55 protein-coding genes, 3 tRNA genes and 2 pseudogenes (2 of these 60 running past the window's edge) are annotated in these 55138 nt (G+C 65.2%); 35 read left to right on the plus strand and 25 right to left on the minus strand.

The genetic code is table 11. The features are described from left to right. A protein-coding gene (locus AC13GI_RS01480; protein ID WP_482995291.1) for an NAD(P)/FAD-dependent oxidoreductase crosses the window boundary here: on the minus strand, window positions 1-1040 show its 5' portion. It extends 238 nt beyond the left edge of the window; 1040 of the gene's 1278 nt are visible here — the first part of the coding sequence; its start codon is at window positions 1038-1040; its stop codon lies beyond the left edge, outside the window. A gap of 162 nt (window positions 1041-1202) precedes the next feature. On the opposite strand from AC13GI_RS01480, the gene AC13GI_RS01485 reads away from it, so the two are divergent. The 3 genes from AC13GI_RS01485 to AC13GI_RS01495 all read left to right on the plus strand — a co-directional run bounded on the left by AC13GI_RS01485 (window position 1203) and on the right by AC13GI_RS01495 (window position 4556). Further along, window positions 1203-1964 carry a gamma-glutamyl-gamma-aminobutyrate hydrolase family protein gene (locus AC13GI_RS01485; protein WP_482995292.1) on the plus strand — a complete coding sequence of 254 codons (762 nt, stop codon included), beginning with the start codon at window positions 1203-1205 and terminating at the stop codon, window positions 1962-1964. Then, on the plus strand, window positions 1961-3355 hold the full coding sequence (locus AC13GI_RS01490; protein WP_089239973.1) for a glutamine synthetase family protein: 1395 nt from the start codon (window positions 1961-1963) through the stop codon (window positions 3353-3355). Before AC13GI_RS01485 ends, AC13GI_RS01490 begins: the two co-directional genes overlap by 4 nt. A gap of 91 nt (window positions 3356-3446) precedes the next feature. Beyond that, window positions 3447-4556 (plus strand): polyamine ABC transporter substrate-binding protein, encoded by a 1110-nt coding sequence (locus tag AC13GI_RS01495; RefSeq protein ID WP_482995293.1) that lies wholly within the window; start codon window positions 3447-3449, stop codon window positions 4554-4556. 38 nt (window positions 4557-4594) lie between these two features. On the opposite strand, the pseudogene AC13GI_RS01500 reads toward AC13GI_RS01495, so the two are convergent. Continuing rightward, window positions 4595-5221: pseudogene (locus AC13GI_RS01500) on the minus strand (pyridine nucleotide-disulfide oxidoreductase); the annotation flags it as partial. A gap of 253 nt (window positions 5222-5474) precedes the next feature. Here AC13GI_RS01500 and AC13GI_RS01505 point away from each other — a divergent pair. The 5 genes from AC13GI_RS01505 to AC13GI_RS01525 all read left to right on the plus strand — a co-directional run bounded on the left by AC13GI_RS01505 (window position 5475) and on the right by AC13GI_RS01525 (window position 11115). Beyond that, complete coding sequence (locus tag AC13GI_RS01505; RefSeq protein WP_482995294.1) at window positions 5475-6611, plus strand: M35 family metallo-endopeptidase; 1137 nt, start codon at window positions 5475-5477, stop codon at window positions 6609-6611. Between the two features lie 171 nt (window positions 6612-6782). Then, entirely contained in the window at window positions 6783-7919 is a 1137-nt protein-coding gene (locus AC13GI_RS01510; RefSeq protein ID WP_099820006.1) for an ABC transporter ATP-binding protein, read from the plus strand. Further along, window positions 7916-8848, plus strand: a complete 933-nt coding sequence (locus AC13GI_RS01515) for an ABC transporter permease subunit (protein WP_482995295.1) — start codon at window positions 7916-7918, stop codon at window positions 8846-8848. Before AC13GI_RS01510 ends, AC13GI_RS01515 begins: the two co-directional genes overlap by 4 nt. Next, window positions 8845-9687: an ABC transporter permease subunit gene (locus AC13GI_RS01520; protein WP_482995296.1), complete on the plus strand. Its 843-nt coding sequence runs from the start codon at window positions 8845-8847 to the stop codon at window positions 9685-9687. The genes AC13GI_RS01515 and AC13GI_RS01520 overlap by 4 nt, the downstream gene beginning before the upstream one ends. Before the next feature lie 63 nt (window positions 9688-9750). After that, complete coding sequence (locus AC13GI_RS01525; RefSeq protein ID WP_482995297.1) at window positions 9751-11115, plus strand: NAD-dependent succinate-semialdehyde dehydrogenase; 1365 nt, start codon at window positions 9751-9753, stop codon at window positions 11113-11115. An 88-nt stretch (window positions 11116-11203) separates the two neighbouring features. Here the strand turns inward: AC13GI_RS01525 and AC13GI_RS01530 are convergent, their stop codons facing one another. From AC13GI_RS01530 to AC13GI_RS01560, 7 genes are all read right to left on the minus strand, one after another. Continuing rightward, on the minus strand, window positions 11204-12238 hold the full coding sequence (locus AC13GI_RS01530) for a magnesium and cobalt transport protein CorA (protein ID WP_100464464.1): 1035 nt from the start codon (window positions 12236-12238) through the stop codon (window positions 11204-11206). Between the two features lie 6 nt (window positions 12239-12244). Next, on the minus strand, window positions 12245-13486 hold the full coding sequence (locus AC13GI_RS01535; protein ID WP_482995298.1) for a lipoprotein N-acyltransferase Lnb domain-containing protein: 1242 nt from the start codon (window positions 13484-13486) through the stop codon (window positions 12245-12247). After that, a complete protein-coding gene (locus tag AC13GI_RS01540) occupies window positions 13483-14364 on the minus strand; it encodes an HlyC/CorC family transporter (RefSeq protein WP_482995299.1) in 882 nt (293 codons plus the stop codon). The genes AC13GI_RS01535 and AC13GI_RS01540 overlap by 4 nt, the downstream gene beginning before the upstream one ends. 64 nt (window positions 14365-14428) lie before the next feature. Further along, window positions 14429-14983, minus strand: a complete 555-nt coding sequence (locus AC13GI_RS01545) for a hypothetical protein (RefSeq protein WP_482995300.1) — start codon at window positions 14981-14983, stop codon at window positions 14429-14431. Between the two features lie 116 nt (window positions 14984-15099). Next, the gene (gene ybeY, locus AC13GI_RS01550) at window positions 15100-15585 is read right to left on the minus strand and encodes an rRNA maturation RNase YbeY (protein ID WP_482995301.1); all 486 of its coding nucleotides are present in this window, start codon (window positions 15583-15585) and stop codon (window positions 15100-15102) included. 56 nt (window positions 15586-15641) lie between these two features. After that, window positions 15642-16508, minus strand: a complete 867-nt coding sequence (locus AC13GI_RS01555) for a hypothetical protein (protein ID WP_482995302.1) — start codon at window positions 16506-16508, stop codon at window positions 15642-15644. A gap of 38 nt (window positions 16509-16546) precedes the next feature. Beyond that, window positions 16547-17530: a PhoH family protein gene (locus AC13GI_RS01560; protein WP_482995303.1), complete on the minus strand. Its 984-nt coding sequence runs from the start codon at window positions 17528-17530 to the stop codon at window positions 16547-16549. Between the two features lie 364 nt (window positions 17531-17894). Between AC13GI_RS01560 and AC13GI_RS01565 the strand changes: the two genes are divergently transcribed. The 3 genes from AC13GI_RS01565 to AC13GI_RS01575 are packed head-to-tail and all read left to right on the plus strand — an operon-like array spanning window position 17895 to window position 20904. Further along, window positions 17895-18851: an HlyD family secretion protein gene (locus tag AC13GI_RS01565; protein WP_482995304.1), complete on the plus strand. Its 957-nt coding sequence runs from the start codon at window positions 17895-17897 to the stop codon at window positions 18849-18851. 20 nt (window positions 18852-18871) lie between these two features. After that, a complete protein-coding gene (locus tag AC13GI_RS01570) occupies window positions 18872-19795 on the plus strand; it encodes an ABC transporter ATP-binding protein (RefSeq protein ID WP_482995305.1) in 924 nt (307 codons plus the stop codon). Further along, window positions 19792-20904: an ABC transporter permease gene (locus tag AC13GI_RS01575; RefSeq protein ID WP_482995306.1), complete on the plus strand. Its 1113-nt coding sequence runs from the start codon at window positions 19792-19794 to the stop codon at window positions 20902-20904. The genes AC13GI_RS01570 and AC13GI_RS01575 overlap by 4 nt, the downstream gene beginning before the upstream one ends. 98 nt (window positions 20905-21002) lie before the next feature. On the opposite strand, the gene miaB is transcribed toward AC13GI_RS01575, so the two are convergent. Both miaB and AC13GI_RS01585 read right to left on the minus strand, forming a co-directional pair. Beyond that, a complete protein-coding gene (gene miaB / locus AC13GI_RS01580; protein WP_482995307.1) occupies window positions 21003-22421 on the minus strand; it encodes a tRNA (N6-isopentenyl adenosine(37)-C2)-methylthiotransferase MiaB in 1419 nt (472 codons plus the stop codon). A gap of 194 nt (window positions 22422-22615) precedes the next feature. Beyond that, window positions 22616-23236, minus strand: coding sequence for a glutathione S-transferase family protein (locus AC13GI_RS01585; RefSeq protein ID WP_482995308.1), 621 nt, complete (start codon window positions 23234-23236; stop codon window positions 22616-22618). An 80-nt stretch (window positions 23237-23316) separates the two neighbouring features. On the opposite strand from AC13GI_RS01585, the gene AC13GI_RS01590 reads away from it, so the two are divergent. From AC13GI_RS01590 to AC13GI_RS01620, 7 genes are all read left to right on the plus strand, one after another. Next, window positions 23317-24285: a helix-turn-helix transcriptional regulator gene (locus AC13GI_RS01590; RefSeq protein ID WP_482995309.1), complete on the plus strand. Its 969-nt coding sequence runs from the start codon at window positions 23317-23319 to the stop codon at window positions 24283-24285. Between the two features lie 46 nt (window positions 24286-24331). Beyond that, window positions 24332-25261, plus strand: coding sequence for a lytic transglycosylase domain-containing protein (locus AC13GI_RS01595; protein WP_482995310.1), 930 nt, complete (start codon window positions 24332-24334; stop codon window positions 25259-25261). A gap of 159 nt (window positions 25262-25420) precedes the next feature. Further along, window positions 25421-26041: a ubiquinol-cytochrome c reductase iron-sulfur subunit gene (petA, locus tag AC13GI_RS01600; protein WP_482995311.1), complete on the plus strand. Its 621-nt coding sequence runs from the start codon at window positions 25421-25423 to the stop codon at window positions 26039-26041. After that, on the plus strand, window positions 26041-27300 hold the full coding sequence (locus tag AC13GI_RS01605; protein WP_025875284.1) for a cytochrome b: 1260 nt from the start codon (window positions 26041-26043) through the stop codon (window positions 27298-27300). The genes petA and AC13GI_RS01605 overlap by 1 nt, the downstream gene beginning before the upstream one ends. Further along, a complete protein-coding gene (locus tag AC13GI_RS01610; RefSeq protein ID WP_099820023.1) occupies window positions 27293-28042 on the plus strand; it encodes a cytochrome c1 in 750 nt (249 codons plus the stop codon). Before AC13GI_RS01605 ends, AC13GI_RS01610 begins: the two co-directional genes overlap by 8 nt. A gap of 134 nt (window positions 28043-28176) precedes the next feature. After that, a complete protein-coding gene (locus AC13GI_RS01615; RefSeq protein ID WP_089240017.1) occupies window positions 28177-28812 on the plus strand; it encodes a glutathione S-transferase N-terminal domain-containing protein in 636 nt (211 codons plus the stop codon). Window positions 28813-28896: 84 nt separating this feature from the next. After that, window positions 28897-29352, plus strand: coding sequence for a ClpXP protease specificity-enhancing factor (locus tag AC13GI_RS01620; protein WP_099820024.1), 456 nt, complete (start codon window positions 28897-28899; stop codon window positions 29350-29352). A gap of 38 nt (window positions 29353-29390) precedes the next feature. Here the strand turns inward: AC13GI_RS01620 and AC13GI_RS01625 are convergent. The 5 genes and pseudogenes from AC13GI_RS01625 to AC13GI_RS01645 all read right to left on the minus strand — a co-directional run. Beyond that, window positions 29391-29510, minus strand: a pseudogene (locus AC13GI_RS01625) (DUF3301 domain-containing protein); the annotation flags it as partial. Between the two features lie 62 nt (window positions 29511-29572). Beyond that, the gene (locus tag AC13GI_RS01630; RefSeq protein ID WP_099820025.1) at window positions 29573-29923 is read right to left on the minus strand and encodes a DUF3301 domain-containing protein; all 351 of its coding nucleotides are present in this window, start codon (window positions 29921-29923) and stop codon (window positions 29573-29575) included. Between the two features lie 69 nt (window positions 29924-29992). Next, window positions 29993-30961 carry a DUF2272 domain-containing protein gene (locus AC13GI_RS01635; RefSeq protein WP_482995312.1) on the minus strand — a complete coding sequence of 323 codons (969 nt, stop codon included), beginning with the start codon at window positions 30959-30961 and terminating at the stop codon, window positions 29993-29995. Between the two features lie 123 nt (window positions 30962-31084). Continuing rightward, window positions 31085-31936, minus strand: coding sequence for a carboxylating nicotinate-nucleotide diphosphorylase (gene nadC / locus AC13GI_RS01640; RefSeq protein WP_099820027.1), 852 nt, complete (start codon window positions 31934-31936; stop codon window positions 31085-31087). Continuing rightward, a complete protein-coding gene (locus AC13GI_RS01645) occupies window positions 31933-32202 on the minus strand; it encodes a Trm112 family protein (protein WP_099820028.1) in 270 nt (89 codons plus the stop codon). The genes nadC and AC13GI_RS01645 overlap by 4 nt, the downstream gene beginning before the upstream one ends. A 58-nt stretch (window positions 32203-32260) precedes the next feature. Here AC13GI_RS01645 and purE point away from each other — a divergent pair, with 58 nt between their 5' ends. Together purE and AC13GI_RS01655 are read left to right on the plus strand one after the other, a co-directional pair. Beyond that, complete coding sequence (gene purE / locus AC13GI_RS01650; RefSeq protein ID WP_099820029.1) at window positions 32261-32764, plus strand: 5-(carboxyamino)imidazole ribonucleotide mutase; 504 nt, start codon at window positions 32261-32263, stop codon at window positions 32762-32764. Then, window positions 32761-33909: a 5-(carboxyamino)imidazole ribonucleotide synthase gene (locus tag AC13GI_RS01655; RefSeq protein ID WP_380654891.1), complete on the plus strand. Its 1149-nt coding sequence runs from the start codon at window positions 32761-32763 to the stop codon at window positions 33907-33909. The genes purE and AC13GI_RS01655 overlap by 4 nt, the downstream gene beginning before the upstream one ends. Before the next feature lie 140 nt (window positions 33910-34049). Here the strand turns inward: AC13GI_RS01655 and AC13GI_RS01660 are convergent, their stop codons facing one another. Next, a complete protein-coding gene (locus tag AC13GI_RS01660) occupies window positions 34050-34628 on the minus strand; it encodes a superoxide dismutase (protein WP_482995313.1) in 579 nt (192 codons plus the stop codon). 119 nt (window positions 34629-34747) lie between these two features. On the opposite strand from AC13GI_RS01660, the gene grxD reads away from it, so the two are divergent. The 11 genes from grxD (at window position 34748) to AC13GI_RS01715 (ending at window position 49030) form a co-directional block, all read left to right on the plus strand. After that, a complete protein-coding gene (grxD, locus tag AC13GI_RS01665; protein ID WP_025875264.1) occupies window positions 34748-35068 on the plus strand; it encodes a Grx4 family monothiol glutaredoxin in 321 nt (106 codons plus the stop codon). Then, on the plus strand, window positions 35065-35862 hold the full coding sequence (locus AC13GI_RS01670) for an SDR family NAD(P)-dependent oxidoreductase (RefSeq protein ID WP_108264767.1): 798 nt from the start codon (window positions 35065-35067) through the stop codon (window positions 35860-35862). The genes grxD and AC13GI_RS01670 overlap by 4 nt, the downstream gene beginning before the upstream one ends. A 208-nt stretch (window positions 35863-36070) precedes the next feature. Beyond that, complete coding sequence (locus tag AC13GI_RS01675) at window positions 36071-39310, plus strand: TonB-dependent receptor (protein ID WP_482995314.1); 3240 nt, start codon at window positions 36071-36073, stop codon at window positions 39308-39310. Window positions 39311-39563: 253 nt separating this feature from the next. After that, window positions 39564-40952 carry a nucleotide 5'-monophosphate nucleosidase PpnN gene (gene ppnN / locus AC13GI_RS01680; RefSeq protein WP_099820034.1) on the plus strand — a complete coding sequence of 463 codons (1389 nt, stop codon included), beginning with the start codon at window positions 39564-39566 and terminating at the stop codon, window positions 40950-40952. Between the two features lie 173 nt (window positions 40953-41125). After that, window positions 41126-41644 carry a GspH/FimT family pseudopilin gene (locus tag AC13GI_RS01685; RefSeq protein WP_482995315.1) on the plus strand — a complete coding sequence of 173 codons (519 nt, stop codon included), beginning with the start codon at window positions 41126-41128 and terminating at the stop codon, window positions 41642-41644. Then, window positions 41641-42111: a type IV pilus modification protein PilV gene (gene pilV / locus AC13GI_RS01690; protein WP_447944887.1), complete on the plus strand. Its 471-nt coding sequence runs from the start codon at window positions 41641-41643 to the stop codon at window positions 42109-42111. The genes AC13GI_RS01685 and pilV overlap by 4 nt, the downstream gene beginning before the upstream one ends. Then, window positions 42108-43301, plus strand: a complete 1194-nt coding sequence (locus AC13GI_RS01695) for a PilW family protein (protein ID WP_482995316.1) — start codon at window positions 42108-42110, stop codon at window positions 43299-43301. The genes pilV and AC13GI_RS01695 overlap by 4 nt, the downstream gene beginning before the upstream one ends. A gap of 7 nt (window positions 43302-43308) precedes the next feature. After that, window positions 43309-43800 carry a pilus assembly PilX family protein gene (locus AC13GI_RS01700; RefSeq protein WP_482995317.1) on the plus strand — a complete coding sequence of 164 codons (492 nt, stop codon included), beginning with the start codon at window positions 43309-43311 and terminating at the stop codon, window positions 43798-43800. Then, window positions 43797-48464: a pilus assembly protein gene (locus AC13GI_RS01705; protein WP_482995318.1), complete on the plus strand. Its 4668-nt coding sequence runs from the start codon at window positions 43797-43799 to the stop codon at window positions 48462-48464. Before AC13GI_RS01700 ends, AC13GI_RS01705 begins: the two co-directional genes overlap by 4 nt. A gap of 25 nt (window positions 48465-48489) precedes the next feature. After that, entirely contained in the window at window positions 48490-48903 is a 414-nt protein-coding gene (locus AC13GI_RS01710) for a type IV pilin protein (protein ID WP_482995319.1), read from the plus strand. A gap of 50 nt (window positions 48904-48953) precedes the next feature. Next, window positions 48954-49030 (plus strand) — tRNA-Asn (locus AC13GI_RS01715). A gap of 62 nt (window positions 49031-49092) precedes the next feature. Here AC13GI_RS01715 and AC13GI_RS01720 read toward each other — a convergent pair. Further along, window positions 49093-49599: a GspH/FimT family protein gene (locus AC13GI_RS01720; RefSeq protein WP_482995320.1), complete on the minus strand. Its 507-nt coding sequence runs from the start codon at window positions 49597-49599 to the stop codon at window positions 49093-49095. 158 nt (window positions 49600-49757) lie between these two features. Between AC13GI_RS01720 and uvrB the strand changes: the two genes are divergently transcribed. The 3 genes from uvrB to AC13GI_RS01735 all read left to right on the plus strand — a co-directional run bounded on the left by uvrB (window position 49758) and on the right by AC13GI_RS01735 (window position 52136). Then, window positions 49758-51782 carry an excinuclease ABC subunit UvrB gene (gene uvrB, locus AC13GI_RS01725; RefSeq protein WP_099820041.1) on the plus strand — a complete coding sequence of 675 codons (2025 nt, stop codon included), beginning with the start codon at window positions 49758-49760 and terminating at the stop codon, window positions 51780-51782. Between the two features lie 107 nt (window positions 51783-51889). Further along, window positions 51890-51964: transfer RNA gene (locus tag AC13GI_RS01730), tRNA-Val, on the plus strand. Window positions 51965-52061: 97 nt separating this feature from the next. Continuing rightward, window positions 52062-52136: transfer RNA gene (locus AC13GI_RS01735), tRNA-Val, on the plus strand. A 111-nt stretch (window positions 52137-52247) separates the two neighbouring features. Here the strand turns inward: AC13GI_RS01735 and AC13GI_RS01740 are convergent. From AC13GI_RS01740 to AC13GI_RS01760, 5 genes are all read right to left on the minus strand, one after another. Continuing rightward, the gene (locus AC13GI_RS01740; RefSeq protein ID WP_100464564.1) at window positions 52248-52580 is read right to left on the minus strand and encodes a hypothetical protein; all 333 of its coding nucleotides are present in this window, start codon (window positions 52578-52580) and stop codon (window positions 52248-52250) included. 261 nt (window positions 52581-52841) lie between these two features. Then, window positions 52842-53036: a hypothetical protein gene (locus AC13GI_RS01745; RefSeq protein WP_482995321.1), complete on the minus strand. Its 195-nt coding sequence runs from the start codon at window positions 53034-53036 to the stop codon at window positions 52842-52844. A gap of 31 nt (window positions 53037-53067) precedes the next feature. Beyond that, window positions 53068-53259, minus strand: a complete 192-nt coding sequence (locus tag AC13GI_RS01750) for a hypothetical protein (protein WP_482995322.1) — start codon at window positions 53257-53259, stop codon at window positions 53068-53070. 65 nt (window positions 53260-53324) lie between these two features. Continuing rightward, complete coding sequence (locus AC13GI_RS01755) at window positions 53325-53519, minus strand: hypothetical protein (protein WP_025875233.1); 195 nt, start codon at window positions 53517-53519, stop codon at window positions 53325-53327. An 11-nt stretch (window positions 53520-53530) separates the two neighbouring features. Next, on the minus strand, window positions 53531-54043 hold the full coding sequence (locus tag AC13GI_RS01760) for a TlpA family protein disulfide reductase (protein ID WP_482995323.1): 513 nt from the start codon (window positions 54041-54043) through the stop codon (window positions 53531-53533). Window positions 54044-54207: 164 nt separating this feature from the next. On the opposite strand from AC13GI_RS01760, the gene AC13GI_RS01765 reads away from it, so the two are divergent. After that, complete coding sequence (locus tag AC13GI_RS01765) at window positions 54208-54348, plus strand: hypothetical protein (RefSeq protein ID WP_165787265.1); 141 nt, start codon at window positions 54208-54210, stop codon at window positions 54346-54348. 8 nt (window positions 54349-54356) lie between these two features. Here AC13GI_RS01765 and AC13GI_RS01770 read toward each other — a convergent pair whose 3' ends face one another. Continuing rightward, the gene (locus AC13GI_RS01770; RefSeq protein WP_089240061.1) at window positions 54357-54644 is read right to left on the minus strand and encodes a hypothetical protein; all 288 of its coding nucleotides are present in this window, start codon (window positions 54642-54644) and stop codon (window positions 54357-54359) included. 40 nt (window positions 54645-54684) lie between these two features. Next, window positions 54685-55138: the 3' portion of a MipA/OmpV family protein gene (locus tag AC13GI_RS01775; protein WP_089240063.1), read on the minus strand. 314 nt of this gene lie beyond the right edge of the window; only the last 454 of its 768 coding nucleotides appear in the window; its start codon lies beyond the right edge, outside the window; it ends in the stop codon at window positions 54685-54687.

Consider the following 55138-nt stretch of genomic DNA (forward strand, 5'->3'; position numbering starts at 1 on the left):
GCACGGTTGCGGGTGATATCCACATAACCGCCCCAGACCTGCTGCAGCGGAATGTCGGCCAACTGCGGGAACACCTGGTGCATGCGCTGCTGCATCACCCGGTGCAGGCCCGGCGGCGGCAGCGCGGAATAGCTGGCACGGCCGCCGAACAACAGGCGGTGGTCATGGCTGAGCCGGAAGTAATCCAGCGCCCAGGCGGTATCGGAGACCGCCATGTTGTTGCCGATCAGGGCGCGGGCGCGCTCGGCACCCAGCGGCGCGCTGGCGCCGATATAGGTGCCGACCGGCATGATGCGACGTTCCAGCTCAGGCACCAGCCCCTGCAGCAGGGCGTTGCCGGCCACCACCAGATGCGGCGCGCGCACGCTGCCATGGTCGGTATGCAGCACCGCGTGTACGCCACGTTGGATGCGCGTTACCGGCGACTGTTCGTGGATGACCACTCCGGCCGCGCGCGCGGCATCGGCCAGCCCGCGGGCGTAGGCCAGCGGATGCAGGTGCGCGCTGAGCGGGTCGAACATCGCCGCGCGGTAGCGCGGGCTGTCCAGCTGCACGCGCAGGGTATCGCGCGGCCACCACTGCATCGGATAGTCGTAGTGCTGCTGCAGATGCTCGCAGTTGGCGCGCAGGTCCTGCTCGTGGCGTGCGCGGATGGCGACGCTGGCGTGGCCCTGCACCCAATGGCAATCGATGCGATGCCGGTCGATGCGCGCGCGCATCGTCTGTACCGCTTCGCGCGACCAGTCGAACAGGTGGCGCGCATCCTCGCGGCCGAGCTGGCGTTCCAGCTCGTCGACTTCACAGCCGTAGCCGACCAGCGCCTGGCCACCATTGCGGCCCGAGGCTCCCCAGCCGATCCGCTGCGCCTCCAGCACCACCACCCGCTGGCCGCGCAGGGCCAGTTCCAGTGCGGCGGTGAGGCCGGTGTAACCGGCGCCCAGTATCGCGACATCTGCCTGCAGTTCACCGCGCAGCGGCGGCAGCGCGGCCGGTTCGGGCAGGCTGCTGGCGTACCAGCTGGGCGGGAAGGCGGCGCTCACCGGCGGCCTCGCAGAAGCGGGAAAGGGCGTCGGAGCGGGGGAGGACGGTCGGGCTTCACGCCGATAGTTTGGCCCAAGCGGAGCGCCCGTGGTGTGACGGCAGCGGCTTGCCGTTGCCGGTGCCGGGCGGGTAACGTGATTGCACGCCAAGGAGTTTTCCCCATGCGCCGCCTGCCCTGGGTGGGCCTGCCCACCGACAGCACCGTGCTCGGCCATCATCGTTTCGCGGTGGCCGGGGAAAAGTATGTGCGTGCCTTGGTTGACGCTGCGCAGGCAACACCACTGGTGCTGCCGAGCCTGCAGCCGCCGCTGCCGGCACGCGACTGGTTGCAGGGCCTCGATGGCCTGCTGTTGACCGGCGCGGTCAGCAACATCGAGCCACAGCATTACGAAGGGGGCCGCAGCTGGGAAGGCAACCTGCACGACCCGGCCCGCGATGCCACGGCGTTCGCCCTGCTGCATGAGGCGCTGGCGATGGATCTGCCGGTGCTGGCGATCTGCCGCGGCTTCCAAGAATTGAATGTGGCGCTCGGCGGCACGCTTCATCCGCAGGTGCATGCAGTGCCTGGCCTGAGCGACCATCGCGAAGGCCCGCAGGCGCCGGTGGAGGTCCAGTATGGGCCGGCCCATGCGATCACCGTGGCCGATGGTGGTTGGCTGGCACAGTGGTCTGCCGGCGATCGGGTGCAGGTCAATTCGGTACACGGCCAGGGCATCGCGAAATTGGCCGACGGCCTGCAGATCGAGGCCTGGGCCGATGATGGCCTGGTTGAAGCGGCACGCAGCCAGCGCCATCGATTCGTGCTCGGCGTACAGTGGCACCCGGAGTGGCGGGTCATGCAGACGCCGTTCTATCACGCTATTTTCCGTGCGTTCGGCCAAGCTTGCCGGCAGCACCAACAGAATCGACTGGAATCCCCATGAGTTCGCGAACGCGCCCGCGCAAGACGGCTACGCCCACGCCACCGCAGGAAAGCAGCCTGCTGCGCTGGCTGAAGGAGCGGCGCATCACCGAGGTCGAATGCCTGGTTCCGGACATCACCGGCAATGCGCGCGGCAAGATCATCCCGGCCGACAAGTTCTCGCACGATTACGGCACGCGCCTGCCGGAGGGCATCTTCGCGACCACGGTCACCGGCGAATTCCCGGACGATTACTACGACCTGACCTCGCCGTCGGACTCGGACATGATCCTGCGCCCCGACCCGGACACCGTGCGCATGGTGCCGTGGGCGACCGACCCGACCGCGCAGGTCATCCACGACTGCTATACCAAGAACGGCGAGCCGCACGAACTGGCCCCGCGCAATGTGCTGCGCCGGGTGCTGGATGCCTACACCGAGCTCGGCCTGCGACCGGTGGTCGCGCCTGAGCTGGAGTTCTTCCTGGTGCAGAAGAACACCGATCCGGATTTCCCGCTGCTGCCCCCGGCGGGCCGCTCGGGTCGCCCGGAAACGGCGCGGCAGTCGTACTCGATCGACGCGGTCAACGAGTTCGACCCGATCCTCGACCTGATGTACGACTACTGCGATGCGATGAAGCTGGACGTGGACACGCTGATCCACGAATCCGGCGCGGCGCAGCTGGAGGTCAACTTCACCCACGCCAACGCGATGGATCTGGCCGATCAGGTGTTCCTGTTCAAGCGCACCATGCGCGAGTCGGCGATGCGCCACGGGGTGTATGCCACGTTCCTGGCCAAGCCGATGGAGAACGAGCCGGGCAGTGCGATGCACATCCACCAGAGCCTGCTGCGCATCAGCGATGGCCAGAATGTGTTCACCGGCGAGCACGGCGGTGAGGATTTCAGCCCGCTGTTCGCCCACTACCTGGCTGGCCTGCAGAAATATGTGCCGATGGCCATGGCGTTCTTCGCGCCGAACGTGAATTCCTACCGGCGCCTGGTGTTCGGCGAGGTCTCGCCGAGCAACGTGCACTGGGGCTTCGACAACCGCACCTGCGGCCTGCGGGTACCGCTGGATACGCCGGAGAACATGCGGGTGGAAAGCCGCTTCGCCGGTTCCGATGCCAATCCTTACCTGGCGATGGCCGCAACCCTGGCCTGTGGCCTGCTCGGCATCCGCGAGCGCCTGGCGCCGGATGCACCGGTGACCGGCAGCGCCAAGGAGCTGGGCTACGACCTGCCGCGCTCGCTGGGTGAAGCGCTGGACGGGCTGGAGCAGTGCAGCGAGCTGCAGGCACTGCTCGGCGAGCGCTTCTGCCGCGCCTACATCTCGGTCAAGCGCAAGGAATACGAGACCTTCTTCCGCGTGATCAGTTCGTGGGAACGCGAGTTCCTGCTGCTGAACGTGTGAAGGTCGCGAATAGAAAAATCCGCCGCCGGGGGGTAGGCTGGCACCCGTCGCCGGCCCGGCCGGCCCCCCTTTCCGCATTCTGGAGCACCCGATGAAGCTGCGTATCCTCACGCTCGGCCTGGCCTCCGCCATGCTTTCCGCCTGTGGCGGCGGCAACGGCGGCGGACAGGACAGCCAGGTCCTGAACGTCTACAACTACAGCGACTACATCGCCGAAGACACCATCCCGAACTTCGAGAAGCAGAGCGGGATCAAGGTCACCTACGATGTGTTCGACAGTGACGAGATGGTCGAGACCAAGCTGCTGGCCGGCAACAGCGGCTACGACGTGGTGGTGCCGACGCTGAACTTCTTCGGCCGGCAGATCCAGGCCGGTGTGTTCCTGCCGCTGGACAAGTCGAAGATCCCGAACCTGGCCAACCTCGACCCGGCGGTGATGAAGCGCATCGCCACCCAGGATCCGGGCAACCAGTACGGCGTGCCGTACATGATCGGCACCACCGGCATCGGCTACAACGTGGACATGCTGAAGGAGCGTTTCGGTGGCAGCGCCGACATCGCCAACAGCTGGGACCTGGTGTTCAAGCCGGAAAACATCAGCAAAATGAAGGACTGCGGCGTGACCATCCTGGACACGCCGGCGGACATGATTCCGATCGCGCTGCACTACCTGGGCCTGGATCCGCACAGCGGCAATCCGGCCGACCTGCAGAAGGCGGCCGACCTGCTGAAGTCGATCCGCCCGTACGTGCAGAACTTCCACTCTTCGCAGTACGTGGGCTCGCTGGCCAACGGCGGTACCTGCCTGGTGGTGGGCTGGTCGGGTGACATCATCCAGGCCCGCGACCGCGCGGCCGAGGCCAGCAATGGCGTGCACGTGGCCTACTCGATCCCGAAGGAAGGCGCGCCGCAGTGGTTCGACATGCTGGCCATCCCGAAGGATGCCAAGCATCCGGAAGCGGCCTACGCGTTCATCAACTACCTGCTGGAACCGAAGGTGGCCGCGGCCAACACCAACTTCATCCACTACGGCAACCCGGTACCGACCGCCACCCCGCTGGTGGACGAAGCGATCCGCACCGACCCGACCATCTACCCGCCGGCCGACGTGGCCGCGAAGATGTTCACCTATTCGATCAACACGCCGGAGACCGACAAGCTCTACACCCGGCTGTGGACCGAGGTGAAGACCGGCCGCTGAGCGGTCCTGGTGGCGCCGGGCCATGCCCGGCGGCTGCCTTACCCTGCGCCGGAGCCGGTACTGCCGCTCCGGCCAAGGTGCTGCAGGATGGCAGGCAGCAGGTCCCGTGCATCGCGACCGCCGTTGCACAGGAACGACGAGCTCATCCGCTGCAGGTTGTGCATGCCGATGAAGAACAGCCCGGGCTGCGGGGAGACACCGAACTCGCCGAGCGGGTAGCCTCGTTCGTCCAGCACGCCGTCCACGTCCAGCCATGGCCATTCGCTGACGAATCCGGTGGCCAGCACCACCGAATGGATGCCTGCCGCCTGCAGATCCAGCTCGCGCGGCGAAGGCGCCGGCTCCCAATGCAGGTAGACTTCCTCGGGAATGTAGCGCGCATCGTCCGTGCGCGGTTCGGGCTGCGTTGCGTAGTACGCGCTGGCCAGTGAGTCGAGGTAGGCGTACTCGGCCCGCGTCGCTTCCATCGCGCTGTGCAGTTGCGGGCGCGCATCGGCGAAACGGGCGATGCCCCCGGCGACGCTCTGCAGGCGGCCCAGCAGGGTGATGCCTTCGCGGTGCATCGCCAGCAGGCTGATCGAGCTGCCCCTGCCGGTGCTGCCCTTGCCGGAAATCAGCGGGAACTCCGCAGTGCGGGCCTTGCGCAGGGCATCGGGCTCTCCCGCCTTTAGGCAGAGGCGCACGCCGCGCATTCCATTGGTGATGGAAACAGCCCCATGATGGAAAGCACAATGGGGTGATCGCCGGGTTGAAGAGGTCGCAGTCGCTTTTCTCCCGCTGAGAATTCCCCGCAGCGGGGATGAAACACCAAAAATGCTGGGGAAATGGCGAGCGGATCAGTCCTCGTCCGTCTATTACTTGCATTTTACATGTCATGTCACGGATGCTTGGTGTCCACGCAAATCAGGGAAGTTGGCGATGAAATTCATATCCTGGATAGGTTCCGTAATCATATTTCTGGCCGTGGCGCATCCCGCAAGCGCACAGTTGTCTGTGCAGATGAAGCAAGCTGCTGGAACCGCTCGGACTGAGGTCATGGTCGACATCACCTACATCAATTCCGGCGCAGTGGCGCTCAGCATTCCCGAGCGGGGGCTACCCAGAGTCCTGCAGGATGGAAGGCTTTGGAATGATTCGTTTCTTGTCGTTTCGCAGGATGGAGATGCAGCCGCATATCGCGGAATCATCGCCCACCTTAGCGCCGCAGCTCGGGAAAAAGCGCTGACGCTGGAGCCTGGGCAGCGGCTTGTTCGACAGGTCAATCTTTCCCTGAACTATGAGCTTCGTCCCGGTCAGACATACAGGGTTTCTGCTCCGGTTCTTCGATATCGGAGTCTTGGCGGTACGGAAGCCGCAGGAGCGACTGCGATCGAAGAGGCAATTACCGCTCCCGTCTCGATGCTGATCGTTGCTCCGCTGCCTCGTGCAGGCCAGAGCGCCGAAACTGCGCCGCAGGATGCATCTCGAGCGGCGTCCTGCACGCCAGCCCGATTGAAGGACCTCGCGGCGGGAATTGCCGCTGCGGCAGGCATCGCCCGCAGTTCGAAGAACTACCTGGAGTCGCTGTATGGATATGAGGTGGGAGAATCATCCATTATCGTGACGTTCAAGGAGACTGCTCGATACAGGTCGTGGTTTGGTGAGCATGGTGATCCCAACATCGCAAATCCGGTCAACGACCGGATCAGAAAGACAGTCTCGGGAGTCGCTACCCGGTTCGCATTGCTCAGGCCACCTTCTTGCGATTGCCCGGAAGAGATGGTTGGAGACACCAATGCTTGGATCTCCACTGCAATTCCCTATGTTGTGAATTACTGCCCCCGTTTTTTCGATCTCCCGGTAGGTCCCAATGTGCCCTCTGGCTCAAAGGCGGCGACCATCTACCATGAGGTAACTCATTTTGCTGATACCTACGCGCTTGCGACGACCGATTTGGATGAGCAGTTTCCAAGCCCGGAAGACGCGCGCTACGTCGCCAGGACGGCGCGTGATCTGGCATCCGAGCACGCATACGGATATGAATATTTCGCTGACAATCATGGCAATGAGAACTGATCGGCAGTCCGTGGAATAAGTGGTTACTTTGTAACATTCCATGGATTCGCGCATGGATAGCGGGTCGGCAGGCAACCCCCTGACGTCTTATTGCCAGCCGCCGTCATATCCCCATCGGCCCCCGGCCGTTAGAATGGCGGCCGCTGTCCACCGCCCGCTCCCGGAGCCCCCATGCCCGTTGAAGCCCAGCCGGAAGCCGCCGTCGTCGAAGCGACCGGTGTGCCCGGCTATCTCTCCATTCGTGATCTGCGCAAGGAATTCGATGGCTTCGTCGCCGTCGATGACGTCAACCTGGACGTCCGCAAGGGCGAGATATTCGCCCTGCTGGGCGGCTCGGGCAGCGGTAAATCGACCCTGCTGCGCTGCCTGGGTGGGTTCGAGACGCCCACCAAGGGCAGCATCACCGTCGATGGCCAGCGGATGGATGCGCTGCCGCCGTACCAGCGGCCGGTCAACATGATGTTCCAGTCCTACGCGCTGTTCCCGCACATGACGGTCGAGCAGAACATCGCCTTCGGCTTGAAGCAGGATGGGCTGGGCAAGGACGCGATCAGCAAGCGTGTCGGCGAGATGCTGGACCTGGTGCAGATGGGCCATCTGGGCAAGCGCAAGCCGCACCAGCTGTCCGGCGGCCAGCAGCAGCGTGTCGCGCTGGCTCGGTCGCTGGCCAAGGGGCCCAAGCTGCTGCTGCTGGACGAACCGATGGGCGCGCTGGACAAGAAGCTGCGCTCGCAGATGCAGCTGGAACTGGTCAGCATCATCGAATCCTCGGGCGTGACCTGCGTGATGGTCACCCACGACCAGGAAGAGGCGATGACCATGGCCACCCGCATCGCGGTGATGGACGCCGGCTGGATCCAGCAGGTCGGCAAGCCCGACGAGGTCTACGAGCAGCCGGCCAACCGCTTCGTCGCCGAGTTCATCGGTTCGGTGAACCTGTTCGACGGCGTGATCGACGAGGACCTGCCCGAATACGTGACCGTGCGCTCGCCGCTGTTCCCGGCGCCGGTCTACATCGCCCACGGCATCACCTGTTATGAAGGGCAGCCGGTCGCGTTCGCGCTGCGCCCGGAGAAGGTGATGATCGGCAAGGACGAGCCCGAAGGGCACACCAACAAGGCGCAGGGCGTGATCGAGGACATTGCCTACTTCGGCAGCCATTCGGTCTACCACGTGCGCCTGCCCAGTGGTGCCAAGGTGTTGGCCAACTTCGCCAACTCGCAGCGCTGGGCCAGCGATGGCCTGACCTGGGGCGACGAGGTGTGGGTGCACTGGCGTGACAACGACGGCGTGGTGCTGACCTCATGAGCACGGCGGGCCTGAAGCGCTGGCTGCCGGGGCTGCGTGCCACGGTGATCGGCATTCCGTACCTGTGGCTGCTGCTGTTCTTCGCCGTGCCGTTCCTGATCGTGCTGATGATCAGTTTCTCGCACAGCCGGGTCGGCTCGCCGCCGTACACCTGGCTGCTGCAGTACGTCGACGGCGGGTTCTCGCTCAAGCTCAACCTCGAGAACTACCTGGCGCTGTTCCGCGATTCGATCTATGCCCAGGCGTTCCTGAGCTCGATCAAGATCGCCGCGATCTCGACCTTCCTCACCCTGCTGATCGGCTACCCGATGGCCTATGCCATCGCCCGCCTGTCGCCGGCCGCGCGCAACGTGGCGATGATGCTGGTGGTGCTGCCGTCGTGGACCTCGTTCCTGATCCGCGTCTATGCCTGGAAAGCGATCCTGGACCGCAACGGCCTGCTCGACCAGTTCCTGCAGTACACCGGCCTGCAGACGCTGATGACCAATATGGGCCTGCCCAAGCTGCAGCTGATCGACACCCCGACTGCGGCCTACATCGGCATCGTGTACTGCTATCTGCCGTTCATGGTGCTGCCGCTGTATGCCAACCTGGTCAAGCATGACCATCGCCTGCTTGAAGCGGCGTACGACCTTGGTGCCAAGCCGTGGCAAGCGTTCCTGCGCATCACCCTGCCGCTGTCCAAGGCGGGCATCATCGCCGGCTGCATGCTGGTGATGATCCCGGCGATCGGCGAGTTCGTGATTCCGGAAATGCTCGGTGGCTCGGAAACATTGATGGTCGGCCGCCAGCTGTGGAACGAATTCTTCAACAACCGCAACTGGCCGGGCGCCTCGGCGATGGCAGTGGCGATGATCCTGCTGCTGCTGGTGCCGATCCTGTTGTTCAACCGATCCCAGCAGCGCCTGCTGGAAGGAAAGCAGGCATGAGCCCACGTTCTGCCAAGGGCCTGGGGCTGGGCGTGCTGCTGCTCGGCTTCGCCTTCCTGTACCTGCCGATCCTGCTGTTGATGTTCTATTCCTTCAACAGCTCGCGGTTGGCCATGGTCTGGGCCGGGTTCTCCACCCGCGCCTACAGTGACCTGTTCGCCGACCGCGCGCTGATGGATGCGATGTGGACCAGCCTGGTGGTCGCGTTCTGGACCGCCTGTACCGCCACCGTGCTCGGCACGCTGGCGGCAATGGTGATGACCCGCTTCAAGCGCTTCCGCGGCAAGCCGTGCTTCGGTGCGCTGGTGACCGCGCCGCTGGTGATGCCGGACGTGATCCTCGGCTTCTCGCTGATGGCGCTGCTGGCCTCGATGGGCGCGATTCCGGGCTTCCCGGCGCGCGGCCTGGCCACCATCTGGATCGCCCACGTCACCTTCACCCTGTGCTTCGTCACCGTGGTGGTGTCCTCGCGCCTGCAGGAAATGGACCTGTCGCTGGAAGAAGCGGCGATGGATCTGGGCGCGAGCCGGCTGACCGTGTTCGGCCGCATCACCCTGCCGATCATCGCGCCGGCGCTGGTGGCCGGCTGGCTGCTCGCCTTCACCCTGTCGCTGGACGACGTGGTGGTGGCCAGCTTCGTCGCCACACCGGGCTCGACCACGCTGCCGATGAAGGTGTTCGCCTCGGTGCGCATGGGTATCAGCCCGAAGATCAACGCGCTGGCTACGCTGCTGGTATCGGCGGTGTCGATTGCCGCGGTGATCGGCTGGTACATCAATGCGCGTGCCGAGAAGCGGCGCCAGCGCGACCTGCAGCTGGCACGCCAGGACAACGGCTGAACCGGCAACATCCGGCTCACGGCGGCCGGCGCACAATGGGGGTCACCCTGATGGAGACCCCCAATGACCGTCGAGATCATCAACCCGGCCACCGGCCAGGTGACCTACCGCCATGAGCTGATGGACGCCGCTGCCATCGAGCAGCGTCTGCAGGCGGCAGCTGATGCGTTCCCGCGCTGGGCCGAGCGCTCGCTGCAGGAACGTGGCGCGATCCTCAAGCAGATCGCTGGCCAGCTGCGTGCGCGCCGCGACGACCTGCAGCAGGCCATGACCAGCGAAATGGGCAAGCTGAAGGCCGAGGCGCTGGCTGAGGTGGAAAAGTGCGCGAGCACCTGCGAGTTCTATGCCGACCACGCCGCCGACTACCTGAAGCCGCAACTGATCGATACCGAGGCCCAGCGCAGTTACGTGCGCTATGAGCCGATCGGCTGCGTGTTTGCGGTGATGCCGTGGAATTTCCCGATCTGGCAGGTGTTCCGCTTCCTGGCTCCGGCGTTCATGGCCGGCAACGTGGCGCTGCTCAAGCACGCCAGCAACGTGCCGCAGTGCGCCGACCTGATCCTGGCGGTATGCCGCGATGGCGGCCTGCCCGATGGTGTATTCGATGTGCTGCACATCGACAATGACCAGGCCGCCGAGGTGCTGCGCGATGCACGGGTGAAAGCCGTGACCCTGACCGGCAGCGAGCGGGCAGGGCGCTCGATTGCATCCAACGCTGGCAGCCAGTTGAAAAAGTCGGTGATGGAGCTGGGCGGCAGCGACGCCTTCGTAGTGCTCGATGATGCCGACCTGGACAAGGCCGTGGCCGCGGCGGTGAAGTCGCGCTTCGACAACAGTGGCCAGACCTGCATTGCCGCCAAGCGCTTCATCGTGGTCGAAGCGGTGGCCGATGAATTCACCCGGCGCTTCGTTGAAGCCGCAGGAGAGCGCCAGTACGGCGACCCGAACGAGCGCGGCACCACGCTGGCGCCGATGGCCCGTGCCGACCTGCGCGACGAACTGCACAAGCAGGTGCAGGCCAGCGTCGCCAAAGGTGCGCGCGTGCTGATCGGCGGCGAACCGGTGGCTGGCAGCCACGCCGGCTATCCGGCCAGCGTGCTCGACCAGGTGGGGCCGGGCATGCCGGCCTATGACGAAGAACTGTTCGGGCCGGTCGCCGCCGTGATCCGGGTCAAGGATGAAGCCGAGGCGCTGCGCGTGGCCAACGACACCCGCTTCGGCCTCGGCGGCAGTGTGTGGACGCGCGACCCGGTACGCGGTGAGTCCTTCGCCCAGCGCATGGAATGCGGCGCGGCCTTCGTCAACGCCATCGTCAAGAGCGATGCGCGGTTGCCGTTCGGCGGCAGCAAAGAATCAGGTTTCGGCCGCGAACTGGCCGACCACGGCATCCATGAGTTCATGAACATCAAGACCATCTACGTGGCTTGATGCACCTGCCTGTGTAGAGCCGAGCCCATGCTCGGCTGCTCTTTGCCGGGAACAGCCGAGCGTGGGCTCGGCTCTACAAAAAATCGGGTTACAACCACTTCACCCGCTTGAACAGCCGGTACAGGCCGACGCAGATGCCGCCGACGCCGACGATCATCAGCGGATAGGCCCACGGCTGGTTCAATTCCGGCATATGGCTGAAATTCATGCCATACCAGCTGGTGATCAAGGTCGGTGCGGCCAGCAGCGCGGCCCATGCACCCAGCCGCTTCACCGTCTCGCCCTGGGCCAGCGTCACCAGTGACAGGTTCACGCTCAAGGCCGTGCCCAGCATCTCGCGCAGGGTGTCGATCACATCGCTGATGCGTACCGCATGGTCGTGCACGTCGCGGATATACAGCTTCACTTCGTCCGGGAACAGTTCGCCCTGGTAGCGGCGCAGCTGCGCCAGTACATCCTGCAGTGGCGCCACCGCCATCCGCATCTTGTTCAACTCTCGCTTGAGCTCGTACAGGCGCACCACCGTGCTGCGCTTGTAGCTGTCGGCGAAGATGTCCTTCTCCAGCAGCTCGAGGGTGTCGCGGAAGCGGTTGGTGATGGGCAGGTAGTTGTCGACCACGAAGTCGGCCACGGCGTACAGGCAGTACGACGGCCCCATCTTCAGCAGTTGCGGCTCGCGCTCGACGCGTGCGCGCACCGGCGCGTACGACAGCGAGGCGCCATGGCGCACGGTCACCAGGAACCGTGGGCCGAGGAAGGCATGGGTTTCGCCGTACTGGATGCGCTCGTCGACCATCTGCGCGGTGGTCACCACCACGAACAGCGAGTTGCCGTAGGCCTCCACCTTGGGGCGCTGGTGCGCGTTGCGCGCATCCTCGACCGCCAGGTCGTGCAGGCAGAATTCTTCCTGCAGCTTCAGCAGTACGTCTTCGTTCGGGTCGTACAGGCCGACCCAGACGAAACCGTTGTTGCTGGCGATGACATCGCTGATGGCATCCAGGCTGATGTCGTGGCGTTTGCCGTCGTCATCGTAGTGGACGCAGTTGATGACGCAGGTGGGATTGGCTGCGGCGGAGGCGGCAGCAGGGACGGGCAATGAGGCGGGCAATGACATGCCCGCCATCGTGCGTCAGTGCTGCGTTTCCGACAAGTGAGGACGGCGCCCCAGCACCCAGGCCAAGGCTGCGTGGACCGGCAGCAGCAGCACGATCCACTGCACGTTGTACTGCGCCTGCAGGCTCAGCCAGTGCAGCACCAGGGCGGCCACGGCCTGCACCGCCACCAGCCACAGCACGATCCTGAACATGCGACCGGGCACGCGCCGCCGCAGCAGGCTGATCGCCCCCGGCAACAGCAGCAGGCACAGCGGCGAGAGCAGCAGCAGGTTACGGTTGGCCCAGGCGGCGTAGTGCGTGCTGAAGCCCCACAGGAACACCAGCAGGCCGCCGGCGATCGTGCACAGCAGCCACAGCGGCAAGGCCAGGCCGGCCAGCAGGCGCGGACGGTTGCGCAGCGCCAGCACGCCCGCCGCAATCACCAGGCCGCACAGCAGCCACGGCCACCAGCGGCGCGCGAACTCCTTCGGTTCGGGGTCGATGCGGTGCGGCAGCAGTTCCTGCTCGGACTGCACCAGCGGGCGGCCGTCGCTGTTGCGGGCTTGGCGCAGGGCATCGGCCAGGCGCATCGGCACGAAGGCTTCCTGCCAGCGCGACAGCGGCTGGTCGGCAAACGGGCCCAGGCCGATATCGAAGCCCAGCCACATCCACGGGGCAGGGGACGCCAGCCGTACCGACTCGCTGCGATAGGTGTTGCCGCGCGAACGGCCGGACAGCTGCGAGTGCAGCCCGCCACCCAACGCCTTGTCGAGGGTGTCGCGCACCATCGTCGCGCAGTTGGCGGTGTAGTAATCGTAGTGGTAGCGCGCGTTTTCCGGCTTGGCCCGTTCGGCCAGGTCGGCGGCCAGCGAGCGTGCCTGGTCAGGGGTGATATCCAGCCACTGTACGCTGGCACCGCGGCCGGTCTCGTCGTAGTACGACAGATCCTGCTGCAGCGGCAGGGCCACCAGGTAATACATCATGTCGCCGCGCACGAAGCGGCCGATGAAATCCTGTTCGGACGGATCGAAGTAGCCGAAGTTGTACGAGATCGCCTCGCCGCTCACCGGGTCCAGCACGACGATGGCATCGTGGCCGAAGCGCTCGAAGAACACGGTGCCCGGCTGCATGGTGACCACGCCGACACGCGGGGCAGGGGCATCGCTGGCCGTTGAGACGGTCGGCGCCGCCGCCTGCGCGAACGCAGCCGGGGGCAGGGACGTGGCCAGCAGGCACAACGCCAGCCACAGGGTCAGGATCAGGCCACGGTGCTTCAAGCGTCGTCCTGCGCGTCCGGTGCCAGCACCGTTACATGGAAGGCCTGGACCCGGCGCGCATCGGCGCGGGCCACACGGAACATGAAACGGTCCAGCGCCAGCTCATCACCGACTTCCGGCAGATGGCCGACGGCTTCGGTCACCAGGCCGCCGATGGTGTCGTAGTCCTCATCGGAGAAGGTGGCACCGAAGCGCTCGTTGAAATCACCGATCGGCGTGAGTGCATCCACCACGTACTGGCCGTCGGCCTGGATGGCGATCTGCGCCGAGAAATCCTCGGCCTCGTCATGTTCGTCGTCGATGTCGCCGACGATCTGCTCCAGCACGTCTTCGATGGTGACCAGGCCGGCGACGCCGCCGTACTCGTCCACCACGATCGCCATGTGGTTGCGCGACAGGCGGAACTCCTTCAACAGCACGTTGAGCTTCTTTGCTTCCGGAATCAGCACCGCCGGGCGCAGCAGTTCACGGATGTTGCCCGGACCATTGTCGGCAACCACGCCGCGCAGCAGGTCCTTGGCCAGCAGCACGCCGAGGATGTCGTCCTTGTTCTCGCCATGCACCGGGAAGCGCGAATGGCCGGACTCGACCACCTGCTTCATCAGCTCCAGGAAGGGCGCCTCCACCGGCAGCGAGACCATCTGCGAACGCGAGATCATCACGTCGCCCACGGTCAGCTCGGCCACCGAAATGGCACCTTCCATCATCTTCAGGGTATCGGCGGCGATCAACCCTTCTTCCTGCGCGGTGTGCAGGACAGCGACCAGCTCGTCGCGGGTGTGGGGTTCGCCGGAAAAAGCGGACGTCAGGCGTTCAAGCCAGCCGCGCTTCTTTTCACTGTGCTCCACGGAGGAGCTACTACTGTCGTCTTCTGACATCTCTGGAAAAAAGGCACCCGGCAGGCCGGGCGATGGCCCAAGTCTAGCAGGATGTGGGGGCCTGTCAGTGACCCTCGCCAGCCGGGGCGGTGGCGGCCGGGCCCTCGCCCTCGGCCGGCAGGTCCAGGCTGTAGGTGCAGCCAGCCAGGGTCTTGCCCGGGTGGCTGGCGACGGTGGATACGCTGAGGATGATCGACTCGATCTGTGCCTCGCCGGTCTTCGGGTCGGTCACATCGCGGCTGACCAGCTCGCGCCCGGCCATGAACTTGCCGTCCTGGTCGTAGCCGGTCTCCAGCGCCAGCTGCGTGGCCAGCGGTCGCGGATCGGCTTGGTCGAGCACGGCCATGATGCTGGCGCCGGCCACCGCCACGCGCTCGGTCTGCTGGCCGAACACGGTGATCGGGCTGGCCAGCCGGTACTCGCTCATGAACTGGTTGCCCTGCGGCAGCGGCTGCAGGCCGTGGGCCACCGCCTTCAGCGGATCGGCCAGCAGGGGGGCCAGCGCGGCATGCGCGGCCACGCCCTGGCGGCACTCGATCAGCGCTGGCAGGTCCAGCGGCGCGGCGGAAGCGGTGGCGGCAAACAGTAACGGCAGGAGCAGGAAGGTACGCAGCAGCACAAGCGAGGTTCCGTGGTAGAGCCGAGCCCACGCTCGGCTGCATTTGGGTCGGGTCTGCGGAGCGCGTGGCGCACCATGGCCAAGCATGGGCTCGGTCATGCAAGGCCGGCCCGGTGTCAGCGCTCGCCCGCGTACGGGTCGTCGATGCCGAGTTCGGCCAGGATCTCGCGCTCCAACTGTTCCATTGCCTCGGCTTCCTTGTCGTCCTCGTGGTCCCAGCCGAGCAGGTGCAGCACGCCGTGCACGGTCAGATGCGCGTAGTGGGCATTGAGTGCCTTGCTCTGCTCGTCGGCTTCACGCGCCACCACCGGCGCGCAGATCACCAGGTCGCCCAGCAACGGGAACTTGACGCCCTTGGGCAGGCCTTCCGGCACGTCCGCCGGGAAGCTGAGTACATTGGTGGCGTAGTCCTTGCCCCGGTAGTGCCGGTTCAACGACTGGCCTTCCTTGCTGTCGACCACGCGGATGGCCAGGTCGGCCTCGCGGATACGCCCCTTCAGCGCCGCCGCCACCCACTTGCGGAAGCTGACGGTAGAGGGCAGCCCGGCACGGGGCAGGGCGTAGCTGACGGCTACATCGAGGCGGACGGGACCCTTGGTCATGGCAACACCGGAATTTCAGATCGAACAGGAGGTGACAGTATCGCGCGTGTCGCCGTTCACTGCGACTTCCAGTCGCCGGCTTCGTAGGCAATTTCCATCACTGAGGCCTTGCCCGCACGAGCCTGGATATCGGCCTTCTCGGTCGATGCGTGGCAGTTGTAGCCGTTCTGCTGGGTCAGCTGGCTGGCCAACTGGATAGCGCCCTGCTCCGGCGCCGCGTCGGGGTCCACATACAGAGTGGCGCTTGCGCAGCTGCCGACGTTGGCCACTTCCAGCGCCGGGATCAGGCTGCGCGTGGCGCGGTCAGCGAGGACGTCGAACGCTTCGCGCGGAAGGTCGGACTGGTTGGCCGAGATGCGCAGCTTGAAGAAATGCAGCTGCTTGTAGAACAGGTAGCCATTGGAATGCAGCGGCTGTTTGCGGGACACCTGCAGCAGGCTCAGACGCAGTTTCTCGCCGCGGACCTGCTCGGCCTTGGCAACGGCCTGGATCACCGCCGAGTCGATGTCGTTGGCACCTTTCGCTGGCACCGCCCTGGGCGAAAGCTGGAAGGGCTCCCGTCCCAGCTCCTGCAGCTGTGCATAGATGCCGGACGCAACCGCCTGCCTGAGGTCCGCCTGCAGGGCCTGGATGCCGCGGTCCACGGCAACCTGCGGGTCCAGCCGGCCCGCCGGATACACGAAAACGCTGATCGCCGCCTCCGGATGCAGGTCACTGCGGTAACTGAATCCGGCCCCCGCCAACCGGTCGTCCGGGTTGTAACTGCTGCGCACCAGCGTGAAATCCTCCACCTGGTAGGGAGCAATCACATAGCTGGATTCAACATACGCCCGCGTTTCGGCGACGGGAGGGGGAGAGGCGAGTGCGGGGGCCGGCCCGAAGGCCAGCAGGCACAACGACAGCAGCAGACCCGGGCGTACCATGACACGTCCTTATGTGCACAGGAGCCCGGAGTGTAGTGCTATTCCGCGCCCGGTTGGATCTGATGCAGGTCGCGGCGGTCGTAGGCGCTGACGATGCGCGCCACCAGCGGGTGGCGGACCACGTCGCGGGCTTCGAAGAAGGTGAAGCTGACGCCATCCACATCGCGCAGTACGTCGATGGCATCGCGCAGGCCCGACTTCACATGCTTGGGCAGGTCGGTCTGGGTCAGATCGCCGGTGACCACGGCGGTGGAACCGAAGCCCAGGCGGGTCAGGAACATCTTCATCTGTTCGATGGTGGTGTTCTGCGCTTCGTCCAGGATCACGAACGCATCGTTCAGCGTGCGGCCGCGCATGTAGGCCAGCGGTGCGATCTCGATGACGTTCTTTTCCAGCAGCTTGAGCACCTTTTCCACACCCAGCATTTCATACAGGGCGTCGTACAGCGGTCGCAGGTACGGGTCGACCTTCTGGCTCAGGTCGCCGGGCAGGAAGCCCAGCTTCTCGCCGGCTTCAACCGCCGGACGCACCAGGATCAGGCGCTGCACACGCGATTCGTTCAGTGCTTCCACCGCGCTGGCCACGGCCAGGAAGGTCTTGCCGGTACCGGCCGGGCCGATGCCGAAGTTGATGTCGTGGCTGACGATCTGGTGCAGGTAGCGGCTCTGGTTGGAACCACGCCCGCGCACGGTTCCGCGCTTGACCTTGATCGCCACGTCCTGCGCTTCGTAGGAGCGATCGGCGATCTGTTCGATGTTCGCCGCGTTCAGGCGCAGGTGGATGCCGTGGCTGTCGAAGGTGGTCTCGGCGGCCTCTTCATACAGCGCCTCGATCAGCTTCTGCGCCTCTGCACTGGCTTCAGTCGGGCCGCTGACACGGAACACGAAGCCGCGGTTGGCGATTTCCACGCCAAGCTTCAGTTCGATCTGGCGAAGGTGGCCGTCGAACGGGCCGCACAGGTTGGCCAGCTGCGCGTTGTCTTCCGGCGACAGGGTGAAGTCTCGATGCTCGATGCTTTTCATTGCTTGGGGTGGGGCGGGGTCGCCGTCCACCGCGATGGAGTCAGGGACGACAAGGGTAACGCGCAAGGCGGCAGGACGACAGTTCTCCACACCGGGTGTGGACCGGCGCCGAAGAAACCTGTGGATAGTCCTTCGCAGCGCTTGTGCCACAAGGAAGATGATGCGGTGGTGAAAATTGCGCCAGTGCCCGCGGGGTTCTCCACATGTGGTGTGGACGGTGTTGCCGCGAACCTGTGGATAGGTGGCAGCGAGCCTTGCGGCAGTGGCGTTGCCGGCGGGTGATCAATTATTGACCAGCCCTGTTCTGGATCATTGCGGGTGCACAGGGAGCATGGCACCGTGGCGCCATCGGAGGAGGTGGCGCATGGCCGTGGGCACGTGGATGCGCAGGATGGGGCTGCTGGGCAGCTGCCTGCTGGCGGGCTGCGGCGAGGCACCGCCGGCGGCACTGGGTACGCTTGAATGGGACCGGATCAGCGTGCCCGCACCGGCGGCAGAAGTGATCAGTGCCGTTGACGTGCGCGAAGGGCAGGCGGTCAAGGCCGGCGCGCTGCTGATGCGCCTGGACCCTGCCCGTGGCGCCGCCCAGTTCGACGCGGCACAGGCCGAAACCGCCCGCGCGCAGGCACAGCTCGAGGAACTGCAGGTGGGCCCGCGTCAGGAGCAGATCGCCCAGGCGCAGGCACAGCTCACGGCGCTGCGCGCGCAGGCGGCTGAAGCCACCGCGTACCATCGCCGGGTGCAACCGCTGGCCCGTCAGCGGCTGGTTGCTGCCGCCGACCTGGACAGGGCCCGCGCGGCCGCCGACAACGCCGTGGCCAGCGTACGCGCTGCCGAACAGGCGTGGCTGGAGCTGCAGCGCGGCAACCGTCGTGAGGACATTGCCCAGGGCCAGGCTACCTCCCGGGCGACGCAGGCGCAGGAGGTGGTGCAGGCCGTCAACCTGCAGAAGCTGCAGCTGCGCGCGCCGCGCGACGGCGTGGTCGATGCGTTGCCCTATCGGCAGGGCGACCAGGCACCGATCGGTGCGCCGTTGGTGGTGATGCTGGTGGGCGAACGCCCGTATGCGCGGGTGTACCTGCCGCAGCCATTGCGCCTGCGGGTGAAGGTGGGGCAGGGAGCGCAGGTGCAGCTGGATGGTGCCAACACCGTGCTGAAGGGGCATGTGCGGTCGATCCGCAGCGAGCCTTCCTTTACGCCGTATTACGCGCTGACCGGTGATGACGTCTCGCGGCTGAGCTACCTGGCCGAGATCGAGCTGGACGACAGTGCCGACATGCAGGCGCTGCCCGCCGGGCTGCCGGTGCAGGTGCGCTTCTGAATCCTGTCAATGACATTGCCGTGCGTGCGCAGGGCCTGAGCCGCCGTTTCGGCGATCTGCTGGCGGTGGACAACGTCGATCTGCAGGTCCCGCGCGGGCAGGTATACGGCTTCCTCGGCCCGAACGGCTCGGGCAAGTCGACCACCATCCGCATGCTGTGCGGACTGCTTGAACCAAGCGCTGGCGAGATCGAAGTGCTGGGCCTGGCGATCCCGGCACAGGCCGAAGCGCTGCGCCGCCGCATCGGCTACATGACCCAGCGCTTTTCGTTGTACGAAGACCTGTCGGTGCGGGAGAACCTGGAATTCCTGGCCGCCATCCAGGATCTGCCACGGGTGCAGGCGCGGCAGCGGGTCGATGCGCTGCTGCAGCAGTACCGTCTGCAGGACCGCCAGGTGCAGTTGGCCGGCACCCTCAGCGGCGGGCAGAAGCAGCGGCTGGCGCTGGCCGGTGCGGTGATCCATGCGCCGGAACTGCTGTTCCTGGATGAGCCGACCAGTGCGGTCGATCCTGAGTCGCGGCGCGATTTCTGGGAGGCGCTGTTCGAACTCGCCGATGCCGGCACGACGGTGCTGGTGTCCACCCACTACATGGACGAGGCCGAACGCTGCCATCGGCTGGCGATCCTAGATCGCGGTGCCCTGGTGGCCGATGGAACCCCGGCCGAGCTGTGCGCGCAGCTGCAGGGCCGTACCCTGAAGGTCACCGCCTCGCAGCCCCGGCAGGCCAGCCGCGCGCTGGCGGCGTTGCCGGGTGTGCTCAGCGTGGCCCAGATCGGCACCGAACTGCGCGTGCTGTGCAGCGAGGGTGCGGCCGATACCAGCGTGTTGGCGCAGGCACTTGCCGCCGCCGATCCGCAGGCCAGCATCGAACCGGTGGCACCCAACCTGGAAGACGTATTCGTTGCCGCCACCCGTGGCCGTGGTCGGGAGCCGGCCGCATGAGCGTGCGACGGCTATGGGCGATCATGCTCAAGGAGCTGCGGCAACTGCGCCGTGACCGCATCACCTTGGCGATGATCGTTGGCATCCCGGTGATGCAGCTGCTGCTGTTCGGCTATGCGATCAACCTCAACCTGCGGCACCTGGATGCCGGTATCGCCGATCAGGCCAACAGTGCGGCGTCGCGCGCGCTGGTACAGGACATGGTCGCCACCGGCGTGATCACGCCGCGCGCGCAGGCCTATACGCCCGATCAACTGATGGAGGCGCTGCGACGGGGCCGGATCAGCGTGGGCATCGTCATTCCCGCCGATTTCGAACGACGCCGCTACGAAGGCCGCGAAGCCGTGCAGGTGCTGGTCGACGGCAGCGACACGGTGGTGCAGAGTGCGGCGATCCAGCTGGCACAGGTGCCGCTGGACGCGCGCCCGTCCAGCAACACACGGCCGCTGCGCGAAGGCAGCATCGCCAGCGGGCAGGTGAGCGTCATCAGTTTCTACAACCCGCAACGGCGCTCAGCAGTGAACATCGTGCCCGGCCTGATCGGGGTGATCCTGACCATGACCCTGGTCATGTTCACCGCAGTGGCGGTGGTACGCGAACGCGAACGCGGCAACATGGAACTGCTGATCGCCACGCCGGTATCGCGCAGCGAACTGATGGTCGGCAAGGTGTTGCCGTATGCGGCGATCGGTCTGCTGCAGACCACGCTGGTGCTGCTGCTGGGAACCTGGTTGTTCGAGGTCCCGATCCGCGGCAGCCTGCTGGATGTCTACCTTGCCGCCGTGCTGCTGGTGCTGGCCAACCTGGCGCTGGGCCTGCTGATTTCCACGCGCGCACGCTCGCAGTTCCAGGCCATGCAGATGACCCTGTTCCTGTTCCTGCCTTCGATCCTGTTGTCAGGTTTCATGTTTCCGTTCGCCGGCATGCCCAGGCCGGTGCAGTGGCTGGCGGAAGTACTGCCGCTCACGCATTTCCTGCGCCTGGTGCGCGGCATCATGCTGCGCGGGGCCTCGCTGTGGGAGCTGTGGCCGGACGCACTGGCACTGCTGGTGTTCATCGTGGCGATGATGACCCTGGCCATCCTGCGCTTCCGCAAGCGACTGGACTGAGGCATGCCGACCAACGGTCGGCATCCACACGGTAGGTGCCGACCGTTGGTCGGCACACCTCAATACCTCGGTGGATGCCGACCGTTGGTCGGCACACCTTATTCCGCCACCACGCGGCCACGCAGCGAATTGGTCAACGCTTCAGTGATCACCACGTCCACGAACTGGCCGATCAGGCGCGGGTGCGCCGGGAAGTTCACCGAACGCATGTTCTCGGTCTTGCCGGTCAGTTCGTTCGGGTTCTTGCGTGAGGGACCTTCAACCAGCACGGTCTGCACGCTGCCAACCATCCTTTCGGAGATGCTCGCAGCGTGTGCATTGATGCGTTCCTGCAGCCGCGACAGGCGTGCATGCTTCTCCGCATCGCCGATCGTGTCTTCCAGGTCCGCTGCCGGCGTGCCCGGGCGACGCGAATAGATGAAGGAGAAGCTGTGGTCGAAGCCGATGTCCTCGATCAGTTTCATGGTCTTCTCGAAATCCGCATCGGTCTCGCCGGGGAAACCGACGATGAAGTCCGAGCTGATCGAGATGTCCGGACGTACCGCACGCAGCTTGCGGATCTTCGACTTGAATTCCAGTGCGGTGTAACCGCGCTTCATCGCCGACAGCACGCGGTCGCTGCCCGCCTGTACCGGCAGGTGCAGGAAGTTGGCCAGCTGCGGCACATCGCGGAACGCATCGATCAGCGAATCGCTGAACTCCAGCGGGTGCGAGGTGGTGAAGCGGATGCGGCCAACGCCATCGATCTCGGCGATGGTGCGGATCAGCAGGCCGAGGTCGGCGAGCTCGCCGTCGCCATAGGGGCCGCGGTAGGCGTTGACGTTCTGGCCGAGCAGGTTGATCTCGCGCACGCCCTGCGCCGCAAGCTGTGCCACTTCCACCACCACGTCCTCGAACGGGCGGCTGACTTCGGTGCCGCGCGTGTAGGGCACTACGCAGAACGAGCAGTACTTGGAGCAGCCCTCCATGATCGACACGAACGCCGACGCGCCATCGGCACGTGGTTCGGGCATGCGATCGAACTTCTCGATTTCCGGGAAGCTGATGTCCACCTGCGGGCGCTGCTGTTCGCGACGGGCGCGGATCAGTTCCGGCAGGCGATGCAGCGTCTGCGGGCCGAACACCAGGTCGACGAACGGCGCACGCTTGATGATCGCCTCGCCTTCCTGCGACGCCACGCAACCACCGACGCCGATGATGACCTCACGGCCCTGGTTCTTCAGGCTCTTCCAGATGCCCAGCTGGCTGAACACCTTCTCCTGCGCTTTTTCGCGGATCGAGCAGGTGTTGACCAGGATGACGTCGGCGTCTTCCGGGCGATCGGTCAGTTCCAGGCCATCACTGGCGGCGAGCACGTCGGCCATCTTGGCCGAGTCGTACTCGTTCATCTGGCAACCGTGGGTCTTTATGTACAGCTTGCCTTTCACCTGGTCGGGCTTGCGCGGACCGGCGGGCAGGGCAACGAGCGGGGTACCACCCGGCGTGGCGGGCGGAAAGACGTCTGGCGTCCCGGTCATGGCGCTTAATCCATTCGGGTGGCGGGAAAGGGGGCGATTCTACCCGCATCCTGCGCCACCCGCCGCGCCCTTGTAGAGCCGAGCCCACGCTCGGCTGCTCTTCCCGCTTGCCATGGGGCAGCCAGGCACGGCCTGGCTCTACTGAAACCAGCCGAGCGTGGGCTCGGCTCTACAAAGGAAACCCGGCAAATGCCTTACGCCGCCACCAGCTCCGCATCGATCTGCCGCGAACGATCAAACGCGGTCAGCGCACTCATCCGTGCGATGTAGGCGGCGGTCGCCGGTGCTGGCTGCACCAGGCCGAACGCACTGGTCCATGCCAGTGCATTGCCCCACAGCACGTCGGCCGCACTCATCACCTCGCCCAGCAGGTACGGCCCCTGCGCCAGCTGTGCTTCGATCACCTGCAGCACCGTATCGGCGTCGTTGTAGGGCGACATCGCATGCGGCGGCGGCTCGCGGCGCATCGCCCGGTCGATCATCGCCGGCTCGAAGCAGGCGCCATAGAAGGCCATCCAGCGCAGATAGGGGCCGCGCAGGGCGTCGCCGATCGGCGGTGCCAGCCCGGCTTCCGGGTACAGGTCGGCCAGGTACAGGTAGATCGCCACCTGCTCGGTCACCAGGGCGCCGTTGTGGACGATGGCCGGCACCTTGCCCATCGGATTGATCGCCAGATAGGCCGGGGCCAGGTTGGCGCCAGCCTTCAGGTCCAGCACCTGCATGCGGTAGTCGGCGCCCAGTGCTTCAAGCAGGGCCACCGCGCCGCTCGAGCGTGAACGGGCGGCGTGGTAGAGGGTGATCTGGCGTGACGTCATGGCATTGCTCCCTGCAGGTGGTGGTGAAGTGGGGCCCATGCTGGGGCACAATTGCGGACGACTTCTGTCCGCGATCCGTCATGCGCCATACCGCCCATCGCCTGCTTCGCCTGATCTCGCTGCTGCAGGCCCGCCGCCACTGGTCCGGTGCCGAGCTCGCCGAGCGCATGGGAGTGGATCGGCGCAGCATCCGCCGCGATGTCGAACGCCTGCGCGAGCTGGGATATCCGGTGCAGGCGTCGGCCGGCGTAGGCGGGGGCTACCGGCTGGGCGCGGGGGCACCGGTGCTGCCGATGCTGCTGGACGAGGAAGAGGCCACCACGCTGGCGATTGCCCTGCGTGCGGCCTCGGCCACGGTCTCCGGCATCGACGACACCGCACGCGGCCTGCTGTCCAAGCTCGACCCGCTGGTGCCGGCGCGTCGCCGCCAGCAGGCCGGCGAAGTGCATGCGGCCACTGCGACCCTGTCCGATCTGCCATCCACCGATGCGCGCCTGCTCGGGCGGCTGGCCCAGCACTGCCGGCAGGCCGCGCGGCTGGCCTTCGAATACCGCAGCGCGCAGGACGCGGTGACGCAACGGCAAGTCGAGGCCCAGCACCTGGTCAACTACGGGCGGCGCTGGTATCTGCTGGCCTGGGACCTGGGCCGGCAGGACTGGCGCACGTTGCGCGTGGACCGGATGGGCGCTGTGCGGCCTCTGCCCGAGCCTGGCCTGCATCGGCGAACCCCGGCGCCGCCGGATGTGATGGTGCGGCAGGCGGTCAGCCAGGCGCCGTTCGCGCTGCAGGCCATCCTGCGCCTGGCCGGCAGCGAGGTGGAGCTGGCCGGGCGCATTCCGCCCTGGTGCGGCGTGCTCGAGGCTGACGGCGCAGACCATTGCCTGTTGCGGATGGGCGCGGAAAGCCGCGGCATGATGCTGGCACAGATCCTCAGCCTGGACCGCCTGCCGGTGGCGCTGTGGACCACGCCGGCCGAACTGCGCGAGGAGCTGGCTGAGCGTCTGGCCGGGCTCAGCCAGGTCCTGGCCGTGCCCGCGGTCACGGTCTGAGCCGGCGCTCTTGGCAAGCCGCAGCGAAGCTGGGACACTCGCGGCCATGAAGGGGAGACTGGGGATAACGGCGATCATCATCGCTGCGCTGACCGCTGCGCCGGCCAGCGCCGGCACCCTGTACAAGTGCCTTGGCGCCGATGGGGTCACCAGCTATGTCAGCAAGCGGGTGGCCGGTGCCCAATGCAGCACCATCAGCTACACCCGCAGCGCGGGCAGGGCGGTGCGTGCCCCGGTCGTCAGCTCGGCGCCGACGCCAGTGCCCGTGCCTGCTGCAGTGGTGGCCAGCGCCGAGCGCAACCCGGTTGCCGTGGCCGCCAGCGCTGCCAGTCCCGCTGTCGCGCCGGCTCCTGCGCCCGCGGCAGCGTCCACGCCGGCCAGCCCACGCGGCGGCAAGATGGTCAGCGGACAGGTCTATTCGTACATGCAGGATGGGGTGCGCCACTACACCAGTGCACGCCCGACCCAGGTCGCCAATCTCGGCCCAGTGCGGACCATCCGCTACAGCTTCATGGAGCGCTGCTACGCCTGCGGGGTCAATCCGCGCGTTGATTTCGGCAGCGTGCGCCTGAACACCACGGCCTTCCAGAGCGAGATCACCTCGGCCGCACGCGAGTTCGGGGTGGAAGAGGCGGTGGTGCGCGCGATCATCCATGCCGAGTCGGCCTACAACCCGACCGCGCTCAGCCGTGCCGGTGCGCAGGGCCTGATGCAGTTGATGCCGCCCACCGCCGCACGTTTCGGCGTCAGTGATTCCTACGACGCCGGGCAGAACATCCGTGGCGGTGTGCAGTATCTGGCGTGGTTGTTGAAGCGGTTCAACGGTGATCTGACCCTGGCCGCTGCCGGCTACAACGCGGGCGAGGGCGCGGTGGATCGCCATCGCGGCGTGCCTCCCTACAGCGAGACCCAGTATTACGTGCGCCGGGTCGGCCAGCTGGCCGAGCGTTATCGTACGGTGCTGAGCAAACAGTAGTGCCAGGCCATGCCCGGCAACCCCCCAAAGCAATGTTGTTGCAATGCGTTGTGTGGCGCGCGACGGTTCCGCTACACTCGACCGAGATTCAATGCGGCTCTGGCCCCCACCGGAACCGCTGGCAGCCTTAAAGCTACCTAATCAATATCGGAGTGCCGGATGGCCAACGATGGGGTACACGATCCAGTCAACACCGGACGTCGGCGTTTTCTTACTGCCACCACAGCCGTGGTGGGCGCCGTCGGCGTCGGATTCACCGCAGTTCCTTTCATCAAATCCTGGAACCCCAGTGCCCGCGCCAAGCTTGCCGGCGCACCGGTGGTGGCCGACATCAGCGCCCTGCAGGAAGGCCAACGCCTGATCGTGGAATGGCGTGGCCAGCCGATCTGGATCGTCAAACGGTCCAAGGCGATCCTCGAGGCGCTGCATGGGCTGGATGGCCGTCTGAAGGACCCCGAGTCCGGCGAGAAGGATCAGCAGCCGGAGTACGTGCTCAAGGAGAACCCCGAGCTGCGCTCGATCAAGCCCGAGATCTCGGTGCTGGTCGGTCTCTGCACGCACCTGGGCTGCTCGCCGGAAATGGTGGGTGAAATACGCCCCGAGCCCTACGACCCACAATGGAAGGGCGGCTATTTCTGCCCCTGCCACAAGTCGCGCTTCGACATGTCCGGCCGCGTCTTCAAGGACGTGCCCGCACCCATCAACCTGAAGGTGCCCGCGCACCACTACCAGGACGACAACACCATCATCATCGGTGTCGATCCGCAGGGGGCTGCCTGATGTCCAACATCCTCAGCCGTACCGCCACCGGCGTGGCCGACTGGGTCAATGCCCGCGCGCCGGGGTTGATGCCGATCTACCGCAAGCATGTCAGCGAGTACTACGCGCCGAAGAACTTCAACATCTGGTACTACTTCGGCTCGCTGGCGCTGCTGGTGCTGGTCAACCAGATCGTCACCGGCATCTTCCTGACCATGCACTACAAGACGAATGCCGCCGAAGCATTCGCCTCCATCGAATACATCATGCGTGACGTGGAGTGGGGCTGGCTGATCCGCTACATGCACTCCACCGGTGCCTCGCTGTTCTTCATCGTGGTCTACCTGCACATGTTCCGCGGGCTGCTGTATGGCAGCTACCAGAAGCCACGCGAGCTGGTGTGGATCCTGGGCATGCTGATCTACCTGGTGTTGATGGCCGAAGCCTTCATGGGCTACGTGCTGCCGTGGGGCCAGATGTCGTTCTGGGGCGCCAAGGTGATCATCTCGCTGTTCGGCGCCATTCCGGTCATTGGTAACGGCCTGACCGAATGGATCATGGGCGATTACCTGCCCAGCGACGCCACGCTCAACCGGTTCTTCGCACTGCACGTGATCGCGCTGCCGCTGGTACTGCTGCTGCTGGTGGTGCTGCACCTGGGTGCGCTGCATGAAGTGGGATCGAACAACCCCGATGGCGTGGAGATCAAGAAGGGGCCGAAGGGCAACCGCTGGTCACCGAACGCGCCGACCGACGGCATTCCGTTCCATCCGTACTACACGCTGAAAGATGGCGTCGGCGCGGGCTTCCTGCTGATCATCGCGGCCTTCATCATCTTCTTCGCACCGGCCTTCGGTGGCCTGTTCCTGGAACACGACAACTTCACCGAAGCCAACCGCCTGGTCACCCCCGAACACATCAAACCGGTCTGGTACTACACGCCGTACTACGCGATGTTGCGGGTGGTGCCGAACAAGCTGGGTGGCGTGATCGTGATGTTCTCGGCCATCGCCATCCTGTTCCTGGTGCCCTGGCTCGACCGCGCCAAGGTCAAGTCCTACCGCTACCGCGGCTGGCTGTCGCGCGGCCTGCTGGGCATGTTCGTGGTGTGCTTCGCGTGGCTGATGGTGATCGGTTCCGGTCCTGGTACCGATGCACACGAGACCTATGTCGGGCGGGTGCTGACCTTCCTGTACTTCGCCTTCTTCATCACCATGCCGATATGGACAAGGCTGGACAAGACCAAGCCGGTACCGGAAAGGGTGACCACGCATGACTGAGCGCTGGATGGTCCGGCTGGCCCTGGCGGCCGCCCTGATGCTGGGCAGTACCCTGGCCATGGCCGCCGAGGGCGGCACCAAGCTGCTGCAGGCCGGCAACGACCTGGGTGACCGGGCGTCGCTGCAGCGCGGCGCCCAGCTGTACATGAACTACTGCAGCGGCTGCCACGCATTGAAGTACCTGCGCTATTCGCGGATGGGTGAGGACCTGGGGCTGAGCGAGGAAGAGGTGATGAACAACCTCAACTTCACCGGCTCGGCGATCGGCGATCCGGTGCCGGTGGCAATGCCCAAGGAGCAGGCCGAGAAGTGGTTCGGCAAGATGCCGCCGGACCTGAGCCTGATCTCCCGGGTGCGTGGCAGCGACTGGATCTATACCTACCTGAAGTCGTTCTACCTGGACAGCAGCCGCCCGCTGGGCTGGAACAACGCGCTGTTCGCCAACGCCTCCATGCCCAATCCGTTGTGGGAGATGCAGGGCCTGCAGCACGCGGTGCATGGCAAGGCCGAAGCGCCGGGCATGGACCCGCCGGTAACGGGCCTGCGCATCGAAAGCCCGGGCTCGGTCGATGCGGGCCAGTACGACCAGGCCGTGCGCGACATCACCAACTTCCTCGAATACGCCGGCGAACCGGCCGCGCTGAAGCGGCAGCAGCTCGGTGTCTGGGTGATCCTGTTCCTGGCCCTGCTGACCTTCCTGGTGTACCTGTTGAAGAAGGAATACTGGAAGGACGTGCACTGATCCAGAGCCGGCCATTGCATCGGGCCTATTGGCTTTTGTGATGGTCGGTTGCACACTCGGGGAGGAGTCGACCGTCAGCACGGTGCTGGCGGCGCCGATACGGCAGGCGGTCTCCTGTCGTAGGAGAGCCTTTGATGGCGGCGAGCGTACGCATGCGCAATACACTGACGCTGTTTTCCTCGAACGACGATGTACTGTGCCACCGTGTGCGCCTGGTGCTGGCGGCCAAGGGCGTGAGTTTCGACTTCGTTCCGGTCGATCCACAGAACCCGCCGGAAGATCTGATCGATCTCAATCCGTACCACTCGGTGCCGACCCTGGTCGAGCGCGAGCTGGTGCTGTACGCCGCGTCGGTGGTCAGCGAGTATCTGGACGAGCGCTATCCGCACCCGCCGCTGATGCCGGTCGACCCGCTGTCGCGCGCGCGCATCCGCCTGGCCATGCTGCGTATCGAGCACGACTGGGTGCCGCAGGTGCAGGCGATCCAGCTGGGCAACAAGACCCAGGCCGAGGCGGGGCGCAAGCGGCTGAAGGAACTGCTGACGGCCTCGCTGCCGTTGTTCAAGGCCAGCAAGTTCTTCCTCAATCCGGAAATGAGCCTGGCCGACTGCGCGATGGCGCCGATCATCTGGCGCCTGCAATCGCTGGACGTGCCGTTGCCGAAGGACAGCAAGGCCATCGAGGACTATGGCAACCGGATCTTCCGCCATCCCGGTTTCGTCCGCAGCCTGACCGATCAGGAAAAGAAACTGCGCGATCTGCCGGGCTGATCCGGCATCCGCTTTCCCGTCTGCACGCCGACCGGCGTGCAGGCGATCCGCCCCGGCAGGGGCGTCGGGCGCTACACTTCACGCATGACCGAAGACTTCTTCCACATGACCAGCCACCGCCCGTACCTGTTGCGGGCACTGGTGGAATGGATCAACGACAACCAGCTGACTCCGCACATCCTGGTCGACGCCGGCGTTCCCGGCGTGCAGGTTCCGCCTTCGGCCGTCAAGGACGGCCGGGTGGTGCTCAACATCGCCGAGCGCGCCGTCGTACGGCTGGTGATCGACAACGAGTCGGTGAGCTTCTCGGCGCGCTTCTCCGGCACCAGCTATCCGGTGCAGGTGCCGATCAGTGCGGTGCTGGCCGTGTATGCCCGTGAGACCGGGCAGGGCATGGCGCTGCCGGACGACATCCCGGGTGGCGAACCGGCGCAGGCCAGCGACGAGCTGCTGCACGATGATGCGCAGACGCCGCCGGACGACACGCCGCCCGCCGGTCCGCCGCCCAAGGGCCGCCCGACCCTGCGCGTGGTCAAGTAACGGTGGGTGCCGACCGTTGGTCGGCACACCTTCAGCGGTTACACATCCTCGGCATCTTCGTTGTCCGCACGGATCTGGCTGATCCGCGCCGCGCCCGGGCCGGTGAAGGACACCAGCTGGTCGCCGCGCAGCACCATGCGGCCGACATGGCGATCCACGCATGGCGTGGCTCTACCGGCGCGCTGTCCAGTAGATCCACGCCATGCGTGGATGCCCTTGCTCACACATCCTCGGCATCTTCGTTGTCCGCACGAATCTGGCTGATCCGCGCCGCGCCCGGGCCAGTGAAGGACACCAGCTGGTCGCCGCGCAGCACCATGCGGCCGACATGGCGATCGATGCCGTCGTAGGAATACTCGAACTTGAAGGTGCGCTCGAAACCGAGCCGGCCATCTTCCCCACGCGACAGGCGCAGACCCGTGGCGTGCACCGCCTGGTCCAGCCACTGCACATCGGCGGCGCGGCAGGCATTGCGGCCCAGTTCGATCGCACGTTCGGCGGCCGAACGCGCTGCGTTCCAGAAGAAGTAGACGATACCGCCGGCAATCAGCAGGAACAGCAGGGTGGGCATGGCTTCAGCCGTCAGGTGTCGATCCGCCAAAGATGGCGACGAATGGCGAGCGGATCAAGCGGCATCTGCTCAGCGATCGCTGCCAGTCTCCGTTGCCGGCTGCAGCGGTACCGGTGTCGGTGCCGCGGGTACCGCCGGCGGACGCGGCGCAGTGGCATTCAACTGCAGCAGTGCGGCCCAATCCTGCCGGTTGAAGCTGCATTCGTCCTCGCGCCCCGGTGTGCAGGTCGGGTCGATGCCGGTGGTGTCGCGCTCGCGCGGCGGCGGCAGCTTGATCGTGCCGGTGCGATCCAGTTGCAGCAGGCGCATCGCCACGGTGTTCATGACATTGCCGCCCACCAGGTAAAGCGTCTGGTCACCACCGAGATTGGCCGCCACCACTACTTCGCAATGCGACTTCCAATGGCCGACCGAGCCGTTGCCCAAGGCCTGCACCAATCCGCTGTAGCTGAGTGTGCTGCTGCGGTCGCGCAGGAAGCACAACAGGTCGCCCGGTGCTGGCTTGGCGGTGGCCGGGTCCACCAGGCGGTAGGGCACCCCGGAAGGGCCTGCCTGGTAGGCGGCGCGGATGTAGTCGATATGGCGTGGGGACGTGTTGAAGCCGGGTACCCCGGCACGCACCATCACCCAGGAAATGAAGGCCGCCGACCACGGATTGTCGATCAGGAAGGCGCGGCAATCGCTGTCGGTGTAGCGGGTTCCCAGCGGGGCCAGGCAGCTGCTGGCGCCCGGTTGGCTGCCCAGTGCATTGAGCGTGCCGCTTTCGCGCCAGTAGCTGGTGACCCGTTGCCAGGCGATCAGGCCGTTGTCGGCCAGATGATCGCCTTCGGCCTCGGTGACACTGAGGCTGGCAGCGCGGCCGTCACGGTCGATGAAGGGGCGGAACCAGAGGCGATGCTCGTTGCAGGCCGTGTTGCGGATGGCGATGGCCAAAGGGCTCAGGCCGAAACGCGGGGGGACATCGCAGGCTTCGACGGCGGCGGCCGAGAAGGGCGTCGCGGCCAGCAGCAGGCAGGCGGGCAAGAGCATCCGGCGCATGCGCGGCTCCTGTGGGGGATGGTCGCAGCGTCGCAGCGCCGTTGTGAACGCCGGGTGTGAGAACGGGGTCAGATCCCTTTCCTTTGGAAAAGGGATCTGACCCCGAGGCCCGCGTCCCCGGCATCAACCCGGTGGCGGACCCAGTTTCAGTGAGAGATCGATGGCCTGCACGTGCTTGGTCAGGCCGCCGATGGAAATGCAGTCCACGCCATCTTCGGCGATCGAGCGCAGGCCACCGAGGCCGACGCTGCCGGACACTTCCAGTGGAATGCGGCCTTCGGTGATGCGCACCGCTTCGCGCCGCAGTTCTGGGCTGAAGTCGTCCAGCAGGATGCGTTCACAGCCGGCCTGCAGCGCCTGCCGCAACTGTTCGAGGTCCTCGACCTCGACCACCAGCGGCAGCTGTGGCCATTGCTGGCGGGCCGCCGACACCGCGGCAGCCAGGGAGCCGGCGGCACGGATGTGGTTCTCTTTCAGCATCACCGTGTCGTACAGGCCGAAGCGGTGGTTGTCGCCGCCGCCGCAACGCACCGCGTACTTCTGCGCCAGGCGCAGGCCGGGCAGGGTCTTGCGGGTATCGAGGATGCGCGTGCCTGTCCCTTCCACCGCAGCCACATAGCGGGCTGTGGTGGTGGCGGTGCCGGACAGGGTCTGCAGGAAATTCAGCGAGGTGCGTTCGGCGCTGACCAGACTGCGGCTGCGCCCATGCAGCAGCGCCAGCACGGTACCGGCGCTGACATTGTCGCCTTCGGCTACCCGCCACTCGATCTGCACGTCGGCATCGAGCGCGCGATGGGTGGCATCGAACCACGGGCGGCCCGCGATCACCGCATCCTGCTTGCACAGCAGGTAGGCGCTGTCGGGCTGGTCGGGCAGCAGGGCGGCGGTAACGTCACCGCTGCCCAGGTCCTCGGCCAACGCGCGGGCGACATCGGCCGCGACGACGGCTGGATCCGGCGTCGGCAGCGCGTTCATGCGGTCGGGAAGTCGGCGATCTGTGCGGTCGGGATGGCCTCTTCGGCCAGAAGCACCGGAATACCGTCGTCGACGCGGAACACCTGCTTGCGGTCGCGGGTGACCAGGGCTTCGCGCAGCGGCTGCGCCAGCGGGTTGCCATCGGCGCGGTTGACGGAACCGGCGGCGATCGCCCGGTTGAGGGCTTCCAGGCCCTTGCCATCCAGCAGGGACAGGGGCTGGCGGGTGTCGGGCGATACCAGCAGGTCGAGCAGCTTGCGATCCATGGTTCTTCGTCTTGCGTGGAAGATGGCTAGAATACGTCTTTAAGGCAGGTGACGGCCAATGACCCCCAACCCGATCGCGCCGCTTGTCGGCATCGTCATGGGTTCCCGCTCCGACTGGGAAACCATGCAGCACGCCGCCCAGAAGCTTGAAGCCCTGGGTGTTCCGTTCGAAGTGAAGGTGGTGTCCGCGCATCGGACGCCGGATGTGTTGTTCAGTTATGCCGAGCAGGCCGGTTCGCGCGGGCTGCGCGCGATCATTGCCGGCGCCGGCGGTGCCGCGCATCTGCCGGGCATGATCGCGGCCAAGACCGCGGTGCCGGTGCTGGGCGTGCCGGTGCAGTCCAAGGCGCTCAACGGCATGGATTCGCTGCTGTCGATCGTGCAGATGCCGGCTGGTATCCCGGTCGCCACCTTCGCCATCGGCAATGCCGGCGCGTCCAATGCCGCGCTGTTCGCCGCTGCGATGCTGGCCAGTGACCAGCCGGCGATCGGCCAGGCGCTCGATGCTTTCCGCGCGCGCCAGACCGAAGACGTGATGGCCCACGACGATCCGCGCCAATGAGCCTGACCGTCGGCATCCTCGGCGGCGGTCAGCTCGCCCGCATGATGGTCCTGGCCGGTGCGCCGCTGGGACTGCGCTTCGAACTGTATGATCCGGCGGCTGACGCCTGCAGTGGCCCACTGGCGCCGCTCACCGTCGGCGCCTTCGACGATCGCCAGGCACTGGCGGACTTCGCTGCCAAAGTCGACGTGATCACCTTTGATTTCGAGAACGTGCCGGCCGACAGCGCGCAATGGCTGGCCGATCGCGTGCCGGTCTATCCGCCGCCGTCCGCGCTGGCGGTGGCCCAGGACCGGTTGAGCGAGAAGACCCTGTTCCAGCAGTTGGGTATTCCGCTGCCGGCGTTCGCCGATATCCGCAGCCGTGACGAACTGGCGGCCAAGGCGGCCGAATTCGGCCTGCCGTGCATCCTCAAGACCCGCCGCCTGGGCTACGACGGCAAGGGCCAGTTCCGCCTGCGCAGCGAAGCGGACATCGATGCCGCATGGCAGGCGCTGGGCGCGCAGGTTGAGCGCACCGGCCTGATCCTCGAGGGTTTCGTCGCCTTCCAGCGCGAAGTCAGCGTGGTGGCTGTGCGCGGCCGCGATGGCAGCTTCCAGGCCTGGCCGGTCACCGGTAACTGGCATGTCGACGGCGTGCTGTCGGCCAGCGTGGCCCCGGCGGTACTGTCCGCTGCCGAGCACGACGCGGCGATCGGCTATGCCCGCCGCGTGGCCGAACACCTGCAGTACGTGGGCGTGTTCGCGCTGGAGTTGTTCTGCCGCGACGGCGAACTGCTGGCCAACGAGATGGCGCCGCGCGTGCACAACTCCGGTCACTGGACCATCGAAGGCAGCGAAACCTCGCAGTTCGAGAACCACCTGCGCGCGGTGCTCGGCCTGCCGTTGGGCAGTACCCGCATGCTGGGCCATGCCTGCATGCTGAACTGGCTGGGGGCGATGCCTGACCCGACGCCGGTGCTGCAGCAGGCCAGTGGACATTGGCACGATTACGGCAAGGAGTCGCGTGACGGCCGCAAGGTTGGTCACGCGACGCTGCGCGACGATGATGCCGGTGCACTGGCCGATGCGTTGGTGCAGGTCGGCCTGGAACTGGACCGCCAGGCCCAGGTGGCCCCGGCCGTGCACGCGCTGCGCAACGCCTGATCAAACGGGTGCCGGCCACTGGCCGGCAATGCCCACCAAGGTGGGCAGCTACCAGGGCGGTGCCCACAAAGGTGGGCCGCCGCCATGGCGCGGCGCGATGCCGGTAGCGCCGGGCCATGCCCGGCGGATGCCCGTCCGTATCAGCGCAGCTGGCTCTCGGCGAACTCCCAGTTCACCAGTTGCCAGAAGGCTTCCAGATAACGCGCGCGATCATTCTGGTAATCGGTGTAGTACGCGTGTTCCCAGACATCGCAGCACAGCAGCGGGGTGCTGTCGCCGGTCAGCGGCGTGCCTGCATTGCGCGTGGCCTGCAGGCCGAGTTGACCACCCGGGTGCTGTACCAGCCACACCCAGCCGGAGCCGAACAGGCCCAACGCGGTGCGGTTGAACTCCTCGCGCAGGCGCTGCACGTCGCCGAACTGGCGCTTGACCAGTTCGCCCAGGCGGCCCTGCGGTTCGCCACCGCCACGCGGGCGCAGGCATTGCCAGTAGAAGCCGTGGTTCCACGCCTGGGCGGCGGCATCGAACAGCGCGCCCTGGGCATGGCGGACGATGTCCTCCAGGGTGGCTTCTTCCCATTCGGTGCCGACAATGGCGGCATTGACCGCGTCGACGTAGGCGCGATGGTGGCGGCCGTGATGCAGTTCCACGGTCTGTGCCGACAGGTGCGGCTGCAGGGACGAGGGCAGGTAGGGCAGGGCGGGCAATTCGACGGGCATGGACAGGTTCGTGGCCAGGGGGCGGCGGCAGCCGGTACCATCGGCATACAATGGGGGCTACCGTGGGCAGTCTAGCCGACCATCGCGGTTGGTTCGTCCGGCGAAGCAAGGAGTGAGGTGTGGCGGTAATGCAGCAAATCCAGGCCGAGGTGGATCGTTACCCGCTCGTGCTGTTCATGAAGGGCACCCCGCAGTACCCCATGTGCGGCTATTCCAGCCGCGCCGTGCAGGCCTTGATGGCCGCAGGCGCCGTCGCGCTGCGCACGGTCAATGTGCTGGAAGAGCCGGAGATCCGCGCCAACCTGCCGCGTTTCTCCAATCTGCCCACCTTCCCGCAGCTGTTCATCAACGGTGAGTTGATCGGTGGCTGTGACATCGTCATGGAACTGTTCGAAGCCGGCGAGCTCAAGCGCATCGTCGAAGAGGCCGCGCAGGGATGAGCGCCTGGCCATCGACGTCACCGGCAGACGGGGCGCTCGATGGCCGCCCGTTGCAGGATCGCGTGGTGCTCGTTGCCGGCGCCGGCGGCGGGCTGGGGAGTGCCGCCGCTGTGGCAGCCGCCGAGGCGGGAGCGACCGTGGTCCTGCTGGGGCGCAAGCCACGCCGGCTGGACCGGGTCTACGCCCAGGTGCAGGCGGTCGGGCCGGAACCCTTGTTGTACCCCTTGGACCTGGAAGGTGCAGGTCCCGACGACTATGCCGAACTGGCCCAGGCCGTGGCGCAGGAGTTGGGACGTCTAGATGGCCTGCTGGTCTGTGCAGCGCACTTTCCCGGCCTGACCCCGTTCGAGCTGGCTGACCCGGCCAGTTTCGCCCGTGCCGTGCACGTCACCCTGACCGCACCGGCCTGGCTGGCCCAGGCCTGCCTGCCGTTGCTGCGCCAGCGTGAAGATGCGGCGCTTGTGTTCACCGTCGATGCCCCCGAACGGGTGGGGCAGGCGTATTGGGGCGGCTATGGTGCCGCCCAGCATGGCCTGCGCGGGCTGATCGGCAGCCTGCATGACGAGCTGGCCCGCAGCCCGGTGCGGGTAAGTGGTCTTTACCCCGGCCCCTTGCGTACCGCCCTGCGGGCGCGGGCCTATTCGATCGACCAGGATCCGGCCGCGCGTGGCCCGGAGGCCGCCGCTGCGGCGGCCGTGACCCTGTTGTCCGCCGCTGGACAGGCGTGGCGGGGGCAGGTACTCGATGCGGGCAATCCGCCATCGACGAGTGAAGACGTTCGTAAGGCGGAATGAAGATCCCGTCACGATAGCGTTGCGATCTGGTGCCGTTTGTCGCACAACCGTCACATTGAAAGCGTAGCGTGTTAATCTAGTGTTAACCGTTGCGGCAGCTGCCGTTCACGGTAGGGAACCCCAGATAAATGTCCGAACAGCCGCCCGCAAGGCTGCTTGGATGCGCTTTTTTTCCGCCATCGCCAACTCGCATCGAGGCTACCGAACAATGACTCACCCATTCCGGATGTCCAAGCTCACCCTTGGTCTCGTGGCTGCGCTCGCCGCCGCTCCCGCCTTCGCCCAGAGCACCTCTGCCGGTGTCGGCGGCCAGGTCGTGTCCAATGCGGGCGCGCCTGTTGCTGGTGCTGAAGTCACCATCACCCACACCGAATCGGGCACCGTTTCGCGTGCGACCACCGATGCGTCGGGTCGTTACAACGCGCGCGGCCTGCGCGTGGGTGGTCCGTACACCATCACCATCACCAAGCCGGGTGAGGGCACCAAGACCGAAGAGGGCGTGTACCTCAACCTGAACCAGGTCAACACGGTCAACGCCAACCTGGCCGGCGATGTCGCCGCCACCAATCTGGATGCCGTCCAGGTCGTGGCTGCCGCAGTGGGTAGCGACCTGTTCAGCGCCTACAAGATGGGCACCGGCACCAACGTCAACCGCGAAACCCTGGATTCGCTGCCGTCGGTGAACCGCAACATCCAGGATTACATCCGCCTTGATCCGCGCATCTCGCAGGTCAGCAAGGCCGACGGTGCGATCTCGGTTGGTGGTCAGAACACCCGTTACAACGCGATCCGCATCGATGGTATCGGTGCCGGCGATCCGTTCGGCCTGGAATCCAACAACCTGCCGACCGAGCGTCAGCCGGTGTCGATGGATGCGATCCAGGAAATCAACATCGACATCGCCAACTACGACACCACCATTGCCGGTGGTACGGGCGCGGTGATCAATGCGGTGACCAAGTCGGGTACCAACAACTTCGGCGGTACCGTGTATTACGCGTACCGCGACAAGGACATGGTTCGCAAGGACCTGGAAGGCGTCCGCTTCAACGGCTTCGATGACGAAAAGACCTACGGCATGACCTTCGGCGGCCCGATCGTCAAGGACAAGCTGTTCTTCTTCGCCAACTACGAAAAGATGGAGCGTTCGGCTCCGGGCGTCAGCCTGACCGATTCGCCGTACGGCAAGGGCACCATCACCGATGCCGACATCGCCCGTGCGCAGCAGATCGCCACCGGTTACGGCTTCGACGCAGGTTCGCTCAATGCGCCGGCCAACAAGACCGAAGTCGAAGAGTACGCGCTGAAGATCGACTGGAACATCAACGAGAACCACCGTGCTGCGGTGCGTTACAACAAGCTCGAGCAGAATGTTGTCCGCTTCCCGCAGATCAGCAACAGCGCGGTTTCGCTGAGCAGCTTCTGGTACCAGCAGCCGAAGACCTATGAATCCTGGATGGGCGAACTGTTCAGCGACTGGTCCGAGAACTTCTCGACCGAGTTCAAGATCTCGCACAAGGAATACACCTCGATCCGCACCACGCCGTCGAGCCTGCCGCAGATCCAGATCCGTGGTTTTGGCGCCAGCGGCAATGACTCGCTGTACTTCGGTACCGAGCAGAATTCGCACGTGAACGCCGTCGAGAGCAAGGAACTGAGCGCGTTCGGTGCCGCCACCTGGTACGTCGGCGACCACACCGTCAAGTTCGGTTTCGACTACTCCGACAACGACCTGATGAACTACTACGGCCGCAACGTCAACGGCGCGTATGTGTTCAACAACCTCAGCGATTTCGCTGCAGGTCGCGTTAACCAGTACGTCGTCCGTGCGCCGCGCGCCGGTGGCAGCTACGACGACATCCCGGCCAAGTACACGCTGAAGAACACCGGTCTGTTCATCCAGGACAGCTGGGCGGTCAACAGCAACTTGACCCTGCAGGCCGGCGTCCGCGTCGACATGCCGGACTTCGGCACGCAGAAGCTGTACAACCCGCGCATCATGGAGCTGTACGGCTACGACAACACCCAGCTGCCTGACAGCAAGCTGGTGCAGCCGCGCTTCGGCTTCAACTACACCTTCGACAGCGATCGCCCGACCCAGCTGCGCGGCGGCGTGGGCCTGTTCGGTGGCGCGGCCCCGAACGTGTGGCTGGCAGGTGCCTACCAGAACACCGGCCTGAACTACACCGAGTACACCGTCCGCAACCAGAACGGTATCTTCACCCCGAACACCAATCCGCCTTACATTCCGGCAGCAGGTGCGGGTGCTCGTCAGAACGTGGACATCGCCGCGCCCGACCTGAAACTGCCGTCGGTGTGGAAGTCCAACATCGCCTTCGATCACGAACTGCCGTGGTATGGCATCGTTGCGTCGGCTGAGTTCCTGTACACCAAGGTCAAGAGCGCGATCTACTTCGAGCGTCTGGACCTGTACAAGAACGCTGGTGGCCCGTCGTACACCCGTATTGGCCAGGACGGTCGCGAGCTGTACTGGAATCCGGCGGGCTACACACCCTGTGCCGGCGCCAACTGCTCCATTCGTGAAGGCAGCAACGGTGCGGGCGGCAAGTTCAATCGTCCGACCGACATGGGCGACGTGCTGCTCATGAAGAACACCGACAAGGGCAGCAGCCGCCAGTTCACCGCTGGCCTGAACAAGCCGCTGACCGAGAACTGGGGCTGGTCGCTGGCCTACACCTACACCGCGGCGAAGGAAGTCAGCCCGCTGACCAGTTCGCAGAACACCTCCAACTGGGGCAGCACCCTGATCGGTACCGCCAACGAGAACGTGGCCTATGATTCGCGCTACGCGATCAAGGACCGCGTGACCGGTTCGATCAACTGGAAGAAGGCGTTCTTCGGCAATTACAACACCACCGTGGGCCTGTTCTACGAAGGCCGTTCGGGTCGTCCGTTCAGCTACATCTACTACAACGACATGAACGGCGATGCCGCCGCCACCACTGGCGCCGGTTACTTCAACGACCTGTTCTACGTGCCGAATGGCCCGGGCGACGTCAAGTTCACCGGCGGTGCGGCGATGGAGAAGGCGTTCTTCGACTGGCTTGCCGCCAACCCGCAGCTGGAGAAGTACCGCGGCGAGATTGCTCCGGCAAACGCCTTCCGTACCAAGTGGGTGAACAGCTTCGACCTGCACATTGCCCAGGAATTCCCGGGCTTCGTGAAGGAGCACAAGGGTGAGCTGGCGCTGGACATCATGAATGTCGGCAACCTGCTCAACAAGAAGTGGGGCCGTATTGAAGATTACGGTTTCAACTCCACCTCCCGCGTGGCCAGCTACGCTGGTATCGATCCGGCAACCGGCAAGTACATCTACAACTTCACCGGCGCCACCGATACTCCGACCATCCAGGAAAACAACAACGACAAGGGCAACACCGGTGTGTCGCGCTGGTCGATGCAGCTGACCCTGAAGTACAAGTTCTGATCCTTCAGAACCTGAAGATGTAAAGGGAAACGGCCGGGGAAACCCGGCCGTTTTCCGTTCAGGCGAAAGTCCTTGCGGGGGGCGGGGCATCGGCGTAGCATCCAGACACGTGCGCGGCGCAGATGCCGCCGAAGCGGTCCCGAAGCGGCGAACGTGGGACGCACCTATCCAACGGTCGGGCTTCCCGGCCGTTTTGCTTTTTAAGGGGGCGGCAGTACAGTCGGACACCTTAAAGGAAGCAGAAAAAGTGGATATGACAACGAATGAAAAGGCAGCGCGGACGCTGCCGGTGCAGGACGCGCGGATCTACCCGCGTGGCGGCCTGGATGTGCTGTCCCGGGCAGAGGTTGCGCGCCTGCGCGATGCCTCCAGTGGTGGCATGCACGAGCTGCTGCGCCGCTGCGCGCTGGCCGTGCTGACCAGTGGCAGTGCCTCCGATGATCCGCGCGCCGCGCGCGATCTTTATCCCGACTTCGACATCCAGGTGGCGCAGCAGGATCGCGGCGTACGTATCGACCTGGCCAATGCGCCGGCGATGGCGTTCGTCGACGGCGAAATCATCCGTGGCGTGGCCGAGCTGCTGTTCGCCGTGGTCCGCGACCTGGCCTACATGGCCATCGAGATGGGCCCGGCCTACGCGGCCGAACTCGAATCGTCCGAGGGCATCACCAACGCGGTGTTCGGGCTGCTGCGCAACGCGCGCATCCTCAACCCGGGTGACCCGAACCTGGTGGTCTGCTGGGGCGGCCACTCGATCTCGCGCGACGAGTACCTGTACACCAAGCAGGTCGGTTACGAGCTGGGCCTGCGCGGCCTGGACATCTGCACCGGCTGCGGCCCGGGCGCGATGAAGGGCCCGATGAAGGGCGCCACCATCGCCCATGCCAAGCAGCGGCGGACGGTGACGCGCTACATCGGCCTGACCGAGCCGGGCATCATCGCCGCCGAGTCGCCGAACCCGATCGTCAACCACCTGGTGATCATGCCGGACATCGAGAAGCGCCTTGAGGCCTTCGTCCGCATCGGCCACGGCATCATCGTGTTCGCCGGTGGCGTCGGTACCGCCGAAGAGATCCTGTACCTGCTGGGCATCCTGCTGCGCGAAGAAAACAAGGACCTGCCGTTCCCGCTGATCCTGACCGGCCCGACCGTGGCCGCGCCGTACTTCGAGCAGATCGACCGTTTCATCCGCCTGACCCTGGGCGACGCTGCGGCCGAGCGCTACGAAATCGTCATCGGCGACCCGGTGGCGGTGGCCAAGAAGATGTCCTCCGGCATCAAGCGCGTGCGCGAGCACCGCCTGGCGCAGAAGGATTCGTTCTTCTTCAACTGGTCCATCGAGATTCCGTGGGAGTACCAGCAGCCGTTCGTGCCGACCCACGAAGCGATGGCGGCGCTGGACCTGCACCACGGGCGCGCACCGCACGCGCTGGCAGCCGACCTGCGCCGGGCGTTTTCGGGCATCGTCGCAGGCAACGTGAAGGAAGACGGCATGCGCCGCATCGAGGAGTTCGGGCCGTTCCAGATCCATGGCGACCCCGACATGATGCAGGCCCTGGACGCGTTGCTGCGTGCCTTCGTCGAGCAGCGCCGGATGAAGATCTCCGGCGAGTACCAGCCCTGCTACCAGGTGCTGGCGTAAGCCCGGCGAGGGCGGCTGGACGGCGCGGCGGGGGCCGTGCCGGACCGGCCGGGGGAGGGCGGGACGTCAAGGCTTTGACGCCCGTCGCCCGGATCTGACCGTTCATCCTGCCGCCGCTTGCCGGCGGCAGGCCGGTGCGCCATCGTGGCCACCAACACGCTGGGGAGCGTCCAATGTCTTTGCGCCGGTCCAATGGCTTCACGCTGGTCGAACTGATGGTCACGATTGCCGTGCTGGCCATCCTGAGCACCATTGCCTATCCCAGCTTCCAGGGCACGATCCGCTCCAATCGGATGGCCACCACCAGCAACGAGTTGATGGCGGCGCTCTCGTTGGCGCGATCGGAAGCCATTCGTGGCACGCATGGCGGTGGGGTGTGTGCGTCCACGGCGGGCACCAGCTGCGATGGCAAATCCTGGGCCGATGGCTGGATGGTCTGGAACGACGCCAATGGCAATGGCACGTTCGATGCCGGCGAGGTCGTGCTGCGCTACGCAGAGGCGCGGACGAAGATGCAGGGCGTCAGCGACCAGGCCCTTACCATCGCATTCGATCCCCGCGGCCGCAGCCGTGCCGTGGCCGCGCAGGACATCACTCTGCGTCCGACCGATTGTGGCAGCCAGCCGCTGCAGCGGAGGTTGTCCATCTCGCTTACCGGGCAGACTCGCCTGCAGAAGGAGGCCTGCAAGTGACACGTGCCGCTCACCAACGCCGTCGATTTTCCGGTCGTACGCAACAGGGTTTCACCCTGATCGAAGTGCTGATCGCGATCCTTGTGCTGGGCTTTGGTCTGCTGGGCTTCGCCCTGCTGCAGACGATGAATGTCCGTTACGTGCAGAGCGCGAATTTCCGCACGCAGGCGACCAATCTCAGCTACGAACTGCTCGACCAGATCCGCGCCAACCGCGTTGCGGCGCCGCTGTACGTGGGTGATTACACCGCAACGACCACGAAGTGCGCCCCGCCTACCGGCACGGCCATCGCCAAAGATACCTATATGACTGACTGGCGCTGCCGCCTGGGCAAATCGTTGGGCGCGGAAAGCAAAGCCTCGGTCACCCGCAATGGCAACCAGTATTCGGTCCAGGTCACCTGGGGCGACGAACGCTGGAAGGCGGATGCGGTCGACACCACCTTCACTGCGAGTACCCGCCTGTGAGCCGCATCAGTTTCTCTCCCCGGCGCATGCAGGGCCTGTCGCTGATCGAGCTGATGATCTCGCTGGTCATCGGCCTGATCATCCTGCTGGCAGTGGTGCAGGTCTTCTCTGCCTCGCGCACCGCCTATCAACTGTCCGAGGGCCTCGCCCGCGTGCAGGAAAACAGCCGTTTCGCGATGGATACGCTGCAGCGTGAGATCCGCATGGCCGGGCATTTCGGTTGTACCAACGACCAGGCGCATACGCTGGAACTGACGTCCACGCTGCGCTCGACCCTGGATGGCGCTGCCAATCCAGGCCTGGATTTCATGCGCTCCATTCAAGGCTACGAAGCCACCGGCACCGATCCAGGCAAGGCACTCACGCTGACGGCGACGCCGGCGACAGGCGGAACCGCCTATACCCCGGCGTTGCCGACGGCAATCGCCAGCGCGCTGACCAACCGGGTCGATGGCAGCGACATCATCGCCTTGCGTTACCTGATGCCAGACGGCGTTCCGATCACGGCCATCGGCGGCACCATCGAAAAGCCGGTGTACACCTTTGAGGCGGCGCGTTGGCCGGTGCTGCGCAGCGGCGTGACCAATCCCGGTCTTTTTGGCGTTGCCGACTGTGGTTCGGCTACGGTTTTCCAGGCCAGTGCAGTCAACGCAACGAGCGGCACCATCACCTTCGACACCGTCAAGTTGAACGGATCACGCACCTTCAGCTCTGGCTACATGCTCGGCCAGGCGATGCTGTATCGCGCGGAAAGCGCTGTTTACTACGTTGGCTATGACGCGAACACCAAGCAAAGCTCGCTGTACCGGGTGCGCTTTGGCGCGGCGCCCAACGGCGAGCTGGTGGCGTCCAGCCCGGAAGCGATGGTAGAGGGCGTGGAGAACCTGCAGCTGCTTTACGGCCAGGACCGCAGTCTCGGCGCTCGGCCTTCGGGTTACATCGATCGCCAGGGTACGGCGAAAGCGGTGCAGGAGTCGTTGCCCAGCGACGTCGGGCTGGCCTGGCGCCGGGTCGGTGTAGTGCAGGTGGGCCTGCTGGTCTCAAGTCCGGATCCCGCAGCGGCCCGCCAGGCAGACACCAACGCCGCGTTGGTCTCCATGGGGGTCACCTATACCGCCCCCACCGATGGACGCATGCGTGCGGTCTACCAGACCACCGTCGCACTGCGCAACCGCCTGTTCGGCAACTGAGGTCATCATGCGCGCTCACCGATTCCGGCCCGTCGCTCCCCGCCACCAACGCGGCGCGGTGCTCTATGTGGCCCTCATCATGCTCATTCTGTTGGCACTGATCGGCATCGCCGGCATGCAGGTCACCAGCATGCAGGAGCGCATGGCCTCCAACTACCTGCGCACGAACCTGGCGTTCCAGAACGCTGAGTCGAGTGCACGCCAGGTCGAGACAGGCATCGAGACAGCGCTGGACAGCGCGAATGTCTTCCTGGCTGATCAGGAAGAGTGCAGCCCTACCTACGATCCGCTGACCTGGGCCAACGCGATCACCAAGACTGCGGCCAGCTACACCCGGCGCATCGACAAATGCTCTTCCGGCAACACCGGTTCCAGCATCAAAACCGGCAAGCGCGCCAACGAAGAAACCGGAAACACCTACCAGGTCACGGCCCTGGCCAGTGATGCCCCCACCGACGCCTCTGCCAGTGCCGTCATCGACACGGTCTTCATCCCATGAACAACGAACGTCGTTTCCTTCGCCTCCGTCCCGCCACCTGGCTGCGTGCCGGGGCCGGGGTGGCCGTGCTGGCCGGATTGGCCGCGCTGATTCTTCCGCTGCAGGCGGCGCTCGGCGACTACGATATCGCCCAGGAGCCGCTGTACACCAAGCAGAGCCAGCCGCCGCTGATGATGATGGTGATGTCGCGCGATGAGCAGCTGTTCAACAAGGCCTACAGCGATTACAGCGACATTGGTGGTGGGCCGGGTGGCGAGCCGGACGGCATTCTTGACACCACCTATCTGGACGCATTCGAATACGGTGGCTACTTCGATTCCAAGCTGTGCTACGCCTACGCTGGCGGCGTGTTCAAGGCGTCGGCCGCCGCGGGTGGCACCAACGGCCACAGCTGCAGCAGCGCCTGGTCGGGCAACTTCCTCAACTGGGTGACGATGAGCCGCCTGGATGTCATGCGCGGCGTGCTCTATGGCGGCCAGCGTTCGGAGGATACGAAGGACAAGACCGTCATCGAACGCGCGCAGATCCCCAATGACCTGCACGCGTGGGTCAAGGTCTACAGCGGCAGCGACATCGGCAGTTTCACGCCACTTTCCGGCACCCAGTCATTCTGCAATGCGACCATCGGCGCCAACGGTGCGCCGCTGATGCGCGTTGCTTCCGGCAACTGGTCCGAGTGGGCGTCCACCGCATCCTATCAGTGCGGCGTCAATCGCACCGGCGAGGGCAGTGCGGACACGCCGCGCTCGACGGCTGACTACACCGTGCGTGCTGAAGTTTGTGGCTCGACCAATGCAGCCCTGCGTGAAAGCTACTGCCGCAAGTACAACGATGGCACGATCGATCGATACAAGCCGGCTGGCGTGCTGCAGACCTATGGTGAGAGCGGGCGCCTGCGCTTCGGCCTGATCAGTGGCACGTATTCCAGCCCGCGCGATGGCGGCGTCCTGCGTCGCAACATCGGCAAGATCGCCGGCAACGGCACCACGTTCTGTGCCGCAGGCGATGAGATCAACCTGTCCACGGGCCAGTTCTGCAGCGCGCTGGCCAGTGGTGCCGAAGGCATCATCAACACGATCTCCAACTTCCGCATCGATCAATGGAACTGGAGCAACAACTGGAACGACTGCAATACCTACGGCATCCTCAATCGTCAGGATCAGGGCGGCAATGGAAATCTGGCCGATCCGGGTACCAGTGGCCAGAAGTGCAGTGCCTGGGGTAATCCGCTGGCGGAAATGTATGCCGAAGCGCTTCGCTATGTGGGGGGCGGTGCCAAGGTCTACGGTGACAGTGGCGATCTCAGTGGTCTGCCAACCAGCGTGGCGTGGAAGGATCCCTACCGTCTGCCGGCGGACGGCGGCAACTCCTATTGCGCGACCTGCAGCATCCTGGTTCTGTCCTCGGGCCTGCCCTCGTTCGACAGCGACAATATCGGGTCGGTGACCAATCTTGCCGCTGCCACCACGGCTACCGATGCCATCGGCGCTGCCGAAGGCATCGCCGGCAATACGTACATGATCGGCCGCATCGGCGACACCCCCAAAGGCACTTCGCTGAACACCCATGAAGATATCTGCCAGGGCCGGAGCATAACGAGCCTGAGCAAGGCGCGCGGCATATGCCCGGATATCCCGTCGATGGAGGGCAGCTACATGATGGCCGGCCTGGCCAAGGCAGCTGCCGAGACCGATATGCGCCCGGGCGTGCAGAGCAAACCGTCCTCTTACAAGCTGACAGCGACGACTTACACCGTTGCGATGGCCGAAAATCTGCCGCAGTTCGAAATTGCAGTGGGTGGGCGCAAGATCGGCCTGGCCCCGCTTTGCCAGGCCAACGATTCCGGCAGCGCAACGCAGACCACCAAAGGCTGGCGCAGCTGCTTCCTGGGCTCGGTTGGCATCGGCACCAAGGTGGCAAACAGCACGGGCGGCAACCTCGTCTACGGCCGCACCTATCGCTCCGATGCCCAGGCCGGCAGTTTCTCGCTGGTCTGGGAGGATTCGCTGTGGGGCAACGATCATGACAATGACGTCGTGGCAATGTTGAGCTACTGCGTGGGTGCAGCCTGCAACGACACGGGTGCCTTCAACAACATCTGCTGGCGGGCCGATGCGAAAGTGAGCAACAGCGCGGTCGGCAATACCCGGCTGTGCAACTACACCCGCAACAGCAATGATGATTGGATCGGGACCACGTTGGTCAATGACGTCGCCGCTGATGAAGTGCTGATCCGTATCGAGAACCTGTCTGCCTATGCCGGCAACGCGATGCTGACGGGCTATACGATCACTGGCTCCAATGCATCAAACGCCGTGCAGCGCCTCGCGCTGCGCCCGGGTAATTCCAACGGCTCCGTGCTGAGCACCACCAACAACTTCCCCAGCAACTGGCAGAAGCCGGTGGTCATCAAGTACAAGGCATCGACCACTGCCGCCGGCCAGCTGGAAAGCCCGCTTTGGTACGCGGCGAAGTACGGTGTCCCTGCGGGTGGCAAGGCGTGGGACAGCAAGAAGAAGGGCGTGCCGGACAACTACTTCCTGGCTCGCAACCCGACCAAGCTGAAACAGGCGCTGGAAGAAATCTTCGACAGTGCGGCCGAAGGCGATGCGCCGGTCGGTGGCAGCGGCTCGGGCGCGCGCATCAGCGCCGGTTCGTTCACGGTAGCGTCGCATTTCCGCGTACCCTCCGGCAGCAACGACTGGACCGGCGATGTCATCGCTACGCGGGTGACCAATACCGGTGCCGACGGTGCAGAGCTCTGGCGGGCTTCGAGCAAGCTCGCCTCTTCAACCCGGCGCATCTACATGGCGACGGCGCCCACCTCCACCGATTCGGCCAAGGATACGGTTACCGCTGCCAAGGTGGCAGAGTTCACTTCGGCCAACGTACCCGGTGCCGACGATAACGCGAAGGCTGCTACCCTGGGCCTGGTCACCCGTCCGGACTGGTACACCGGCAAGACCTCGGCCAATCTGGTCAGCTACCTGCGTGGCGCGGCGATCAGTGGTTTCCGCACGCGCACCTCGCCGTTGGGCGATATTGTCAACTCGGGCACCGAGGTCGTCTCCAACCGTGATGACTTCGGTTACGGCTACTGGAGTGTCCAGGCGGCTCCTTGGAAGAAGACCCTGGGTACGTCGTATGCCACGTATCTGAAGGCAAAGCAGGCAAGCAGTGGCCCGCCGACGATGGTCTATGTCGGTGCAAACGACGGAATGCTGCATGGTTTCAACGGCTCGGACACCGCCGCCGCCGGGACCGAGGAGCTGGCATTCATTCCATCGTCGTCGCTGCAGCACATCGCTGAACTGGCCAACCCCAAGTACGGCCACCGCTACTACGTGGATGGTCCGCTGACATCGTCTGACGTCTACGACGGCAGCAATTGGCGCACCGTGCTGGTGGGTACCACCGGTGGTGGCGGTTCATCGGTCGCGCCCAGCGGTGGCAAGGCCAGCAACGGTTCGGTGTTCGCGCTCGACGTGGGCAATCCGACCGGCTTTGGTGCCAGCAATGTGTTGTGGGAAGTGTCTGGCAAGACCGAGTCGGATCTGGGCTTCGTGCTTGGCAAGCCGGTAGTGGTTCCAGTGTCGGGCACCACGGCCGGCGGCCAGCCACGCTTCGTCGCGCTGTTCGGCAACGGCGTCAATTCCACCAGCGGCAAGCCCGTGCTGTTCGTGGTCGATATTGCCACCGGCAAGGTGCTGCGCAGGATCTCCCCGGCCGGTGCGGCCTACGCCAACCGCAACGGGCTGATCAACCTCGCCACGGTGGCGCTGAAGAACAACGACGGCATCACGGATACGGTTTACAGCGGCGACATGCAGGGCAACCTGTGGAAGTTCGATCTGTCCGATGCCAACCCGGCCAACTGGGGAGTCGCACTGGGAGGGGCACCGCTGTTCACTGCTGTGCGTAACAGCAAACCGCAGCCGATCATGGGCGGCATCGAAGTCACCCGTGGCCCAAGTGGTGGCGTCAGCCTGTTCTTCGGCACCGGCCAGTACTTCGCTGCCGATGACAACGCGGTCAGCAGTTCCTCACCAGTGCAGAGCCTGTACGGTGTGTGGGACAACCTGCAGACAGCGGCTGGCGGGCGCGCCAACCTGGTGCAGCAGAACATCATCACCACTACGGCCACCGATGGTTACTCGGCGCGTGCCATCAGCAGCACCAGTTTCGTGTACGGCACCGTTCGCGGCTGGTACGTGGACCTGGTGGTGAACAGCAGCATCGAAGGTGAGCGCTTCGTGGGCAACCCGAACGTGCAGGGTGGCACGGTGTACTTCACGACCTATGTTCCAGGTACGGCCATCTGCGGCAGTGGGGGTGGCGTGAACTGGATGTACGGCCTGAACCTGTTGACCGGTCAGGGAGCCATGAGTGGGTTGAGTTCGACCATCGGTGGAACCTCGATCTGTACTGCCAACTGTGCGGGCGTGGCGCTGACCAAGGGCGGGGATCTGGGGCAGGGACCGCCGGTAACGGATACCAGCATGTTCGTGCCCAAGCTGACGCCTTGCGACCCGACCACATCCAGTTGTACGGTCGACAAGCTGCTGGAGGCCGAAGCCTGTACGTTCGTGCTGCGCAGCCCGGGTGCCGATCCGCTGTACAAGCCGCGTCCCTGTGGCCGCCAGTCGTGGCGCCAGATCCGCTGATGATGCAGTTCCAGGACCTTGAAGAATGAAGATTTCCAGCATCCGCCGCACAGCCCTCGGATTCACCCTGATCGAGTTGATGATCACGGTCGCCGTGGTTGCAATCCTCGCCGCCGTCGCCATTCCGTCCTACAGCGAGCACGTCCGAAAATCCCGGCGCGCGCAGGCCAAGGCGGACCTGGTGGAGTTGGCACAGCAGCTGGAGCGCTTCCATACCGTGCAGAACACGTACAACGGGATGACGTTGCCGTTCACCCAGTCGCCTCGGGATGGCAAGTCGTACTACACACTGTCGCTGTCCGGTGCGGCGACGTCATCGTCGTTCACGCTGCAGGCAGTGCCGGGGACGGGTCAGGACAAGGACAAGTGCGGCACCCTGACGCTGGATCAGGCCGGTCGCAAAACGCCCACCGCAGCCAAGGTGGCGGGCTGCTGGTAAGGGGCGGGGTGTTGCAACCGTCGCAATGAGCGTCTAGAATGCGCCTCCCCGCCCGAATAGCTCAGCCGGTTAGAGCACTTGACTGTTAATCAGGGGGTCGTTGGTTCGAGTCCAACTTCGGGCGCCAGATTCGAGAAAGCCGCGAGAAATCGCGGCTTTTTTCGTTCTCCGATCCGGCAATGGCCGCGTTCAGCACGGTTTTTCAGATCGTGGCCGCTCGCTGCGCACGCGACCGCCCACGTTGATGATCACCCTGCTGTGCTCTCTGTCGTCCACGCAGAGCAGCAGCGACTGATTGGTGCCGGCATTGCGGCCATCCGGCAGGAACTGTACATGCGGTCGGTGCTGGCTGGATCGGATGCGCACAGGCACCGGTAGACGGTCACGCACGTGAATGACGGTGGTGGCAGTCGCCGCCGTCCACGGCGAGGGCTCTATCCGTACCAGCCAGCCCTGGCTCCAGGCGTTGCTGCAGTTCAGGCCGTCCGACGACCCGCAGACCGTCACTCTTCGGCGCTGGGTGATGGCTGCATTGCGTGCCAGTGCCAGGCTGCTGGTCAGTTCGGCGCGCAGTGATTCCGCTTGCAGGTGGAGGAGTGTGCGCTGCCAAGGTGCCCAGGTCAGGGCCAGGAGCACCGACAGCAGCATCAATGCGATCACCAGTTCCAGCAGGTGAAGGCCGCGTGCCAGTCGCATAGGGTGGGGGAGGTGCGTGGCCGCAGTCATGGCCACAGGTTGGCTTCAGGCCTTGACTGCCACCATCAGCCAGCCCCCCATCTTTGACGCAGGCTTCCCCTCAGCCGACCGTCACCGGACGCCCTCTATACTTACCTTCCCCGGGACCTGGCAACACCATGAGCGACAGTTTTCAGCTTGTCTCGCCGTATTCGCCGGCGGGCGACCAACCCGATGCCATCGCCAAGCTGACCAGCAATTTCGAGGCTGGCGTGGCAAAGCAGACCCTGCTGGGCGTGACCGGCTCGGGCAAGACCTACACCATCGCCAACGTCATCCAGCAGATCCAGAAACCGACGCTGATCATGGCGCCGAACAAGACCCTGGCCGCGCAGCTGTACGGCGAGTTCAAGGCGTTCTTCCCGCACAACGCGGTGGAGTACTTCGTCAGCTATTACGACTACTACCAGCCGGAAGCCTACGTGCCGTCGTCGGACACCTTCATCGAGAAGGACAGTTCGATCAACGAGCACATCGAGCAGATGCGGCTGGCGGCGACCAAGACCCTGCTGTCGCGGCCGGATGCGATCGTGGTGGCGACCGTGTCGGCCATCTATGGGCTGGGTGCGCCGGAAGACTATCTGTCGCTGCGCCTGATCCTGTCCAAGGGCGAGCGCATCGACCAGCGTGACCTGATCAATCACCTGACCCAGCTGCAGTACACCCGCAATGAGTACGAGCTGCAGCGCGGTACTTTCCGCGTGCGGGGTGAAGTGATCGATGTATTCCCGGCAGAATCGGACAGTGAGGCCCTGCGCATCGAACTGTTTGATGGCGAGGTGGAAAAGATCACGATGTTCGATCCGCTCACCGGCGAGACCATGCGCAACCTGATGCGCTTCACGGTCTACCCGAAGACCCACTATGCGACCACGCGCGAACGGGTGCTGGCGGCGGTGGAAACCATCAAGGTCGAGCTGAAGGAACGGTTGGAGCAGCTGTATGCGCAGAACAAGCTGGTCGAGGCGCAGCGCCTGGCCCAGCGTACCCAGTTCGACCTCGAAATGATGGCCGAGGTGGGCTTCTGCAATGGCATCGAGAACTACTCGCGGCACTTGACCGGCAAGAACGCGGGCGAGCCGCCACCGACCCTGTTCGATTACCTGCCGGCCGATGCGTTGCTGGTGATCGACGAATCGCACGTGACCATTCCGCAGATCGGCGCCATGTTCAAGGGCGACCGTTCGCGCAAGGAAACCCTGGTCGAGTTCGGCTTCCGGCTGCCGTCGGCGCTGGACAACCGTCCGCTGCGTTTCGAGGAATGGGAGGCGCGCTGCCCGCGCAGCATCTATGTGTCGGCGACGCCGGGCCCTTACGAATTCCGTGAGGCCGGTGAGGACATGGCCGAGCTGGTGGTTCGCCCGACCGGCCTGATCGATCCGGTGGTGGAGATCCGTCCGGTCGGCACCCAGGTCGATGACCTGATGAGCGAGGCCAACGAGCGCATCAAGGCCGGTGATCGCGTGCTGGTCACCACCCTGACCAAGCGCATGGCCGAGAACCTCACCGAGTATCTGACCGAGCACGGCATCCGCGTGCGCTACCTGCACTCGGACATCGATACCGTCGAGCGCGTGGAGATCATCCGCGACCTGCGCCTGGGCAAGTTCGATGTGCTGGTCGGCATCAACCTGCTGCGCGAGGGGTTGGACATGCCCGAGGTCTCGCTGGTGGCGATCCTGGATGCGGACAAGGAGGGTTTCCTGCGCTCGACCGGTTCGTTGATCCAGACCATCGGCCGTGCAGCCCGCAACGTGCGCGGCAAGGCGATCCTGTATGCGGACAGGATCACCCGTTCGATGCAGGCAGCGATTGACGAGACCGACCGTCGTCGCAGCAAGCAGGTCGAGTACAACCAGGAGCACGGCATCATTCCGCGCTCGGTCCTGCGGCCGATCGTCGACGTGCTGGAGGGCGCGCGCTCGGACGCCGCCGAGAAGGAGTCCCGCAAGGGCAAGGGCAAAGGCCGTTCCGGGGTGGCAGAGGAGGCGGCCGACTACCGTTCGCTCAGTCCGGCGCAGTTGGCCGCCCGTCTCAAGGCCCTGGAGCAGCGGATGTACCAGCATGCCAAGGACCTGGAATTCGAGGATGCCGCCCGGGTACGCGACCAGATCCGGCAGCTGAAGGAAGCCAGCCTGGGCTGAACGCGATAACGCGGCTTTTCTTCACAAAAGTATTGCGCTTGCCGGCCGTCGTCCGTAATATACGCGGCCTGCACCGACGCAATCGCGGCGCTGCAGAAGCAACAAACGGGCGGTTAGCTCAGCGGTAGAGCACTACCTTGACATGGTAGGGGTCACAGGTTCGAACCCTGTACCGCCCACCACGAAGTCCCCCAGGGGGCTGTCGTGAGGATGAAAAGCCCGGCCCTGGCGCCGGGTTTTTACGTAGAAGCACCAGCCTGCGGGCTGTACGGAATTTTTGGGCGGTTAGCTCAGCGGTAGAGCACTACCTTGACATGGTAGGGGTCACAGGTTCGAACCCTGTACCGCCCACCACCGGTTCCCGGCATCGCCGGAGCAGCGGTGGACACGATGAAGCCGGCCTAGGGCCGGTTTTTTTGTGCCTGCGATTCGCGCTCGTCTGCGCCTGGCCGGTTGCTGTCATCGTCAACCGCGTTGCTCGACACTGGCGCTGCGCTGCAGCTGCCAATGACCATCCACGCGTTGCCACAGCTGCATGAGGCCCCGGGAGTGCGCTTGCCCGCGCTGTCCCGCAGGCGCTTCAGCGTGCACGCGACCATGAGCCACCTGCAGTACGCGGTCTGCACTCAAGCGCAGGATCTGCACGCTCTGGCGCTCCGCCTGCCCGTGCGTGGCCGGCTCGCGAGCGGCGCGTTGGGCATCGGCCTGCAGGATCTGCATTTGCAGCGAGTCGCTTCCGGTGCCGGCGTCGCGGTTGCATAGACCGGCCATCAACAGCAGCAAGGCAAGCATCGGCATGGCACGGTGCTCCGGAGAAGGGAGTCCAGCGTTGCACTGTGGCCTGCGGTGTGAAACCGGTATCCGACGAAGGCGGGAAAAGTGCGTGCCAACGAGAGCCAGCAAGGATGAATCCGGGCTGGGTCGGGGCAGCTGCAGGTCATTGCCATGAAAAAGGCCGGGCCACCTGTGAAGGCAGTCCGGCCTGTGTGCCCGGAAGTGACCCCGTTGGCCGGGAAGCCTGGGCTCAGGTCACGACATGGCTGGAACCTTCAAGCAGGCTCAGAGCGGATCGCAGCACAGGCGAGGGCCGGACCAATCGCCTGAACCGCCATACGGGCAACCCGGGGTGAACTCGCAACCCGGGGCGAATCCGGCCTTGGCCGGCGTGGCGAACGCCTGCGCGGCGCCGAACGACATGGCGGCAACCACGACGATGCCGGCAATGGACGAGAACAGCTTCTTCTTTCCGATCATCTGTATCTCCTTTGCAGAGCGTCGAGGTGGATCACATGGGATCGCAGCAGACCAGCAGGCCGTGGGAGCCGGCGTTGCCGTATGGGCAGCTGGGATGTTCCTTGCAGCCCGGTGCGAATCCGGCCTTGGCCGGCGTGGCGAACGCCTGCGCGGCGCCGAACGACATGGCGGCAACCACGACGATGCCGGCAATGGACGAGAACAGCTTCTTCTTTCCGATCATGTGTATCTCCTTGCAGTGGCGATGGAACATGAGGTCACCGCTTGCGGGGCGGTGTCGAAGCGGAATCAGTTGGCGACGCAGCAGATGCGTGTGCCGCCGGCGCGGCCATTGCCGCCGAACATGCACCCGGGGGTATCCACGCAACCCGGTGCAAAGCCGGTCTTCACCGGCGTGGCGAAGGCCTGTGCGGCCCCGAATGACATTGCAGCAACGATGACGATACCGGCGACGGACGAGAACAGCGTTTTCTTCCCGATCATGTGTATCTCCTTCAGTTGGTGTGGCTTCCCGGATTCATTGCGTTGGCGACGGCCTGTACCGTCTCTGTGTCTAGCTGGCCGACATGCTTGTAGGCGACGCTGCCATCTGCGGCGAGCACCATCAGCATCGGTGTCAGCGTGGCGCGGTAGCGCTTGGAGACCTCGCCCTGATCGTCAACAGCGATCGGAAACGCCAGCGCGTGTTTGCCGGCGTACGCAGCAAGCTGATCGTAGGGTGGCAAGCCGACACCGATCAGTTCGGCGCTGCCACGCGCCGCCGCGATCTGCTGCAGTTGCGGCACCGAAGCCAGGCAGTAGCGGCAGGCGGTAGAGAAGAAGTAGAGGATCTGCGGAACGGCGCGGGCGCCACCGATATCGACATGGGCCTGCTGCGTCGTCCGCAGCGTCAACAGTTCAGGCCGGGTGCCGATTGCCAGACCATGTGCATCCAGCTGGGTCTGCTGCAGCTGCGCCGCCATCTGTTCGTTGACCTGCCGCAACTGGCGGTTCTGCCAGGAGAGCATGATGACCAGTGCGGCCAGCAGCAGAGCGAATACGGGAAACAGTGCACGCTTGAGCATCGATCATCCTTGAACGCCGCGTTGCATCGACCATACCGGAAACCGCAACAGGATTGTCAAGCTTTTGTATCATCGGTGACGCAGTTCCCAAACCACAGGACGCCACCATGAGTGACCATGCTCCCGTTTCCCGGCCGAACCCGATCGTCGAGCTGCTGTTCGGCGGCAACATGCTGGAAGGCACCTTCAAGGCCGTGATCTGGGTCGCACTGCTGTCTGCAGTCCTGGCCTGGACAACCTTCCGCTGACGGAATGCTCAGGCAGCAGTGAAGGCCTGCCGCAGGCTGCGCAGCGTTGCCTGCCGATACTGAGCCGCACACGGCTCGCCCATCTCCAGTTCCTGCAGTCGCAGGCCGACCAGTGTCATCGACAGCGCATAGCCGCGCGCCGCATCTGCAGCGCGCGACAGGCCAAGTGCACGTCGGGTCAGTGCGTCCACATGATCCATGTCCGGCAGCAGGCCCAGGTAGGCGCGCTCGGCGCTGTCCAGATCCGGCGCGCGCAGGATCGCGTTGGCATCGGCGGTGGGGGTGACGGCGGCCATGCTGGATCCTTGCTTGTTGGTGGATTGGAAGCGGGTTCGGTCAGAACGCGCGCATCAGCGAGATGAAAGCGGATGTCTGGCTGCTGCGTCGTGCCATCGGGCTGTCCTCGACGGCATCACCGAACCACTGGTTGGCGACCACGCCGGTCGCGCGCCATTTCGTACCCAGTGGCGTGCTGACCGCGATCTGCAGGCTCGGCGAGGTGGCACTGCCGGGTTTGTAGGCTGCCAGCCCGGAGCGCAGGGCCTCCTCGTCGCTGATGCCGTAGTAGTAGTCGAGCAGGCGCGCGCTGGAATGCACCACGCCCACGCGCGGCACCCAGGTGAAGCGACCGGCCTGGATCGGATAGCTGTAGTGCAGGCTTGATTCAACACCGCCGCCATGCCCGCTCACTTCGCGCTTCACGCTGGCCGCCACCGCGCCCCAGTCCGCACTGTAGTCGGCGTTGATCCCGACCATCGCCGACATCTGCCGGCTGTGCAGGCGGCGCAGC

The organism is Stenotrophomonas sp. 82F1 (assembly GCF_056861525.1).

Excerpts from the sequence above, each read along its gene's own strand:
- AC13GI_RS01495 (WP_482995293.1), top strand. The coding sequence starts at position 3,447 with ATGAAGCTGCGTATCCTCACGCTCGGCCTGGCCTCCGCCATGCTTTCC.
- AC13GI_RS01590 (WP_482995309.1), top strand. The coding sequence starts at position 23,317 with ATGCGCCATACCGCCCATCGCCTGCTTCGCCTGATCTCGCTGCTGCAG.
- AC13GI_RS01520 (WP_482995296.1), top strand. The coding sequence starts at position 8,845 with ATGAGCCCACGTTCTGCCAAGGGCCTGGGGCTGGGCGTGCTGCTGCTC.
- AC13GI_RS01610 (WP_099820023.1), top strand. The coding sequence starts at position 27,293 with ATGACTGAGCGCTGGATGGTCCGGCTGGCCCTGGCGGCCGCCCTGATG.
- AC13GI_RS01575 (WP_482995306.1), top strand. The coding sequence starts at position 19,792 with ATGAGCGTGCGACGGCTATGGGCGATCATGCTCAAGGAGCTGCGGCAA.
- AC13GI_RS01705 (WP_482995318.1), top strand. The coding sequence starts at position 43,797 with ATGAACAACGAACGTCGTTTCCTTCGCCTCCGTCCCGCCACCTGGCTG.
- AC13GI_RS01615 (WP_089240017.1), top strand. The coding sequence starts at position 28,177 with ATGGCGGCGAGCGTACGCATGCGCAATACACTGACGCTGTTTTCCTCG.
- AC13GI_RS01655 (WP_380654891.1), top strand. The coding sequence starts at position 32,761 with ATGAGCCTGACCGTCGGCATCCTCGGCGGCGGTCAGCTCGCCCGCATG.
- AC13GI_RS01660 (WP_482995313.1), bottom strand. The coding sequence starts at position 34,628 with ATGCCCGTCGAATTGCCCGCCCTGCCCTACCTGCCCTCGTCCCTGCAG.
- AC13GI_RS01675 (WP_482995314.1), top strand. The coding sequence starts at position 36,071 with ATGACTCACCCATTCCGGATGTCCAAGCTCACCCTTGGTCTCGTGGCT.
- AC13GI_RS01740 (WP_100464564.1), bottom strand. The coding sequence starts at position 52,580 with ATGCCGATGCTTGCCTTGCTGCTGTTGATGGCCGGTCTATGCAACCGC.
- ybeY (WP_482995301.1), bottom strand. The coding sequence starts at position 15,585 with ATGACCAAGGGTCCCGTCCGCCTCGATGTAGCCGTCAGCTACGCCCTG.
- ppnN (WP_099820034.1), top strand. The coding sequence starts at position 39,564 with ATGACAACGAATGAAAAGGCAGCGCGGACGCTGCCGGTGCAGGACGCG.
- nadC (WP_099820027.1), bottom strand. The coding sequence starts at position 31,936 with ATGAACGCGCTGCCGACGCCGGATCCAGCCGTCGTCGCGGCCGATGTC.
- AC13GI_RS01540 (WP_482995299.1), bottom strand. The coding sequence starts at position 14,364 with ATGTCAGAAGACGACAGTAGTAGCTCCTCCGTGGAGCACAGTGAAAAG.
- AC13GI_RS01745 (WP_482995321.1), bottom strand. The coding sequence starts at position 53,036 with ATGATCGGAAAGAAGAAGCTGTTCTCGTCCATTGCCGGCATCGTCGTG.
- AC13GI_RS01770 (WP_089240061.1), bottom strand. The coding sequence starts at position 54,644 with ATGGCCGCCGTCACCCCCACCGCCGATGCCAACGCGATCCTGCGCGCG.
- miaB (WP_482995307.1), bottom strand. The coding sequence starts at position 22,421 with ATGACCGGGACGCCAGACGTCTTTCCGCCCGCCACGCCGGGTGGTACC.
- AC13GI_RS01515 (WP_482995295.1), top strand. The coding sequence starts at position 7,916 with ATGAGCACGGCGGGCCTGAAGCGCTGGCTGCCGGGGCTGCGTGCCACG.
- AC13GI_RS01490 (WP_089239973.1), top strand. The coding sequence starts at position 1,961 with ATGAGTTCGCGAACGCGCCCGCGCAAGACGGCTACGCCCACGCCACCG.
- petA (WP_482995311.1), top strand. The coding sequence starts at position 25,421 with ATGGCCAACGATGGGGTACACGATCCAGTCAACACCGGACGTCGGCGT.
- AC13GI_RS01530 (WP_100464464.1), bottom strand. The coding sequence starts at position 12,238 with ATGGCGGGCATGTCATTGCCCGCCTCATTGCCCGTCCCTGCTGCCGCC.
- AC13GI_RS01505 (WP_482995294.1), top strand. The coding sequence starts at position 5,475 with ATGAAATTCATATCCTGGATAGGTTCCGTAATCATATTTCTGGCCGTG.
- AC13GI_RS01485 (WP_482995292.1), top strand. The coding sequence starts at position 1,203 with ATGCGCCGCCTGCCCTGGGTGGGCCTGCCCACCGACAGCACCGTGCTC.
- AC13GI_RS01645 (WP_099820028.1), bottom strand. The coding sequence starts at position 32,202 with ATGGATCGCAAGCTGCTCGACCTGCTGGTATCGCCCGACACCCGCCAG.
- AC13GI_RS01755 (WP_025875233.1), bottom strand. The coding sequence starts at position 53,519 with ATGATCGGGAAGAAAACGCTGTTCTCGTCCGTCGCCGGTATCGTCATC.
- AC13GI_RS01635 (WP_482995312.1), bottom strand. The coding sequence starts at position 30,961 with ATGCGCCGGATGCTCTTGCCCGCCTGCCTGCTGCTGGCCGCGACGCCC.
- AC13GI_RS01565 (WP_482995304.1), top strand. The coding sequence starts at position 17,895 with ATGGCCGTGGGCACGTGGATGCGCAGGATGGGGCTGCTGGGCAGCTGC.
- AC13GI_RS01555 (WP_482995302.1), bottom strand. The coding sequence starts at position 16,508 with ATGGTACGCCCGGGTCTGCTGCTGTCGTTGTGCCTGCTGGCCTTCGGG.
- AC13GI_RS01560 (WP_482995303.1), bottom strand. The coding sequence starts at position 17,530 with ATGAAAAGCATCGAGCATCGAGACTTCACCCTGTCGCCGGAAGACAAC.
- AC13GI_RS01670 (WP_108264767.1), top strand. The coding sequence starts at position 35,065 with ATGAGCGCCTGGCCATCGACGTCACCGGCAGACGGGGCGCTCGATGGC.
- AC13GI_RS01630 (WP_099820025.1), bottom strand. The coding sequence starts at position 29,923 with ATGCCCACCCTGCTGTTCCTGCTGATTGCCGGCGGTATCGTCTACTTC.
- AC13GI_RS01710 (WP_482995319.1), top strand. The coding sequence starts at position 48,490 with ATGAAGATTTCCAGCATCCGCCGCACAGCCCTCGGATTCACCCTGATC.
- AC13GI_RS01510 (WP_099820006.1), top strand. The coding sequence starts at position 6,783 with ATGCCCGTTGAAGCCCAGCCGGAAGCCGCCGTCGTCGAAGCGACCGGT.
- AC13GI_RS01585 (WP_482995308.1), bottom strand. The coding sequence starts at position 23,236 with ATGACGTCACGCCAGATCACCCTCTACCACGCCGCCCGTTCACGCTCG.
- AC13GI_RS01700 (WP_482995317.1), top strand. The coding sequence starts at position 43,309 with ATGCGCGCTCACCGATTCCGGCCCGTCGCTCCCCGCCACCAACGCGGC.
- AC13GI_RS01720 (WP_482995320.1), bottom strand. The coding sequence starts at position 49,599 with ATGCGACTGGCACGCGGCCTTCACCTGCTGGAACTGGTGATCGCATTG.
- AC13GI_RS01620 (WP_099820024.1), top strand. The coding sequence starts at position 28,897 with ATGACCGAAGACTTCTTCCACATGACCAGCCACCGCCCGTACCTGTTG.
- AC13GI_RS01595 (WP_482995310.1), top strand. The coding sequence starts at position 24,332 with ATGAAGGGGAGACTGGGGATAACGGCGATCATCATCGCTGCGCTGACC.
- AC13GI_RS01525 (WP_482995297.1), top strand. The coding sequence starts at position 9,751 with ATGACCGTCGAGATCATCAACCCGGCCACCGGCCAGGTGACCTACCGC.
- purE (WP_099820029.1), top strand. The coding sequence starts at position 32,261 with ATGACCCCCAACCCGATCGCGCCGCTTGTCGGCATCGTCATGGGTTCC.
- AC13GI_RS01760 (WP_482995323.1), bottom strand. The coding sequence starts at position 54,043 with ATGCTCTCCTGGCAGAACCGCCAGTTGCGGCAGGTCAACGAACAGATG.
- uvrB (WP_099820041.1), top strand. The coding sequence starts at position 49,758 with ATGAGCGACAGTTTTCAGCTTGTCTCGCCGTATTCGCCGGCGGGCGAC.
- AC13GI_RS01685 (WP_482995315.1), top strand. The coding sequence starts at position 41,126 with ATGTCTTTGCGCCGGTCCAATGGCTTCACGCTGGTCGAACTGATGGTC.
- AC13GI_RS01605 (WP_025875284.1), top strand. The coding sequence starts at position 26,041 with ATGTCCAACATCCTCAGCCGTACCGCCACCGGCGTGGCCGACTGGGTC.
- AC13GI_RS01765 (WP_165787265.1), top strand. The coding sequence starts at position 54,208 with ATGAGTGACCATGCTCCCGTTTCCCGGCCGAACCCGATCGTCGAGCTG.
- AC13GI_RS01750 (WP_482995322.1), bottom strand. The coding sequence starts at position 53,259 with ATGATCGGAAAGAAGAAGCTGTTCTCGTCCATTGCCGGCATCGTCGTG.